The organism is Stenotrophomonas sp. yr243 (assembly GCF_900184195.1).
Classification (GTDB): domain Bacteria; phylum Pseudomonadota; class Gammaproteobacteria; order Xanthomonadales; family Xanthomonadaceae; genus Stenotrophomonas; species Stenotrophomonas lactitubi.
Window position 1 is genome coordinate 628637 of record NZ_FXWT01000002.1, and the last position, 57671, is coordinate 686307.

Here is a 57671-nt window from a genome sequence, read left to right on the forward strand (position 1 = left end):
ACCACCAGCAAGCCGGCCATGGCCAGGTATGGCGCGTGGATCTTGGCCGCGAACTGGTTGAGCAGCGTGGCCTTGGTGGCCGCATCGGCGGCCTGCACCTGAGCGTCGAGGTCACCGATGCCATGCAGCACCAGGGTGCCGATCAATATCGGCGCCAGGATGCCGGCGATCTTGTTGCAGATGCCCATCATCGCGATGCGCCGTGCGGCGGTTTCGATCGGGCCGAGGATGGAGATGTACGGGTTGATCGCGGTCTGCAGTAGTGCCAGTCCACTACCGATCACGAACAGGCCGCCGAGCGCGCCGGGATACCAGCGCTGCGTGGCGAATTCACCGAACAACGCAGCGCCGCCTGCCATCACCAGCAGGCTCAGGCTGAGGCCCTTCTTCATGCCCGTGCGGCGCAGGATCCACGACGCCGGCAGGGCCAGGAAGAAGTAGGACAGGTAGAACACCATCAGCACCAGGAAGGCGCCGACCTCGCTGAGCTCGAAGGCGAGTTTGACGAAGGTGATCAACGGGCCGTTGAGCCAGGTGAAGAAGCCGATCAGGAAAAACAGCACGCCGACGATGGCGATGGACGAGGCCACGTTCGGGCGTGCGCTTGCAGCGGGGACGGCTGACATCAGGAAGGCTCCTGCGGCGACGGCCGCAGAACACGGCGTCGGAGAGTGGCTGGGAACAACGTTGTCACATTCTTTCGGTGGACGACGACCGTTTGTCAACTTCCATGCACGGGCCACCACATCGGATGCTGCACTGCGCAAGCCCGCTGCACGGCCATCCGCTGAATGCGCTTCGCCCTTGAAGCCCCTTGCTGCAACGGTTCTGCCATGGATGCCGCACTCACGCCATGTAAACGTTTACGGCGATCTGCATTCGCTGCGGCGCAGCAACGAAAGTGTCACGAACTCGTTGACATCGTTGTCAACGCGGTTACAGACTCCGCCCCAATCGCCGGCTTCATCGTTGCCCTTCCCGGGGCCGGCCTCACCTGCTGCAGGAGCCCGCGTGACCGCCAGCCATCCCGCCCCGGCCCATGTCCTGTCCCGCGTCGCGCCCTCGTTCCTGGCTGCCGACGTTGGCGGCACCCATGTGCGTGTTGCCCGGGTCCAGGCCAGCGGCGACGATGCCCATCCGGTGCAGGTGCTCGATTACCGCAAGTACCGCAATGCCGACCATGCCGGGCTCAGCGCGATCCTCGCCGACTTCCTGGCCGAAGGCCCGCGCCCGTCGCACTGCGTGGTCGCCACCGCCGGCTATGCCCGCGAAGACGGCACGGTGATCACCGCCAACGTGCCCTGGCCGTTGTCGGCCCGGCAGATCGAGGCCGACGTCGGCCTACAGCGGGTGCACATCGTCAACGACTTCGAAGCCGTGGCCTATGCCGCCGCACAGGTCGATGCCAGTGGCGTGCTGCACCTGTGTGGCCCGGACAGTGCACCGCGCGGCCCGACCCTGGTGGTCGGCCCCGGCACCGGCTTGGGCGCAGCGCTGTGGATTCCCACGGCCAACGGCCCGGTGGTGCTGGCCACCGAAGCCGGGCAGCCGACCCTCGCCGCCAGCACTGACCTGGAAATGGCGATCGTCCGTCACATGCAGCGCGACCGCGCGCATGTGTCGATCGAACATGCGATCTCCGGCCCCGGCCTGATGAACCTGTACCGCGCGATCTGCGCACTGCAGGACCAGGCACCGGCGCTGGCCAGCCCCGATGCGGTCACCGCTGCGGCAATGGCCGGTAGCGATCCGCTGGCACGGCAGGCGCTGGATGTGTTCTGCGGCCTGCTCGGCAGCACCATCGGCGACATGGCCCTGTTCTATGGCGCCCACGGCGGGGTCTACCTGGCCGGTGGAATCCTGCCGCAGATCCGCGAGTACCTGCGTACCAGCACCTTCGTCGAACGCTACCTGCAGAAGGGGCCGATGGGCGAGGCGCTGGCACGCATCCCGGTGAAGGTGGTCGAACACGGACAGCTGGGCGTGATCGGCGCTGCCAGCTGGTACCTGCTCCACGCCGACGCCTGAACCTGCAAACGGCTTCAACGCAATCGCAGCACGCAGTACGTGGCACGCCAATGCCCGGGACATCGCCGCCGCCCCGCGCACGTCATCGCAACCGCAATCCCATATCGCCGCCGGCATCCAATCGAGTGATGAGGAGAGACATCATGAATACCCGCAAGACCTTGCTTTCGGCCGCCATCATCAGCTGCATCGCCTTCAGTGCGCACGCGCAGCAGGCCGCCCCGACCGCCACCGATCTAGACACCGTCACCGTTACCGGTATCCGCGGTTCGATGGAGAAGTCGCTGGACACCAAGCGCGAAGCCAATGCGCGCGTGGAAGTGGTCACCGCCGAAGACGTGGGCAAGCTGCCGGCGCACAACGTTGCCGACACCCTGCAGCGCCTGCCGGGCGTCAACATCAGCTCGTCCAGCGCCGACGAAGGCGGCTTCGACGAAGCCGACCGTGTCAGCCTGCGCGGCACCAGCCCCAGCCTCACCCAGACCCTGATCAATGGCCACACCGTCGGTTCGGCCGACTGGTTCGTGCTCAGCCAGGGCAACAACGTCGGCCGCAGCGTCAGCTACTCGCTGCTGCCGTCGGAACTGGTCAGCTCGGTGGAAGTGAACAAGTCCTCGCAGGCCAAGCTGCAGGACGGTGGCACCACCGGTACCGTCAACATCATTACCCGCAAGCCGCTGGAGTTCTCCAAGCAGTTCACTGCGGAAGGCTCGATCGGCATGGTCCGTTCGGACCAGGCCAAATCGAACGACCCGCAGCTGTCGGCCCTGTTCAACTACAAGAACGATGAGGGCAACTTCGGCGTGATGGTGCAGGCCTTCAGCCAGAAGCGCGAACTGCGCCGCGAAGCGCAGGAAGTGCCGGGTGGCTTCTTCCAGATCGACCCCAACGGCGCCGTTGCCAAGTCCAACCCGGACCTGGCGGGCGTGTACGCCCCGGGCCTGCTTGGCTCGACCCTGTTCGAACAGACCCGCGAACGCAAGGGCGGTCTGGTCTCGTTGCAGTTCAAGCCGCTGGACAACCTGACCCTGGGCCTGGAAGGTTTCAGTTCGGAACTGAAGGCCAACAACTACAACCGCAACTTCATGCTGTGGGGTGGCCGCATCCTCAATGACCGCACCGTTGAAGACGCCAATGGCAACAAGGTCCTGATCCCCGGCCAGGCACCGAACCCCGGCTACGTGGTCAAGGATGGCGTGTTGACCAATGCCACCTTTGCCGGACAGGCCGATCGCGATTACGCGGTCTACGACATGATCTACCGTGAGTCGAAGGCCAAGACCAACTACATCACCTTCGACGCCGATTGGCAGATCAACGACAGCCTGGGCATGAAGTTCCAGGCCGGCAACACCAAGGGCACCGGCGATACGCCGCGCCAGTACATCGCCGAGGTCAACCTGGCCCGCGGTGGCGGCGCCAACTGGTCGACCCACGGTAATGGCTCGCCGATCGACTGGAACGTCGGTGGCAACATCGGCCCGAGCGGCGTGACCGACTTCGGTACCTGGGGCAACCAGCAGGTCACCGCGGTCGACAAGGAAAAGTGGGCAACGGTCGATTTCAACCAGTACTTCAGCAACGCAGGCGTCCTTAATTCGCTCGACTTCGGTGCCCGTTTCGGCGACCACAAGCGTGAGTCGAAGTCACCGGAAGGTGCAACCCCGGGCGCGATCTGGAATGCTCTGAAGAACGGTGCCACTGCCGGTTTCCCGGGCGGCTTCGCCAGCAACATCGGTGGCAGCTTCCCGCGTGATCTGTGGTACTTCACGCCGGGCGCGTTGAAGGACGCCGTGACCAACAACTCCACCTGGTTGTCCGGCAATGACGGTCCGACCGGCCGCCACAACTACGGTGCAGAGTGGAAGGTGTCTGAGAAGAACTTCGCCGCCTACGTGCAGGCCAACCTCAGCGGCGACCGCTGGAGTGGCAACGTCGGCCTGCGCTACGTCAACATCAAGCAGGACATCGACACCTACGCAGCAGCCACCGGTTCGACCGTACCGGATGTGAGCAGCCTGTTCGGCGCCTGGACCCGCCAGGCGTTCGACAACAAGCACAACCGCGTGCTGCCCAGTGCCAACCTGAAGTTCGACCTGCGCGACGACCTGGTACTGCGTTTCGCAGCGTCGCAGACCCAGACCCTGCCCGACTTCTCGGCGTTGGGCGCTTCGTCCTACGGTTCGGACCTGAACCGTACCGGCGGCGGCGGCAACCCGAAACTGAAGCCTGTAGTGTCGACCAACTTCGACGCCAACCTGGAGTGGTACTTCATGCCGCGCGGCATGCTGTCGGTCGGTGCCTACTCGATGCGCCTGAAGGACTACGTCGCCTTCAGCACCGAGAAGGAAATGCTGTTCAGCGAGCTGACCAATCGCCTCGAGGAATACAACATCTCCCGGCCGAGGAATGCCGACGGCAAGGTACGCGGCATCGAAGTGGCCTATGAGCAGCCGATCGGCGAGTACTTCGGCGTCAACGCCAACTACACCTACGCCGATGGCAGCACCGAACACACCTGGGCCGACGGCAGCGACAACCTGCTGGGCACCTCGAAGAACACCTACAACGTGGGTGCCTACTTCGAGAACGACACCTTCGGTGCACGCCTCAGCTACACCCGCCGTTCGTCGTTCCTGATCGGCCTGTCCGGTGCCAACCCGTACTACCAGGATGACTTCGGCACCCTGTCGGCATCGCTGAGCTACAAGGCCACCGACTGGCTGAGCATCAGCCTGGATGGCCTGAACCTCAACAACCCGACCTACAAGTACTACCAGACCGCGGCCATTCCGACCTCGTTCTACAGCAACGGTCGCCAGTACTACCTGAACTTCCGCTTCAAGTACTGATCCAGCGGCAGCTTCACCGCCGAGTCGTGCACGCACGCCGGGCCTGGGTCATTCCGGGCCCGGCGTTTTTCATGTATAGCGAACATCGCACCCGATCCAAGGAGTCCTTCCGATGACGAAGCCCACCCGCGCCAGGATGCGCAGCCTTCTGCTGCTGGGCAGCCTGCTGGCCGCCCTGCCCGTGCTGCCGGCACTGGCCGCCGATGCTCCGGCACTCGATACCGGCCCCGGCCCGCAGCTGCGCGCCGGCAGCCTGATGTTGATTCCCGCACCGGCCAACGTGCAGCGCGGCAACGGTGCGGGCATCACCGTCGGCGCGGCCACCGTGTTGCAGGCCGATGGCGAAGCCGCACAGCGTGTCGCTGCACAGTTCGCCGATCTGCTGGCGCGCAGTGGTGGACCGCGCCTGGCAGTGGCCAACGGCAAGACGGCGGCCAAGGGCGGCAGCATCCGCTTCCAGATCGTGCCGACCTTCCGCGACAGTGGCGAGGGCTACACGCTGGAAAGCACCGCGCAGGGCGTGCTGGTGCAGGCCGGCAACGAGACCGGCCTGTTCTACGGCGCCACCACCCTGGCCCAGCTCGCCACCGGCGGCAGCAACGGCGTGCTGCCGGCCGTGCAGATCCAGGATGCGCCGCGTTTCAGCTGGCGTGGCTTCATGCTCGACTCGGCGCGACACTTCCAGAGCCTAGACGAGATCAAGCGCGTGCTCGATGCGATGGCCGCGCACAAGCTCAACACGTTCCATTGGCACCTGACCGACGACCAGGGCTGGCGCATGGAGATCAAGCGCTACCCGAAGCTGACCGCGATCGGCAGCTGCCGCCTGCCGGCCGGTGACGGCGGCATCGATCCGGTCAGCGGCAAGGAACATCCGTACTGCGGCTTCTATACGCAGGACCAGATCCGCGAAGTGATCGCGTACGCGGCCGCGCTGCATATCCAGGTGATTCCGGAGATCGATGTCCCCGGCCACGCCACGGCTGCCATCGCTGCCTATCCGGAACTGGGGACGATCAACACGCCACTGAAGCCGTTGAGCGAATGGGGCGTGTTCCCGAACCTGTTCAACGTCGAGGATGGCACCGTCACCTTCCTGGAAAACGTGCTGGAAGAAGTCATCGCCCTGTTCCCGGCCAAGTACGTGCACGTGGGTGGCGACGAGGCAGTGAAGGACCAATGGGAGGCCTCAAAGCAGGTGCAGCAGCGCATGCGCGCGCTCGGCATCAAGGATGAGATGGCCATGCAGAGCCACATCATCAAGCGCCTGGAAACCTTCCTGGAAGAACACGACCGCCGCCTGATCGGCTGGGACGAAATCCTTGAAGGCGGCCTGCCGCCGCAGGCCACGGTGATGTCCTGGCGCGGTACCGAGGGTGGGCTGGCTGCGGCAAGCGCGGGCCACGATGTGGTGATGTCGCCGGTCAGCCACCTGTACCTGGATTACCTGCAGACCGCCTCGCCGAACGAGCCGCCAGGCCGGCCGACGCAGGTGAACCTGGCCAAGCTCTACAACTACGAACCGGTGCCGGCCGAACTGGCCGCCGACAAGCGCGGTCACATCCTCGGCCTGCAGGCGAACATGTTCACCGAGCACACGCGCACCTATGCACGTCTGCAGCACAACCTGTTCCCGCGACTGGCCGCCGTGGCCGAGACCGGCTGGAGCACGCCGGAGCATCGTGATTTCCGCGACTTCCTGGCCCGTCTGCCCTCGCAGCTGCAGCGCTATCGGGCCTGGGGCCTGGCGTATGCACAGACGCCGTTCGAAGTAGGCGTGGCCTACACCGATGACCGCGCGGCGAACACGGTGACCGTGTCGCTGGCCAATCCGCTGGGCTATGAAGTGCGCTACAGCAGCGACGGTCAGCCGGTGACCGCGCAGTCGCCGCTGTACCAGCAGCCGTTGACGTCCACGCTTCCCGCGACGGTGCAGGCGGCTGCGTTCTACCAGGGCCAACCACTGGCTGCGAAGCCGACGGTGACGTCGTACACCGCGCAGTCGCTGCTGTCGCGGCACAGCGAAGAACTGCGCAGCTGCGTGGGCGAGAAGGGCCTGGTACTGCGCCTGGAAGACGATGGTCCGCGCGAAGGTGCGCGCACGGTGTTCACCGTCGACATCTTCCAGCCGTGCTGGCGTTGGCCGCAGGCACAGCTCGATGGCATCGGCAGCGTGGAAGTGCGTGCGGGCCGCATTCCGTACTACTTCCAGCTGGCCCACGACGAGCCGAAGCGCCGCTTCGAGAAGGCCCGGAGCGCGCACGGCGAAATGCTGATCCGCCGCGGTGACTGCACGGGCAAGGTACTGGCACAGGTGCCGCTGCCGGCGAAGACCGATGCCGATGGCTTCGTCACCCTGCGGGCAGCGCTGCCGAAGGGCACCTCGGGTACGGGTGATCTGTGCATCAACTTCACCGGCGACACGCGCCCGGCGATGTGGGTGCTGGATGAGGTGACGCTCCGGTAGCTGCCAACCTTGGTTGGCGCTTTACGGCGGGATCCACGCATGGCGTGGATCTACTGTAGAGCCGAGCCCATGCTCGGCTGCTCTTCAATCGGCAAGCCGAGCATGGGCTCGGCTCTACAGGAACGTTACCCCCGCCAGCGCAGCAGGATGTCGCGCAGCGGGGTCAATGCGGTGGCCATCCCCGCCAACACGCCGATGGTGTTGGCCACCGCATCCATCGGATCGGCCATGCGGTTGCTGGTCAACGCGCCCTGCGCGAACTCGATGCCGACGCCCATCAGCACCAGTCCAGCCGCCACCCACAGCAGTGGGCGGCCACGTCGGAACAACTGCACCGCGCTGCCGGCCAGGATGAAATAGGCCAGAAAATGCTCGCCCTTGTCGCTGTTTTCCGGCAGCGGGATCGGCGGCGGCGGAATCAGGCAGGCCACGATCACCGTCAGCACCGCCAACACCCACAACGCGCTCCACAGGCGTGGCCGCCGCAGCGGCTTGATCACCGGCAACGCTGCACTCACAGGCGCCAGCTCAGGTCGCCCAGTTCGAAGGCCGGTTCGAAATCGACGTCGCGCTGCAGGCCAATGGCCTGGAAACGCTCGCCCATCTCCGTTGGCAGGGTCAGCTTCTTCACCTGGTCGCGCAGCTGGATGCGGCCCACTTCATCGGTGCGCTCCTCGGCCAGGGTCAGTACCTGGTCCAGGCCGTTGCCGAGCAGGAAACTGGCCTGGCTGCAGTAACCGGCCAGTTCAAAACCGCCGTGCAGGCCGGCCTCGGCCATGGCGGTGAAATCGACCGATGCGGTGATGTCCTGCAGGCCGGGCCAGCGATGGATCTCGTTGTGCACGTGATGGCGGTAGAACGCGCGCACGGTGCCGTCATCGCGCTCTTCCTGGTAGAACTCGCCCCGGTTGTAGCCGTAATCCACGAACAGCATCGCGCCGCGGCGCAGGCCACCGGCCACCGCCTGCAGCCAGTACGGCAGCTGCGGCAGCACCTCGGAACGGTAGCCATCGGCAAAGGGCTTTTCCAGGTAGCGTTCGAGGTGGCGCACCGCGCCGTTGAGCAGGACGTCGGCCGGCTGCGCGCCACGGATGAAATTGCCCTGCCCGTCCAGTTCGACGGTTTCCTCATACACCTCGCCGTCCTTGATGAGGAAGCGCGGTGTCGGCAGCGCATCGATCACCTCGTTGGCGAACACCACGCCGTCCCAGTCGTCCTCGAACGGGCGATCAAGCCACTCCACCCGGCTGGCCAGCTCAGGCGGCAGGTTCTGCTGCAGGCGCTCGTGCTGGCGCTGGCGCAGGTCCGCGCTGGGCTCGAGGATCGCGTAGCGGGCCGGCAGCGCGTCCAGCTCGGCCAGTCGCAGCAGCACCGCCTCGGCGAAGGCACCGGTGCCGCCGCCCAGTTCCAGCATCCGTGCCTGCGCATCGAGCTGTCCTAACACCGGCGCCAGCGCATTGGCAACGCTGCCGGCGAACAGGCTGCCCAGCTCGGGGGCGGTGGTGAAATCGCCGCTACCGCCGAATTTGCTGGCACCGGCGCTGTAGTAACCCCAGCCCGGCGTGTACAGGCACAGCTCCATGAAGCGGGAGAACGGCATCGCCCCGCCCTGTGCGAGGATCTCGGCGCGCAGGGCGGCGGCCAGTTGATCGCTGTGGGCCAGGGCATCGGCTTCGGGCAGGGGGAAGGTAGGCTGCATGGCGTCTTCGAATGCGGTGACAATGGTGCACAGGATAGCCGAGCCTTGGAGGACCCTCGATGAGTGACACCGCCCCCGTGGCCCTGATCACCGGCAGCGCACGCCGGATCGGCGCGGCCATCGCCCGCCAGTTCCACGCCTGTGGCTGGTCGGTGGTGCTGCACGCCAATACCTCCAGCGCCGAACTGCAGCAGGCCGCCTTCAACCTGGACAACGAGCGCCCCGGCAGCGTGCTGGCGTTGCAGGCCGACCTGCGCGACGCCGACGCCCTGGCCGATCTGGTCGAGCAGGCGGTGACCCACTTCGGCCGCCTCGATGCGCTGGTCAACAACGCCTCCAACTTCTTCCCCACCCCGCTCGGCCAGGTCACCGCCGAGGCGATGGACGAGCTGTATGCGGTCAACGCGCGCGCACCGCTGCTGCTGGCCCAGGCCGCCGCGCCGTACCTGCGTCGCCAGCACGGCTGCATCGTCAACCTGACCGACCTGCACGGCACCGACCCGATGCGCGACCACATCGCCTACACGATGGCCAAGGCGGCGCTGGAAATGGCGACCCGCTCGCTGGCGCTGGAACTGGCGCCGAAGGTGCGGGTGAATGCGGTGGCGCCCGGTGCGATCCTGTGGCCGGAACAGGGCAAGGACGATTTCGCCCGCGAGGCGCTGCTGGCGCGCACGCCGCTGGCGCGGATCGGCACGGTCGAGGAAATCGCCGAAGCGGTGTACTGGCTCGCGGCCGAGGCCAGCTTCGTCACCGGTCACACCCTGCGTGTGGATGGTGGGCGTACGGTGAGTTGATCGTTCAGCCACCCATGGGGTGGCTCTACTGTAGAGCCACCCCATGCGTGGCTGCGTCGGGTCAATCCAGCGCGTCGGGGTCCAGCTCGACCGTCTCGAACGCTTCGCCATGCTGCTTGTGCGCGCGCCACAGCGTGGCCAGGTCCAGGCCGCTGACCGGATCGATGAAGCCCGGGGCGATATCAGCCAGCGGCTTCAGTACGAACGCATGCTTCAGTTCCGGGCGCGGAATGCGCAGATGGCCGGGGCCTTCCACCACCAGGTCGCCATAGAACACCACATCGACGTCCAGGGTCCGGTCGGAGAAACGCGGGCCGCTGCGGTCACGACCGTGCGCATCTTCCAGCGCATGCAGCCAGTCATCCAACTCCTGCAGCGGCAGGTCGGTCTCGATGGCAACGCCGTTGTTGAGGAAGGCCGGACCGTCGAACCCGACGGCAGCGGTGCGGTAGGCGGCGGACACCTGCAGCGCACCAAAGCGCTCGCGCAGGGCCGCCACCGCAGCGTGGAGGTAGCGGCGGGGGTGGACGTTGCTGCCCAGGCTCAGGAGCACGGTGGTCATGCGGTTCCGGTGACGGCAATCAGGTGGAGCGCGGGCATGCCATCGTCACAACGGCCTACCTACAATCCGGGACGCATATGATAGGGCACCGACATGACCTATTGCGTTGGAATCGAGGTGGACGAGGGCCTGGTCTTCGCCGCCGACACCCGCACCAATGCCGCGCTGGACGATGTCCGCGTGCACCGCAAACTGCACGTGTTCGAATACCCCGGCCAGGCCGCTTATGTGGTGATGGCCGCAGGCAACCTGGCCACGACCCAGTTGCTGGTGTCGCGGCTGAAGCGCGATGCCGACGAGCGGCGCACGCCGAACCTGCGCGACATGGCCCATCTGTTCGAGGCTGCGGCCTACGTCGGCTCCCTGCTGGTGGACAGCCAGGTGCAGAACCAGCACACCGAACACGGCCATGACGGGGTGAACACCCAGGCGACGCTGATCTTCGGCGGACAGATTGCCGGCGAACAGCCCGGCCTGTACATGGTCTACCCGCTGGGCAACGCCATCGCCGCCTCGCCGGAAACGCCCTATCTGCAGATCGGTGAATCCAAGTACGGCAAGCCGATCCTGGATCGCATCCTGACCCCATCCACGCATCTGGAAGATGCCGCACGCACGGCGATCGTTTCGCTCGATTCGACCATCCGGTCCAATCTGTCGGTGGGCCTGCCGGTCGACTTGGCGCTACTGCGCGCCGGCGAACTGCGGATCAGCCAGCAGCTGCGGCTGGGCGCCGATTCAGCGCTGTACGCCGACATCCATCAGAACTGGTCGCGGCGGCTGGAACAGGCGGTGGAAAGCCTGCCACGGTTTCCGTGGGAAACGACGGATCGCCCGGGCTGAAACGCCGCCGCTGCGCACCTGTAGAGCCGAGCCCATGCTCGGCTGACGCAGCCGATGCAGACAGCAGCCGAGCATGGGCTCGGCTCTACAGCGTTCCCTCGACGTCAGCCCAGTGCGTCGGCCACCGCGCGGAACACCTGCTGCATCTGCAGCGGCTTGCGCAGCAGATGCACCTCGATGCCGGCGGGGAACACATCTGCCGGCATTTCCCCGGCAGCCTCTTCCAACACCAGCGCCGGGCCACGATAGCCGAGCGTAGCCATCTCGCCCAGCAGCTGGCTGGCCGACAAAAGCTTGGAGCCGGCATCGGCAATCACCAGCGCCGGCATCGCCTCCTGCTGCATCCAGCGCAGCGCCGCCGGGCCATCGGAGGCCAGCTGCAACTGATAGCCCTGGCTGGACAGCGCATTGCCCAGCAGCGACAGGCGGGTGGCTTCACCATCGACCACCAGGATCGACTGGCCACTGCCCAGCGCCACCAGTTGTTCGATCGGCTCGCCGCCTTCTGCGCTGGCATGCATCGGCAGACGCAGCTCGAAGCAGGTGCCCTGCCCCAGCTGGCTGTTGACGTGGATGCTGCCACCGGCGCCTTCAACGATGCGCTTGCAGGAAATCAGGCCCAGCCCGGTGCCATCGGCCTTGGTGGTGAAGAACGGATTGAACAGATGCGACATCGTGTCCGCATCCATGCCGGTGCCTTCATCGACCACCGCGATGCGCAGCCAGTCCTCGCCATCGCGCTGGCCACCATGGCTGGCGGTCAGACTCAGGTTGCCGCCATTGGGCATCGCCTGGATCGCGTTGAGCGCCAGGTTCAACAGTACCTGCTGCAGCTCGGTGTAGTTGGCATCGACCACCAGCCCCTCATCCTCGACCACAAGGTCCAGGCGGACGCCATCGGGCACGTTGCTGCGCAACAGCAGCGCCACGGCCTGGAACAGGTCATCGATGTGGATGCGCTCGCTGGCCTTGCGCGACCCGCGCACGAACGACAGCATCGATTCGGCCATCTCATGGCCACGGCGACCGCACTCGGCGATCACGTCGGCCAGGTGGTGCAGTTGCGGATCTTCGGTACGCGCTTTCAGCAGGTCCGGCATGATCAGCAACGGCTGCAGGATGTTGCGCAGATCGTGGCTGAGGCCTGCGGCCAGCAACGACAGGCTTTCCAGCCGTTGCGCGCGCATCAGCTCGGTTTCCACCCGCGAGCGCTCGATGGCGCTGCGTGCCTCACGCACCGCGCGCGCCACGGCGGACGGCAGGCGCGCCGGCTGGTGCTTGATGATGTAATCGTTGGCGCCCTTCTGCAGGGCCGCCACCGCATTCTCTTCGCCCATGGTGCCGGAGACGAAGATGAAGGGCACCTCCGGCAACGCATCGCGCACGATGCGCAGCGCGTCGTCGCCGGAGAAGCCAGGCATGCTCAGGTCGGACAGCACGATGTCCGGCTGGAAGCGCGCCAGCGCATGGCGCAGGTCGTCCGCACTCTCGACACGCTCGAACGTGGCCTCAAGGCCTGCATCGAGCATCTGTTCAGACATCAGCTCGGCATCCTCGGGGGAATCTTCCACCAGCAGGATGCGCAATGCGCCGAGTGCGGGACCGGTCAGGGGCATGGGCTTACTCGATCTCCGGAGCCTGGTTGATCAGTGCCCAGAACTTGCCCAGGGTCTGCACTGCGCCGAAGAACTGGTCCACGTCCACCGGCTTGACCACGTATGCGTTCACGCCCATGTCCCAGCTGCGGGCCAGGTCGCTTTCCTCGCGTGAGGAAGACAGGATCACCACCGGCAACCGCTTCAGCTCGTCGTGTTCGCGGATCTGCCGCAGCACTTCCAGGCCATCCATGCGCGGCATCTTGATGTCCAGCAGCAGCACCGCCGGCAGGCCTTCTTCGCGGCTGGCGAAGGCGCCACGGCGCAGCAGGTAGTCCATCACTTCCACGCCGTCTTCGACGTGCACGATGGGATTGGCCAGGCGTGCTTCCTGCAGCGCATCGATCGCCATTTCAGCGTCGGCCGGGCTGTCTTCGGCAAGGAGGATGGTGCGCAGCGTCGTCATGCGATGGGGCCCTGTTTGTCCGCGTCGAGCACGGGGGGAAGATAGAAGTGGAAGGTGGCGCCGGCATCCGGTGCGGCTTCGGCCCAGATGCGGCCGCCATGGCGGGTCAGCACCCTGCGTACGCTGGCCAGGCCGATACCGGTGCCGGGATAGTCGCTGGCCTTGTGCAGGCGCTGGAAAACGCCGAACAACTTGCCGGCGTAGGCCATGTCAAAGCCTGCACCATTGTCGCTGACCGTGAACTGATGACCGCCATCGGGCTGCTGCTGGTAGTCCACGCGGACCTTCGCCGGCTCGCGGTTGGCCGAATACTTGACCGCGTTGCCCAGCAGGTTCAGCCAGACCTGGCGCAGCATGTTTTCATCGCCCACCACGATCGGCAGCGGCGCGATGCTCCACTCCACCTGATGGGCATGGCCACTGCTCTCGGCCTCGCTCTGCACGTTCGCGTCGAGCATCGCGCGCGTATCGGCCACCAGCGACTGCATGTCCACGGTCTGTTGGCGCATCGCTGCGCGGCCCAGGCGCGAATAGACCAGCAGGTCATCAATCAACGTGGCCATGCGCCGCGCTGAACCGGAGATCACCCCCAGATAGTGCTGGCTCTTCTCGTCGGCGGCGTCGCCCAGATGGCGCGACAATTTGTCCGAGAAACCGGCGACATGGCGCAGCGGCGCACGCAGGTCGTGCGACACCGAGTAGCTGAACGCTTCCAGCTCGCGGTTGACCTCCGAGACCTGGGCAACCTTGCCTTCCAGCTGCCGGTTCAATTCTTCAACGCGTGTCTGCACCGCGCGCTGCACGGTCACGTCGCTGACGGTCAGCAGCACCACTTCATCGTCGGTGTCAGGCAGCGGCATGCGCCGCGCGTTGAGCAGCATGTAACGGGACATGCCGTCGGCGCCGCGTTGTTCGTGTTCGAAATCCCACAGTTCGCGGCCGCGCAGCAACACATCGGCCAGACGCTGGCGAACCACGGGGTCACGCCATGCGCCTTCGCCTACGTTTTCCAGCAGCAGGCCATCGGCACGCTCATCCTGCAGCCCGTACAACTCGGAGAACGCGGGATTGTGCAGCTGCACGCGCAGCTCGCGATCCAACAGCACGATCGGTTCGCGCACGGTCTGCAGCACCGACGCCGCGCGCGCAGCCGCACGCTGCGACTGCCGTTCAGCCTGCAGGCGGCGGCCGATCTGTCGTTGCAGCAGCCACAGCACCAGGCCGAGCAGCGCCAGCTGCACCACCAGCGAGCTCCACGAGACGAAGTTGGTCTGCCGCTTCTGGCGCTCCGCCTGCGCGGCGCGCTGGGCCAGCAGCGCTTCTTCGCTGGCCTGCAGCTCTTCCACCAGGCCGCGGATCGGGTAGCGCGTGCTCAGGTCCTGCACCAGCTCGCGCTGGTCGCTGTTCGGCTCGGACCTGGCCAGCTCACGCGCAACCCCCATACGTCCTTCCAGCATCGACTGGATGCGGCCGATGCGGATCAGCTGGTCGGGATTGTCGCGGGTCATCCGGCCCAGTTCGGCCAGCCGCTCGGGGATATCGTTGGCTTTGGCCATGCGCTCGCGCAGGCCGGGTGCATCCACGCCCTTGGACAGCGTCAACGCAGCCGATTCGATGTCACGCACGTCGGTCTGCAGCTGCTGCAGGGCCACGGTCACCTGCTGGGTATGGGTCACCCAGGCCATGGCCTGCTCGTTGTCCTGCTGCAGTTTGCGCAGGGTCAACCACGGGACCACGATGATGGCTGCCGCTGCCAATGCCAGAGCAGGCAGTCGCCAGCGATCCCAGATGTCATCACTGAAAACCAGCGCCATAGTTCCTCGTCAGCTCAACTGCGGGAGTGCGATCCGGACAGGATCGGCCGCAGCGGAACCGGCAATATAGCGCAGCCGGTCACATCTCTGGGGTAATCGGTCCATCAGGCGGGCCGCCCACCCGCACGCGTCGAGCAGGCCCGACGCTACAAAACAGGGGCGCCCCCGTGGGAGCGCCCCTGCTGGCAACCTGCGGTGTCGATCAACGCTTGGCGGCACTGACCTTCAGCGCGGCGGCATCAACGCGGGTCACGCCCTTGATGCCCTTGGCGGTGGCGATGGCCTTGTCATGCTCGGCCTTGGTGGCGACGGTGCCGCTCAGGCTGACCACGCCATTGACCGTTTCCACCTTCACTTCGGTACCCGGCACATTGCTGCTGGCGAGCAGATCGGCCTTGACCTTGGTGGTGATCCAGCTGTCGGTGACCGGCTCGTTGGAATCATGGCGGTCGGCATGGGTCATCGCCGAATGATCGGTTTTCGGCGGGCTCTTCGCTGTGGCGTCCTGGGCGAATGCGGCCGAGGAGGACAGCGCCAGGCCCAGGGTGAGGGCGGAAGCCAACAGCGTACGGGTCGTGGTGCTCATCGTGTGGTTCTCCTACTGGTTGGTGCGCCCAGTGTCGCCAACTGCTTGTAGTGCAGGCGTGGCGCTGCGGTCATGCTCACGTGAATGGGCACATCTGCAGCGGGAATGGTTCAGCTTCCGGGCGCGTAGTCATCTCGTTTACCCTGAGGTTCCTGTCCTGCACTTTCCGATCCGCGCGGAGTCTCCCCATGCGCCCCGAGCTGCAACTGGCCTTGATCGGCTACGGCCTGGCCGGCCGCGTCTTCCACGCCCCGCTGATCCAGCACACGCCGGGGTTGGCCCTGCACAGCGTCGTCAGTTCGCAGCGCGATACGTTGCTGCGCACCTTCAGTGACGTACACATACGCGCTACCGCGCAGGAGGTCTTCGATGACCCCGCGGTGGACGCGGTGGTCATCGCCACCCCGAACGAACAGCACGCGCCGTTGGCCATCGCCGCGCTGGCCGCCGGCAAGCATGTGCTGGTGGACAAACCGTTCGCGGTGAACGTGGACGAAGCCGAGCAGGTGCTGGCTGCAGCGCGCAGTGCCGGACGCATTGCCACCGTGTTCCAGAACCGGCGCTTCGATGCGGATTTCCTGACCCTGCAGGCACTGCTTGCCGAGGGCACGCTGGGTGACATCGCCGAATGCCACGCCCATTTCGACCGCTACCGCCCGCAGGTGCGCGAACGCTGGCGCGAGCAGGATGGGCCGGGCAGCGGCCTGTGGTACGACCTGGGGCCGCACCTGCTGGACCAGATGCTGGTGCTGTTCGGCTGTCCGCAGGCGATCGATGCGGACCTTGCCGTGCAGCGCGAAGGCGGCAGCGGCGTCGACTATTTCCACGCGGTACTGCATTACCCGCGCCATCGCGCGATCATGCATGCCGGTTCACTGGTCGCGGCGCCTGCCCCTCGTTTCGCCGTGCATGGCACGCGGGCCAGCTGGATCAAGCATGGCCTGGACGTGCAGGAGGCGCAGCTGCGTCGCGGCGTTGCGCCAGGCGCGCCAGGATGGGGCATCGATCCGCACCACGGCGAACTGCTGCACTGCGATGCGGAGGACAACGTGCAGCGCAGCACCGTGGACAACCTGCCGGGTGACTACCGGCGCCTGTATGCCGACTTCGCAGCGGCGATGCAGGGCGAGGGTGAGCCGACGGTCAGCGCGCAGCAGGCGCTGCGGGTGATGCGGTTGCTGCAGGCGGGGATGGACAGCGCGCGCGAAGGGCGACGGGTGCGGTTGGGGTGATCGGCAGGGCTGCGCCCTGCACTTGCCGAATCAACGTCAACGTCAACGTCAAAAGCGGGCATTCCGTGGGATGGCGGGGTAGGTCCGGTTGCGGGGGACGCCGTGAACCCATCCCTGGGGGCTTGGCCGCGGCATCCATGCCGCGGACACCCCCGCAACCGGACCCACCCCGCCTTCGACAGGTTCACGCGGCTGTTGGTGGGTGTCGACCTTGGTCGACACGGCATTGCCTGCTCTTGGTGGGTGTCGACCTTGGTCGACACGTACATCCACGCCATGCGTGGATGTACGTCAAACCGGTGCTTACGACTTCTTGATGGCGTGGCCGCCGAATTCGTTGCGCATCGCCGACAGCAGGCGGTCGGTGAACGAGTTCGACTCACGCGAACGCAGGCGTTCGAGCAGCGACAGAGTGATCACCGGTGCCGACACGTCCAGCGCAATCGCTTCGGCGACGGTCCAGCGGCCTTCGCCGGAATCCTCCACGTACGGTGCGATGCCATCCAGCGAGGGGTTGCGCTTGAGGGCTTCGGTGCTCAGGTCCAGCAGCCACGAACGCACCACACTACCGTGGCGCCAGACTTCGGCCACCTGGGCCAGGTCCAGTTCCATCTCCTGCTTGCGCTCCATCAACGCGAAGCCTTCGGCGTAGGCCTGCATCATTCCGTACTCGATGCCGTTGTGAACCATCTTGGTGAAGTGGCCTGCGCCGGACGGGCCGACGCGCGCCCAGCCGCGGTCTTCCGCCGGTGCCAGCGTGCGCAGCAGCGGTGCGATCTGTTCGACCACCGCGGCATCGCCACCCACCATCAGGCTGTAGCCTTCCTGCAGGCCCCACACGCCGCCACTGGTGCCACAGTCCACGTAGCCCAGGTCATCTTCGGCGAGCGCCTTGGCGCGACGGATCGAGTCCTGGTAGTTGGAGTTGCCACCGTCGATGACGACGTCTCCTTCGGCCAGGTGCGGGGTCAACTGGCCCAGCGTCTGGTCCACGGTCTCGCCAGCCGGCACCATCAGCCACACCACGCGCGGCACCGGCAGCGCCGCCACTGCGGCGGCCAGCGAATCCACCACCTCCAGGCCGGCCTCGGCGGCGCGCTGGCGGGCGCCCTCGCCCGGGTCGTAGCCGACCACGCGGTGGCCACCGCGGTGCAGGCGCTGGGCCATGTTGGCGCCCATGCGGCCGAGGCCGATCATTGCAATATCCATTGTTTCACCTTCAGTTGGGGTCTAGGGTCAGGCTGCCTGGCCTGCCGGTGGCTGCGCAGTGGCGCAACTGCGCCTCGCGCCAACGCCGGTAGAGCGTGGTATGCAGATTGTGCAACGCCAAGTCGATGGAAAACGGCGTACGCGGATTCCGGTCGAGCAGGCGGATGACGTGATAACCGACAGGACGTATACCGCGTGGGTGCGCGTAGATCACGAACTGCTGGTAGAACGCATCGTCCAGCAACTGGTCCATCTGCTGCACGACGTCACGATAGCGCGGGGCCAGCTGCTCGCGCAGCGCCGGATCGCGCTCGTACAGCAGCCGCTCGAAATAGCGTTGACCCACACGCGGAATGCCCTGTGCCAACTGCCACAGGGCACGATTGCGCTGGTCGTACCAGGCCAGGCCGCCGTGCATGGCCAGCGCCTGCGCGGCACCCTCGCCCACCTCCACCACGACGAAGTTCTCCGCCTGGTTGCTGAGATCGTCCAGCGTGCCTTTGCCGAATACGTGTTCGATGAAGCCCGGCAGTCCGACGAATGCCTGCCGCCCCATCGCCGAGGTGCGCACGGCCTTGCCGTCGGCCAGGAACTGGCCGGCCTGCGCGCCCAGCAGGATGCTGTCGGTGTCGTGCAGGCCAAGGAAGGTGCCGATGGACAGTTCGTCCGCAGTGAATTCCGCATCGAAGGCCGCATCGCCGTACAGCTCGCGCTGCGTGGCCAACTGCGCGACCTGACGGCCGACACCGCACTCGGCGCGAACACGGCCGGTGTAGAACGCATCCAGTGCGCGGCTGTTGCTGGCGGCCGGTACATAGCCGCGGCCGAAGCTGCGCACCCGCTGCCAACCCTGTGCCGGGGCGCCGCGTGCGCCAAAGCCGATCCAGCCCAGCTGCACACCGGTGAAGCGGAAGGATTCATTGTCCTGCAGTGCCTGCGTAGCGCGTTGCACGGCACCGCCCAGTTCAAAGGCGTAGGCACAGACCGTGGCCGGGTCATCCAACAACTGCTGCAACAGGGCCTGCCGGTCGGCCTCGGCCAGCGATCCCGGCCAACGCACGCGCAGATCACCGGCTGCCTGCGCCTCGGCCAGCGAGGCTCGCGTACAGACCGGCCCACCGTGTACCTGCGGTGCGGTGACCGCGGTGGTGTCGAAGCGCCACCCCAGCCGCTGCAGCAGGCCCTGGGTGCATTCGGCCGTAGCGGCCAGCGCGCTGAGGGGCCAGCCCAGCAGCAGGGCCCATGCCATCACCCTGCCGTGCACGTTCAACCCTGGTCCGTTGCTGCCGGCGCTGGTTTGGGCTCAGGCCCGGCAGGGGGCGGTGGCGGCGCGGCCGGTTGCGGTTGCGGCTCTGCTTTCGCTGCCGCCGGCAGGTACTGCTGCAGGCGCTGGAAGAAGCGCCGATAGAACTCGGCATCGGTGATCGTGCTGCTGGCCACTTTCACCAGCGAGTCGTCATTGCTGCCGAACGGCAGCGACACCGAGCCCAACGCGCCCACGCCGACACTGGCCGAGGTCGGGCTCTTCTTCAGCGCATAGCGGTCCTGCACGGCGCTGACGAACACCAGCGCCTGGCTGCCACGCGGCGCACACGAGATACGCAGCACCAGTTGTTCGTGGTCATCCTCGCGCGGCTGGAAATTCTTGCTGCCCTCCACCTGCGCGTCGTCCGACCGTGCGATGGCATAGCCCTGGCTGAGCAGCGTGCGCCGTGCCGCCTCACAGGCTTCGGCCGGACGGCCATCGACGGTGCGCGAGAACGTGTCACCCGAATCGAAAGACTCGCGCAGCACCGTGCTGTCGGCGGCGCGACCACCACACGCAGTCAATGCCAGGGCACTGGTGGCGGCCAGCAGGGAAGCAGAAAGAAGGGAGGCCCGCATGGGTACTCCTGCGAAGACGGTAACCCCGAGGGTAGCCCCCTGCCCGTGTGCACCGGGTCGAAAACACCGGGCCCGGCCCCCACCGTTGTTCCCGGTTCATGCAGAAAGGGGACGGAGGGATCAAGTCGTTGGTGGCACAAACGACTTAATCCGCTCCGCCCCCTTTCAGTCAATCAGTCGGCCCAGCGGCCTGCGGCGGTGGACTGCGGCAACACCTGCGCCGACAGCGGACGGTCGGCCTCCAGCAGGTTCACCGCGTCGGCCAGGATCGAGGCCGATTCACGCAGCAGCGGGTCCGGGCGCTTCTCGGCGGCCTTTTCGCGGGCGGCATCCTTGACGATGTCGCGCTCGTTGCCGGTCAGGCCGTCATCGCTGCTGTCATCGGCCAGCGGATCCAGGGCCAGGCCCAGTTCCTTGCGCACGATCTGGCGCTGCTTGCGCTGGGTGTCCTGGCGCTCGCGTTCGGCACGACGGGTTGCTTCATTCAGCGAGACGTACTTCTTCGCCGCTTCGGTACGGAACTGCTCCACGTCCTCGTTCCACCACTGGAATTCCTTGTCGGTGGCGATACGCGCGTCGTGGCGCGTTTCCAGCTTCGGCAGCAGCGGCGCGAAGTTGCCGTACTGGGTGTGCGGCACTGCGGCGATGCGGGTCCACGGCAGCGCGTTGTCGTAGGTGCTCTCGCCGAACTCGGTGGCATCGACGCTGGCCGGGAACGCCAGGTCCGGCACCACGCCCTTGTGCTGGGTGCTGCTGCCGCTGATGCGGAAGAACTGGGCGATGGTCAGCTTCACCTGGCCAAAGCGCTGGGCTTCGCCACTCGGCCAACGGTCCAGGTCGACGATGTTCTGCACAGTGCCCTTGCCGAAGCTGGTTTCACCGATGACCAGGCCGCGGCCGTAGTCCTGGATGGCACCGGCGAAGATCTCCGACGCCGACGCCGAACCACGGTTGATCAGCACGGCCAGCGGGCCGTCCCATGCCACGCCTTGGTTGCGGTCGCTGTTGACGGTGACACGGCCACCGGATTCGCGCACCTGCACCACCGGACCCTGTTCGATGAACAGACCGGTCAGCTCGATCGCTTCATCCAGCGAACCACCACCGTTGTTGCGCAGGTCCAGCACCACGCCGTCCAGCTTGTCGGTCTTGAAACCAGCCAGCAGCTTGGCCACGTCGCGGGTGGCCGACGCGTAGTCGGCGGCGTTGCGACGACGGCCTTCGAAGTCCTGGTAGAAGGTCGGCAGCTTGATCACACCGACCTTGCGTGCCGGCTCGCCATTGGCGGCCGGGATGGTCATGGTCTCGCCCTTGGCGGCCTGTTCGGCCAGGCGCACCTTCTGCCGGGTCAGCACCAGGGTGTGATGCTTGCCGTCGACGCCGGCTTCGGCAGGAATGAATTCCAGCTTGACGTCGGTGTCCTTGGCGCCACGGATCTTGGCCACCACATCATCAATGCGCCAGCCGATCACATCTTCCACCAGCCCGGACTTGCCCTGGCCGACACCGACGATGCGGTCACCCGGCTTCAGCGTGCCGTCCACCGCAGCCGGACCACCGGCGATGATCTCGCGGATCACCACCACATCGTCCTGGCGCTGCAACTGCGCACCGATGCCTTCCAGCGACAGCGACATCGCCTGGTTGAAGTTCTCGGCGGTACGCGGGGTGAAGTAATCGGTGTGCGGATCAACCGCGCTGGTGTAGGCGTTCATGAAGAACTGGAAGGTGTCTTCGCCCTTCAGCTCGTTGACCGACTTTTCCAGGGTGGCGTAACGCTTGTCCAGCGTCTTGCGGATGTCATCGGACTTCTTGCCGGCCAGCTTCAGGCGCAGCCAGTCGTTCTTCACCGACTTGCGCCACAGCTCGTCGAGTTCGGCATTGGAAGCGGCCCACGGCACCTCCTTGCGGTCGTACTCGAAGCGCTCATCGGTGGTGAAATCCGGTTCCTGCTTCAGCAGCTTGCGCGCATAGGCCACACGCTCGCCGACGCGCTGCTTGTAGATCGCGAACACCTGGAAGGCCGGCTCCAGTTCGCCGCCGCGGATGGCATTGGCAATGCCGGCCTGGAACGGTGCGAAGCGGGTGATGTCGGCCTGGGTGAAGTACTGCTTGCCGCCGTCCAGCGTCTCCAGGTAGCGCTTGAACACATCCTTGGAGGTGGCTTCATCAAGCGCACGCGGGCGGTAGGCGTAGCGGCTGTCGGACAACAGGCCGTACACCAGCTTGGAGGTGGTCACCTGATCGGCGGTGGCGGCAGCCGGCAACGCCGGCGAGTCGGCCTTGGCCGCCAGCGCCAGCGGCGCGACCAGCGCCAGGGCCATCAGGAATGCGGGGGCTTTGAATTTCATTGACGTGCTCGAAGGCGCCTTGCCAAGGGGGAGACTGCAGGGTGTTCAGACACCGCGACAGTGCCGAAAGTTGCCGGGTTTGTCACCCGCCCACGTTCGGTGGAAAACCAGCCTAGCGGGGCCGGTGTAGCAAATTGTGAATGCATGTAGAGCCGAGCCCATGCTCGGCTGGCCGCCAGCAAGCAGCCGAGCATGGGCTCGGCTCTACGGCAGGCAGAGGTGTGCGGACCAACGGTCCGCACCCACAGGAGAAGCAGCTCCCACCCACCAGCAGGGTGTCAGGAAACGCCGGCGCCCTTGGCCTGCACGTCGGCGTGGTACGACGAGCGCACCATCGGGCCGGAGGCCACGTGGCTGAAGCCCAGCTCGTAACCGTAGACTTCCAGCGCCTTGTAGTCTTCCGGCGTCCAGTACTTCAGCACCGGGTGGTGATGCGCGGTCGGCTGCAGGTACTGGCCGATGGTGATCATGTCCACGTTGTGCGCACGCAGGTCGCGCATGGTGGCCTTGATCTGTTCGAAGTCTTCGCCCAGGCCCAGCATGATGCCCGACTTGGTCGGCACGTCAGGATGCTGCGCCTTGAAGTTCTTCAGCAGGTTCAGCGACCACTGGTAATCGGCACCCGGGCGCACGTTGCGGTACAGGTCCGGCACGGTTTCGATGTTGTGGTTGAACACGTCCGGCGGATTCTGCGCAAGGATCTCCAGCGCGCGCTCCATGCGGCCCTTGCCGCGGAAGTCCGGGGTCAGCACTTCGATGCGGGTGCCCGGCGACTTCTCGCGGATGGCGGTGATGCAGTCGACGAAATGCTGGGCACCGCCGTCGCGCAGGTCATCGCGGTCGACGCTGGTCACCACCACGTACTTCAGGCCCATGTCGGCCACGGTCTGGCCGAGGCTGGCCGGCTCGTTGGCATCGGGCGGCTTCGGCCGGCCGTGTGCCACGTCGCAGAACGAGCAGCGACGGGTGCAGACCTCACCCAGGATCATGAAGGTGGCGGTGCCGTGGCCGAAGCATTCGTGGATGTTCGGGCAGCTGGCTTCCTCGCACACGGTCACCAGACGGTTCTCGCGCAGCTTGGCTTTCAGGTTCTGCACGGCATTGCCCGAAGGAATGCGCACGCGGATCCAGGAGGGCTTGCGCAGCACCGGCACGTCGGCGAACTGCACCGGCGAGCGGTTGATCTTGTCCCCACCCATCTGCTTGACCCCGGCCTGCAACGGCGCGGTGGACGGAAGCTCGGCCTGCACGATCTGCAGGGGAATGGTGCGGGCAGTGGTTTCAGTCATGGCGTTTCCGGGGGCGGTCAGGCGGCCGCAGAGAGATCAGGCAGTTCAGGCACGGGCTGCAGCAGCAGGCCGAACTGGCGGGCCAGGTGGTCCAGCAGCACCGGCTTGACGGCGTCCATCCCGGACGGACCGCCCAAGTCTAGCACCGTGGTCACCTGCAACCCCTCGTAACCACAGGGGTTGATGCGGTGGAAAGGGTCAAGGTCCATGGCCACGTTGAAGGCCAGGCCATGGAAGGTGCAGCCGCGGCGCACGCGGATGCCGAGCGCGGCGATCTTGGCGCCGCCGACATAGACGCCCGGGGCGCCGTCGAGCCGTTCGGCACCGATGTTCCACTCGGCCAGCGTGTCGATGATGGCCTGTTCGATGCGGCACACGTAGTCGCGCACGCCGATACCCAGCCGCGGCAGGCGCAGCAGCGGGTAGATCACGATCTGGCCGGGGCCGTGGTAGGTCACCTGGCCGCCGCGATCGACGTGGACAACCGGGATCTCGCCCGGCGCCAGCACGTGTTCGACCTTGCCGGCCTGGCCCAGGGTGAACACCGGATCGTGCTCGACCACCCACAGCTCGTCGAGCGTGTCGTCGTCGCGCTGGTCGGTGAAACGCTGCATGGCGTGCCAGACCGGCTCGTAGGGCTGGCGCCCCAGGTCACGGACCACCGCCGGGCGCGGCGGACGCGCCTCGGGGGCCGCCACTTCGGCAGGGCAGCTGACGGCTACACCGTCCACTTCACTTCCGGGTGGTCGCGCAGGGCCTGGTGGGCCACGTCGTACTGTTCACGGTTCTCGGCCCGGAAGACCAGGCGCACCGAGACGTACTTGCCGTTGGACGAATGCTTCCAGCTGATGCGCTCGTTCACCACGTCAACGCCAGCAGCCAGCAGCAGGCGGGGGAGTTCATGCTCCAGGCCGCGGTTGGCCGGGCCCATCGCGCTGAGCTCGAACTGACCGGGGAACTGGAAGCCGTGTTCGGGATTGTCGGACTTGATTTCCATGCGCCCATTATCGGGCCGCAGGGCAACAAACCCAAGAGTATTCATATAGGCCGGCGGCACCGCAGGCGGGCCGCTGCGTTGCAGCTGAACATCCATTCAGGCCCGGACCCGGGTCTCAGGGCCCCCGCGTCCATCCGCGCAGCTGCCCCTGCGGTAACCAATTGTGTCGATCAGACAATGTTGTTTTCGGAACAGACAAGTGATCCCAGCGCGCTCGTTCCATCACATCGCCGGGAGTAACGTGTCGTTGCATAAAACGACAAACAAAAGCCCCCTTCCCGATGATCATCCCATCCATGCGTCACCTCGCAGCCTTCGGGCTGTCCGGCCTGCTGGCCACCGCTCTCCCCCTTTCCGCCCAGGCGGCCGAACAATGCGGCCCGGACGCGATGCGCGAGCATCCGCCGCAGGTCAATTTCCGCGTCGACAACGACCTGTTCGGCGGCCGCCACCAGGACCAGGGCTATACCAATGGCGCCCAGCTGACCCTGGTCTCGCCCAACCTGGTCGACTACACCGATGACCCCTGCCTGCCGCGCCTGGCGCGCTGGGTGAACAGCCACCTGGAAGCGCTGCATCCGGGCAAGTTCGAACAGCAGAACATGATCTTCAGCGTGGCCCAGGGCATCTTCACCCCTACCGATCCGACGCGCAGCGACCTGATCGAGGATGACCGGCCGTATGCCGGCGTGCTGCTGGTCAGTTTCGGCTTCAACGCGCGCAGTGGCGATCGCCTGCAGACCACCCAGCTGTCGCTGGGCGTGGTCGGGCCGTGGGCACAGGGCAAGCAGGTGCAGGACGCCGTGCACAGCGTGCTGGGCGATGAGAAGTTCAAGGGCTGGGACAACCAGCTGCACAACGAACCGGTGTTCATGCTGACCCACGAGCGCATGCGCCGCTGGCCGGGCGATGCCAGCATCAATGCCGACGGCTGGGGTTGGGATGCGATCAGCCACTACGGCGGTTCGATCGGCAACCTGGAAACCAAGGCGAACATCGGCGGCGAAGTGCGCTTCGGCTGGAAGCTGCCGGACGATTTCGGCAGCACCCCGCTGCGCCCGGCGGGCGAGAACACGGCGCCGACCCGGGGTGGCAAGCCGTCCGGCTGGTCGTGGCACCTGTTTGCCACCACTGATGCGGCGTGGGTGATCCGCGACATCACCCTGGACGGCAACACCTTCCGCAACAGCCACAGCGTGGACAAGCGTCATGTGGTTGCCCAGGGCGGTTATGGCATCGCCGTGATGCGCGGCCGCTGGAAGTTCGCGATGGCGCGCTACCACAGCACCCGCGAATTCGATGGCCAGCGCCAGTCGCCGGTGTTCGGCAGTTTCACCGTCAGCCGTTCGCTGTAAGCGATCGGGCTGAGGGTGGTGCCGGCCTCCCGAAACAGAAAAGGCCGGCATTTGCCGGCCTTTTCCGTTCACCGCAGCAGGCTGCGGATCATTCCGATTCCCACCACATCCAGAAGCTGTCCCACAGGCGCTTGAAGAAGCCGGCCTGCTCGACCGCAGCCACGGCCACCAGCGGCGCTTCGGCCACCAGCTTGCCATCCAGGGTGACCTTCACGGTGCCGATCTTCTGGCCAGCGGTGAACGGTGCTTCCAGGGTCTTGGGCACGTCGATGCTCGGCTTCAGGTCGTTGTAGCGGCCGCGCGGCACGCTGACCAGCATCGGCTGGGCCACGCCCAACTGCACCTTGTCGGTGGTGCCCTTCCAGACCTTGTGCTCGGCCACGGCCTTGCCCGGCTCGTACAGGCGGTGGGTTTCGAAGAAGCGGAAGCCCCAGTTCAACAGGGCCAGGCTGTCATCGGCGCGCTGCTTTTCCGACTCGCCGCCCAGCACCACCGCGACCAGACGCTGGTCACCGCGCTGGGCCGAACTCATCAGGCAGTAGCCGGCCTCGGATGTGTGGCCGGTCTTGATGCCGTCCACGCTGCCATCGCGCCACAACAGCAGGTTGCGGTTCGGCTGCTTGATGGTGCCGACCTGGAATTCCTTGATCTTGTTGTACGCGTAGGTTTCCGGGTAATCGCGCACCATCGCGCGGCCCAGCAGGGCCAGGTCGTAGGCGCTGCTGTGATGGCCCGGGGCGGTCAGGCCGTGGGCGTTCACGAAGTGCGAGTTCTTCATGCCGATCTTGGCGGCGTAGCTGTTCATCAGCGAAGCGAAGGCTTCTTCGCTGCCTGCCACGTGCTCGGCCAGGGCGATCGCGGCGTCATTGCCGGACTGGATCGCCATGCCCTTTTCCATGTCTTCCAGGCGTGCAGTCTGGTTGACCGGGAAGCCGCTGTAGCTGCCGTCGGTGCCGGCGCCACCTTCGCGCCAGGCGCGCTCGCTCATCATCACCTGGTCATCGGGACGGACCTTGCCGTTCTTGACCTCGGCGGCGATCACGTAGGACGTCATCACCTTGGTGATGCTGGCCGGGGCCAGCTGTTCATTGACGTTCTCACCTGCCAGTACCTGGCCGGTGGCGTAGTCCATCAGCACCCAGGCCTTGGACACCCTGGGTGCGGGCGCCGGCGGCGTGGCCACGGTGGCGGGGGCAGCGGCGGCGGCAGGCGTCGGGGTGGCCGGGGTCGGCAGCGGCGTCTGGGCGGAGGCCAGGCCCACCACCAGGGTGGCGGCCAGGGCAGTGGCGGCGGAACGGAAATTCATGGGACAGCAGGCTCCAGGGGACGGCCGGAAAATGAAGGATGGGGCGAGGTGGCCATTGTAAGGCCGGGGCGGCAAGGGCCGGCAGCACCGGCCCGGGCGGAATCAGTCCTTGACGATCTGTGGCGAGCCAAAGCCCAGACCCGAGATGCGCCCGGCAAGTTCCGCCGCGCTGGCATGGTCGCTGGCGGGAACCCGCAGGCGCCACAGGGTACGCCCGCCGGCAGCGATGTCGCTGATGGTGGCACCGACGATGCCGGCGGCGTTGAGCTGGCCCATCGCCCGGTTGGCGTTGTCGCGGTTGGAGAAACTGGCGACCTGCAGCATCACCGCGCCCACCACCTTCTGCGACAGGCTGGGGCTGCTGGTCGGGGCCGGGCTGCGTGGCGTGGCGGTGGCCACGACCGGCACTGCGGGACGCGGCGCGGGTGCGCTGGCGACAGCAGCAGTGGCCGCCGCCGCTTCAGCAGCACGGCGTTCGCGGCGCGACGGCTTCTGCGCCATCAGGTTGGTTTCACCCGGCTGCACCGCGCGCACTTCCACGTTGCCGGTACCGCGCTGGGTGATGCCCAGGCGCACAGCGGCGGCATAGCTGAGATCGACCACGCGGCCATCGTGGAACGGACCACGATCATTGACGCGCACGATCACCGATTCGCCATTGTCCAGGTTGGTCACGCGGGCGAAGCTGGGCAGCGGCAGCGTCTTGTGCGCAGCGGTGAACTGGTACATGTCGTAGACCTCGCGGTTGGAGGTCAGGCGGCCGTGGAACTTGGCGCCGTAGTACGAAGCGGTGCCGCGTTCAACGTAGTTGCGGGTGTCGTCGAGCACCTTGTACTGCTTGCCCAGCACCACGTAGGGCGATTTGTTGCCGATCGCCGAGCGGTCTTCATTGGTGACCAGCGGCTCGGGAATGCAGGCCACGTTGGGCACATAACTGGGTGTGGTGTCTTTCACGCCCGGCTTGTACAGGCCACCGGCGGTGTAGTTGCCACGGGTGGACAGGTCCTCGGTGGCGGCCGCGTACGGCGAGCCCTCCGGACAATGCGCCGGACGCCCGCCCTTGCCCTGCACCACCGTGCCGGACGGCTTGCCACCATGGCCGGCGGTCGCCGGCTTTTTCGGCGCGCTGCTGCAGGCGGCCAGCGCGAGGACGATCAATCCAGGGACCAGCCATCTGATGTTCATGCCGGGGGCAGCTCCTGTCCGGCAATGGCCTGCGACAACTGGAACACGGCCATCGCGTACATCTTCGAGAGGTTGTAACGGGTGATCGCGTAATAGTTCTGGAAGCCCAGCCAGTACTGCTTGCCGGCGCTGCCTTCAAGCGTGATGGGGGTGGCGGTGGCGCCCGGCTGCACCGGTGCGCTCGGCTGGTAGCCACGCTGGGCCAGATCGGCCAGCGACCAGGTGGGCATCCACTCGGTCGGGTTGAACTCTTCGCGGCCGGCAGCGAGCGTGGCAGGCACGGCGACCTGGCCGCCGCGCACCCAACCGCCCTTCTTCACGAAGTAGTTGGCGATGGACGAGAACACGTCGTCGTAGCTGGTGAACAGGTCGCGGCGACCATCGCCGTTGCCGTCCACCGCGTAATCCAGATAGCTGGAGGGCATGAACTGGCCCATGCCCATCGCGCCGGCATAGCTGCCCTTGAGCGTGGTGATGTCCAGCTTTTCCTCGCGGCCGAGCTCGAACAGCTTGGCCAGCTCATCGCGGAAGAACAGCTCGCGGCGCACTTCGCGTTCCAACTTGGCCGGGTCGCCACTGCGCGGGTAATAGAAGGCCAGCGTATACAGCGCGTCGAGCACGCGATGGCTGCCGGCATTCTTGCCGTAGCTGGTTTCCACGCCGATGATCGCCACGATCACTTCAGCCGGTACGCCAGTGCGCTGCTGTACGCGGTCCAGTTCGGCACGATGCTGGGCAAGAAACGCCTTGCCGCCGTCGATGCGCGCCTTGCTGATGAACATCGGCCGGTATTCGTTCCACGGCTTGACCCGTTCTGCCGGCCGCGACATGGCCGCGATGATCGGCTGGCGCACCTGCGCCTGGTCGAGCACGTTGCGGATCTCATCGGGCTTCAGGCCATAACGCTTCGCGGTGTCGGCAATGAATTTCGCGCGCGCGGTTTCGAACGGCACCGGGGTGAGATCGACCGGCGCAGCCGTAGCGGCTGCCGCTTCCGGCGCGGCTTCGGCCGGGCCCTGAGGCTTGGCCGCCGGGTGGCGCGGCGTACTGCTGGCCTGGGGCGAAGTCGGAGGGGACGTCGGCTGGGTCGCACAGGCGACCAGGCCGAGGGTGAGCATGCAGGCCAGAGAACGTCGAATCATCACCGCAGGTTAGCAGGTCATGGATGAATTAAAACCCCTAAGACCATGAATCACAACGATTTGCTCGCGTTCAGCACGAAATGTGAAGGCGTCGTGATTGACCTGCCCCATTCAGGCAGAGGTTGCCGGTTGCGTCCCCATCCCCGCAGACGCAACCGGCCGCCGGACCCGGTCGGTACCTGCGCGGCTGCCGCTCCCCAGTGGCAGTGCTCCGCGCTCCTTGTACCAGTTGGATCAGTACTGCTTTCCCATCCGACGCCCCTCGCGCTGCATCAAAGACGGCGCGCCATGCCGAACGGGCCGCCATTGTGCAGGCCGATTGCGACAAGTCCATTGATCAGGATCAACGCGGCGTCAAAATGTGAATTGGTGCCCACTTTTAATGGAACTTCGTCAGCGGCCATGCTGCTGTGCGGCGTTGTGGGAACGATTACAGAAATGCTCTTGCGCAGATTCATGCGTGCATCGGCGGCGAAGGTCGGCGAACGGCGCAGCTCCTCGTGGGTGGCCGCAAAGCGATTCATGGGGAGGGCCGGGTAGATGGGCTGCGCAGGGGCCGCTGCAAGTACGTCCCTGTAAGCTCGGTCGCCGCATCCATGCGGCTCACGCCCCTGCGCAGCCCATCTACCCGGCCACGGACACGTTCCTGTGGCGTCCCCCCACGCAAAGAGAAAAGAAGAGCGAAGAGCAACAGCCGGTCGCTTCACTCTGAGCCAGGCAGGGCCATGCTGCTTTTGCTTTTGATCTTTTTTCTTCTTGCGTGGGTGGACGCCGCAGGAAACCGTCAGAGGCCGGGCGGGTGGGCTGCGCAGGGGTGTCTGCGGCATGGATGCCGCGGACAAGCCCCGATGGATGGGTTTACGGCGTCCCCTGCGCAGCCCACCCGCCCGGCCCAATCGATGAATCGCATTGAGCGGCCCACCCACGAGGGGCTGCGCCGTTGGCTGGAAACCTACGCGTGTACCGGCCGGTGCCCGCGCACCGCCATCACCAGGCCGATGCCCGCCAGCAACGACACCGCCGAGGTGCCGCCGTAGCTGATCAGCGGCATCGGAATGCCCACCACCGGCAGCAAGCCGGAAATCATCCCGCCGTTGACCAGCACGTACACGAAGAACGCCAGGCCCAGGCTGCCGGCCAACAGCCGCGCGTGCGTGTCTCGTGCCTGCACCGCGATCGACAGGCAACGCCCGACCACGAACAGATACAAGGCGAACACCGTCACCACGCCGATCCAGCCGAATTCCTCGGCCAACACCGAGAACGCGAAATCGGTGGTGTACTCGGGCAGGAAATCCAACGTGGCCTGTGTGCCGTGGCCCCAGCCACGCCCCTGCATGCCACCCGAGCCGATGGCGATGCGCGACTGCAGGATGTTCCAACCGGTGCCCAAGGGATCGGCGGCCGGATCCAGGAAGGTCAGGACACGGTTCTTCTGGTACTGCCGCAGCAGCCCGAACCACGCCAGTGGCGCAGCCACCGACACCGCACTCAAGCCGGCCACCACCCAACGCCACTGCAGGCCAGCCAGCAGCAACGCAAACACGCCGCTGGCGGTCACCAGCGTGGCGGTACCGAGATTGGGCTGCATCAGGATCAGCACCGCTGGCACCCCGATCAGTACCGCTGCCGTCAGCACCGTGCGCGGCGATGGCGGCAGCGGTTGACGGTGCAGATACCAGGCCATCATCAACGGCAGGCTGAGTTTGAGCAGCTCCGAGGGCTGCAGATAGAACACGCCAAGGTTGAGCCAGCGTTGCCCGTATTTACCGGTACCGATCACATACACCGCCATCAACGGAAGCATCGACAGCGCATAGATGGCAGGTGTCCACGCGCGCAGGCGCAGCAGCGAGACCCGCGACAGCAGCCACATCGCTAGCAGACCCATCGCAAAGCGCATCGCCTGCCCCGCCACCGGTCCGTTCACGCTGTGCAGCACCGCAAGGCCTGCAGCCATCAGGATCAACAACGCGACCAGCAACGGCAGATCGATCGTGCGCACTATCTCACGGCAGCCGCCAAGCATTCGTTTCCATTTCACCCGTGGCAGGGTAGCGATCGGCGCTTTCGCCAAGCTGTCGCTGCAATGGTCATGCCCCAGCTGCCGTTCACCGGTCGCCTCAGCCCGGGAGGGCGGAGAAGTTAGATGTATTCGTCTAAATTTGAGCGTAATACCCTGAATTTAGATGTATTTGTCTAAAATTGACCTGGGCCTGTGGAACTGGCTCGGCTGCAGGCAGACGGGGCGCATGGCTGAAACGCGAGAGGGTTCACTTGAATTTTAGACAAATACATCTAATATCTGCCTTGTTTGACAATATTTAGACTTATAAATCTAATGCAGACCCTCTCCGAACTTGGATTGGCGGTCGCCCAGCGCCGCCGGGCGCTGGGCATGACCCAGATCGACGTCGCCGAACGTGCCGGGGTGGCCTCCGATACCCTGTCCCGCTTCGAATTGGGCAAGGCCACCGACTTTGGTGCCCGCAAGCTGCTGGCGGTGCTGGCCGTGCTGGGCATGGAGATGCAGTACAGCCTGGAGGGCCATGCCGGCTCGTTGGAGTCGCTTGCCCGTGAGCATGGGGTGCGGCGATGACACTCTCTGTGCATGTGGCCGGGCGCGAGGTGGCAACGCTGGAAAGCCTCGACAGTTTCAACTGCCGTCTGCTGTACAACGCCGATGTGGTGCCTGACGACCTGGTGTCGCTGACCATGCCGGTACGGCGCGAGCCGTGGGACTGGAACGATCAGCTGCAGCCGTTCTTTCAGATGAACCTGCCCGAAGGCTATCTGCTGAAAGTGCTGCAGGAGGAGTTCGGTCCGGTGATCGGCGGTGGCCCGATGAACCTGCTGTCGGTGATCGGTCGCAACATGATCGGCCGGGTGCAAGTGGTGCCGCGCGGCGCGCCGCTGGATGAGCCGACCCGGGCGGTGGATGTGGCGCAGCTGCTGCAGGGCGACAACTCAGTGGAGGCATTCGAGCAGCTGGTACGACAGCATGCAACCAGTGGTGTTTCCGGCGTCGTACCCAAGTTTCTCGACCAGCGCGAGGTCACCGATCAGGACCCGCGCAAGAAGGTCACCCTGTTCACCCGCCAGCACATCATCAAGGGCTCGGCGGCCAACCTGCCATTCATTGCGCTCAACGAGCACCTCACCATGCAGGTGGCGGCAAGGGTGCTGCCCACCGCGCGCACCGAGGTCTCTCGTGACGGACAGGCGCTGGTCGTGCATCGCTTCGATGTAGATGAAGCCGGCCAACTCAAGTACGGCATGGAAGATTTCTGTGCGCTGCTGGGCATGCGCCCGGCAGAGAAGTACGACACGACCTGGGAGCGCATCGCCAAGGCAGTACGCGACCACGTACGTGGCCCGGGGAGACAGCAGGCGCTGCGGCATCTGGCCACCCAGATCCTGCTGACCCACGCGCTGCGCAATGCCGATTGCCACGCGAAGAACGTCGCACTGCGCTACACCGGGCGCGACGATGCGGAGATCACGCCGGTGTACGACATGCTGACCACGGCGGCCTATCCCGACTTTGCACGCAATCCTCCGGCCATCAGCCTGGGCGGGCGCAAGACGTGGGAGCCCGGCAAGCTCCTGGAGCGGGCGCTACTTTCGGTGTTCAACGTTCCCGCTCGCGAACAGCGGGCCATTGTCGAGCAGATCGGCCAGGCCATCGACGAGGTGGCGCCCACAGTACGCGACGCAATGGCGCAGCACGCGGGCTTCCATGAGATCGGCAAGCGCATGCTGTTGGCCTGGCAGCAGGGTATGCAGACATTGCTTGGAAAGCAGGTGTATGGAATAGGTAGCCCGCTGCTGGGCGAATCCTTCCGCGGCCTGTCGGATCCGGAGCCGGTGAAGCCTCGGCGCGATCTCATTGGCCGTTCGGATCTGGCCCGGGACGATCCCATGGGTTGAACAATGAGGTTGCGCACGACTACTGCGCTGTTTGTCGCTATCGACACCTCCTGCACCGCATGCCCTTGGCGTCCGCATTTTCCGGGTTTCAAACAATTCTGATTGGAGCGGCAGCGCCTCCGCGCACATCATGTAGTGCCACCGACAACGGGTGGCACGGGACTCCAATCCCAAAGGACAGACAGTTGTTTACGCTTGCCGGCCGACGTCGCTTTCTCCTTGTTGAGCGACGTCGGCTGGCAATCCGTCCGTGCGTCTTTGGCGGGCGGTGCGTGGAGGGCCTCGTGCCCGCCGGAACTGTCTGTCCCCGGTATTGGAGCCACGCATCGTCCGCCACCCTCGCATGCGCGCGGGGTGGCCCTTGCCCATCGCACAAGGATGCCGCCATGTCCGCCTCCACCTACCCGTACCTGTTCGCCACGCTGGGCGAGGCTGCCCACCAGCTGCCGGATGACATCGCCCGCGCGCTGGAAACCACGCTCACCGCAACGCAGGCCGCCAACAGCCCCGGCGGCCCTACCCTGCTGGACTGCCTGCAGCGCATCCGCCAGGTGGAAGCCGCCGACGGCCAACCGTGGCCACGCAAGGGGCGAACACAGGCGCAGTGCATGGCGATGGCACGCATCGACCGCGCCAATGCCGGGCTGACCTTCCTGCTGGAACTGCTGCACGCCAGCGAACGCGTGCGCGTGGACGGTGACGACATGCAGCACTTGGGCGATGACGCCCGCGAAGGTCTGCTGCTGGCCTGCAGAGGCCTGTCGGAATATGTGGATGTGCAGTTGCAGGCGGCGTGATGCGTGCATTCCTGAGCCGAGCATGGCTCGGCACTACAAAGAGCGAAGCGACCCGCTTCTGCTCTGTTTTTCTCTTTGCGTGGGTGGCAACCGCAGGAAACTGTCGAAGCCGGGCGGGGTGGGCTGCGCAGGGGCGTGAGCCGCATGGATGCGGCGACCGAGCTTACATGGACGTACTTGCAGCGCCCCCTGCGCAGTCCACCCCGCCCGGCCAACCACGGCTGTTGCTTTCAGCAACCACCCACGAGGGGCTGCGCCGATGGCTGGAAACTACCCATACCCGCCATGCACCGGATTGTGACGACGCACCGCCATCACCAACCCGAACCCCGCCAGCAGCGACACCGCCGACGTACCGCCGTAACTGATCAACGGCATCGGCACGCCCACCACCGGCAGCAGGCCCGAGATCATCCCGCCGTTCACCAGCACATAGACGAAGAACGCCAGGCCCGTGGCACCGGCCAGCAGGCGCGAATACGAATCGCGTGACTGGCTGGCGATCCACAGGCAGCGCCCGATCACCACCAGATACAGCGTCAGCACCAGCGCCACGCCGATCCAGCCGAACTCCTCGCTCAGCACCGAGAACGCGAAGTCCGTGGTCTGCTCGGGAATGAAATTCAGGTGCGACTGCGAGCCTTCACCCCAGCCCTTGCCATCGAAACCGCCTGAACCAATGGCGATCTTCGACTGGATGATGTTCCAGCCCGCGCCCAGCGCATCCATCTCCGGGTCCAGGAACATCATGATGCGGTCCTTCTGGTACGGCCGCAGCAGCCAGAACCAGGCAACGGGCGCCACTGCCGCCACGCCGCCCACGCCCAGCCCCACCCACCACCACGGCAGGCCGGCCAGCAGCAGCACGAACACACCACTGGCGGCGATCAGCACGCCGGTACCGAAGTCCGGCTGCAGCATCACCAGCCCGGTCGGCACGCCGATGATCACCATCGCCACCAGCACCGTGTTGAAGCGCGGCGGCAGCGGCATCTTGTGCAGGTACCAGGCCACCATCATCGGCAGGCTGACCTTGAGCAGCTCGGCCGGCTGCAGGTAGAAGAACTTCAGGTCCAGCCACTGCCGGCCGTACTTGCCCGTGCCCAGCACGAACACCGCCAGCAACGGAATCATCGAGATGGCATAGATCAGCGGCGTCGCCGAGCGGATGCGCAGGATCGGCACCCGCGAGATGCCCCACATCGCCGCCAGGCCCACGGCAAAACGCACGCCCTGCGCCATCACCAGGCCATCGCCGCCAGCACTCTTCAACGTTGCCAGGCCGATCACCATCAGCGCGCCCAGGGCCAGGCACAGCACCCAGTCGAGGCTGCTGAAGAACCGCTGCAGCATTTCGCCGGCCCACCGCAGGAACGCGCTCATCGGCTGGCCTCCGCCGCGACAGTCGGGCGAGGACCGACAGGCATGGCCGCAGCAGACGGTGAACCCGGAACCGGGGCTGGCGCCGGTGGCGGTGCAGGCATGCCGATCAGCACCGGGTGCTCGCCCAGCTCGGCGGCAGCGGCGTCACCGGCCGGGCGCGCGTTCACGTCCTCGTTGTCGAAGGCGGTGATGCCGATGGCGGTGGTGCCGCGTTCGCTGTCCAGCGACTGCATGCCCTCAGGCATCTTGCCCAGCAGCCAGGCATCGAAGATCTTGCGCGCGATCGGTGCGGCCGCCGCGCCGCCATAACCGCCGCCTTCCACGGCGATGGCCAGCGCGATCACCGGCTGCTCGGCCGGCGCGAAGCCGACGAACAGCGCACGGTGGCGCAGGTGCATCGGCAGGCTTCTGGGATTGACCGCAGCCGTGCCCTTGCGGCTGACGACCTGCGCGGTACCGGTCTTGCCGGCCATCGTGTACGGCGCGCCGGCCGCCATGCGTGCGGCGCTGCCGCCGGGAAGCATGGTGGCCATCATGCCTTCGCGCACGGCCTGAAGATTGTTCGGATTGGGGCTGACCGGCTTGCTCGGGCCGGGCTCTGTCGTCACCCAGTCACTGTCGAAACCAGCACGCTGCTGCATCACCAGGTGCGGCGTGCGCAGCTGGCCATTGGCCAGGCCGCTGACACCACGGGCCAGCTGCAGCGGGGTGACCTTCCAGTCGCCCTGGCCGATGCTGATGTTCACCGTGTCGCCGGGATACCAGGCTTCCTTGCGGCTCTTCCGCTTGTAGGCCGGCGACGGCAGGATGCCGGAGATCTCGCCGGTCAGATCGATGCCGGTCGGCTGGCCGAAGCCGTAGTACTCCATGTAATGGTCGAACCGCTCGATGCCCAGGTCCAACGCCAGCCGGTAGTAATACGTATTGACCGACTGCGCGATGGACTTGCGCAGATCGGTCCAGCCGTGACCGCCACGGTGCGAATCGCCCCAGCCACGCGAGGTGCCGGGCAGGTAGAACATGCCGGTCGACAGCACCTTGTCCTCCGGACGGCGAACGCCCGAATCGAGGCCGGCCAGGCCGATCAACGGCTTCAGGGTCGAACCGGGAGCGACGCCGCCGAGTACCAGGCGATTGAACTGCGGGCGCGACGGGTTGTCGTTCAGCGCCTTGAAGTCGGCATGCGAGATGCCGTTGACGAACAGGTTCGGGTCGTAGGACGGCAGGCTGACCATTGCCAGCACTTCACCGGTACGCGGGTCCATCGCCACGGCCGAGCCTTCCTGTTCACCGAAGGCGGCCACCATCGCCCGCTGCAGGTCGGCGTCGATCGACAGCCTCAGGTCGGCGCCGGATTGCGCGGCAACACGGCCGATGGTGCGGATCGCGCGGCCCTGCACGTTGGTCTCGACCTGCTCGTAGCCGACCTTGCCGCGCAGTTCCTGCTCGTAATAGCGCTCCAGGCCGGACTTGCCGATATGGGTCAGCGCGGCATTGCCTTCGCCGAGGATCTCCAGATCCTTGTCGTCCACCCGGCCGACGTAGCCGATGATGTGCGCGAACAGGTCGCCATAGGGGTAGCGACGGGTCAGGTACGGTTCCAGCTCGACGCCGGGAAAGCGCCAGCGGTCCACCGCGAAGCGCGCCATTTCCTCATCGCTCATGCGCAGCTTCAGCGTGACCGGCAGGAACTTGCGGCGCGCCTTGCGCGACTTGTTGAACGCCTCCAGTTCTTCCGGGCTGATCTGGATGATCTTCGCCAGCCCTTCCAGGGTGGCATCCATGTCCTTGACCTTGTCCGGGGTCACATCCAGGCGGAACGCCGGCACGTTCTCGGCCAGCAACCGACCGTTGCGGTCATAGATCATGCCGCGCCCGGGCACTACCGGCCGCGGCTTGATGCGGTTGGCTTCGGACCGGGTGGCGTAGATGTCGTGGTCCAACACCTGCAGCTTGAAGTACCAGCCGCCCAGGCCCAGCAGGCAGACCAGCACGCCGAAGAAGCCCAACGCCGCGCGGCGCCGGAACTGTTCGGCTTCGGCGTGCGGATTCTTGACCTGGCGACGCGGCAACATGGCTCAGCGCCCGCGCTTGCCGAAGCGCACCGCGTCCAGCAGCACGAACACCAGCGGCCACAGGCCCATGCCGAGCAGCGGTGCCCACCAGTACGACCACGGCAGCGTCGGCTCGCCCACCAGGATGTGGACCAGCGCGCTGACGATGCGGTCGTTGAACAACAGGCCGCCAATGGCCAGCATCTGCTGCGACATCGGGAAGAAGCGGATGCGCGCGCGGAAGCGCTGCAGGATGAAGGCCAGCATCACCAGCCGCAGCGCCTGTTCGCCCAGCACCCCGCCATACAGCAGGTCGGCGACGACGCCGCTGGCGAAGGCGATGCCGAGGCCGACGCGCTCGGGCGCTTCGATCACCCAGTACGCCAGCACCAGTGCCAGCCAATACGGACGCAGCGGCTGCAGCAGCGCCGGCAACGGCAGCAGGCCCAGCAGCAGGGCCACCACCACGCTGGCCGGCAGCACCCAGCGGTTGTCGCGAAGGCGGCTCATCGTTGCGCCTCCGGTGTGGTCGGCTGAGGTTGAGTTTGCTGCGGTTGCCGGCCAGCGGCCGGCACTACCGGAGAGGTTTGCGTCGCCGAAGGTGTGGGGGCAGCCGGCCTCGTCGCAGACGAGGACGGCTGCTGGCCAGCGGCCGGCACTACCGGGGTGGGCTGCGTCCCTGCAGGCGCGGCGCCGGTCGGCAGCGCTGTGGCATCGACCGGGCCACCGGGAGCACCCTGCTCCATCTGCAGGCGCAGGTTCGGCGGAATGCGGATCGCTGCGCCGGGGCGCAGCAGAAGCACGTCTCGGCCGCGATCAAGCTGCGCGGCCGGTTTCAGTTCACCCACCAGGAAGGCATGGGTATCGTCCGGGCGCAGCCCGGTGATGGTGCCGACCGGGAATCCCGCCGGGAAGCGACCACCAAGGCCGGAGGTGACGATCTCATCGCCCACTTCCACGCCGGCGCTGAGCGGAATGTCGCGCAGTTCCAGCTTGTCGCCGCGGCCGTAGACGATCAGGCGCACGCCGTTGCGGGCCACGGTCACCGGCACCGCGTGGTCGGGGTCGGTCAGCAACAGCACGGTGGAGCTGCCCGCAGTCACGTTGATCACCTGGCCCATCAGGCCGCCGGAATCGATCACCGCCTGGCCGACGTGCACGCCTTCGCGGCTGCCGGCATCCAGCACCAGGCGCTGTTTGACCGGATCCAGGTCGATGTCCAGGATCGGCGCCAGCTGCACGTCCAGGCCACTGCGCTCGGCCACGTTCAGCAGTTCGCGCAGCTGGGCGTTGTCCAGCGCGGCGGTCTGCAGACGGGTCAGGCGGGCGTTGGCCAGCAGCAGCTGGTTGCGCAGCTCGCGGTTCTCGGTCACCAGCTGGCCGTGGCTGGCGGCGGAGTCACGCACCTGCCCGCCGAGCTTGCCGGGCAGGCCGGCCAGCGCCCACACCGGCTGCACCAGGCTGTTGGCCTGCTCGCGCAGACGCGCCAGCCAGCCGGCCTGGTCGTCGAGGACGATCAAGGTGATTGCCAGTGCGAGATAGGCCAGCAGCCGCAGCGGGCTGGCGGCATCACCGGATCGGGAAGCGACGGGAGGTCCGGCGTAGGGCGGCACGGCAGCGATTCAACTGGCAGAAGGCGGAAGGGAAACACGCGGGCGCCCCGCCGGTGCCGACCCGCCGATGTGGCGGGCCGCACCCCGGAGGGGCGCTGCTGGCGCAGGCAGCCGGGACGGCTTATTCCGGCGCAAAGAACTCGTTGCCGTGCATGTCGACCAGTTCCAGCGCACGACCGCCACCGCGGGCCACGCAGGTCAGCGGGTCGTCAGCCACCTGCACGTGCAGACCGGTTTCCTCGGAAATCAGGCGGTCCATGTCGCGCAGCAGGGCGCCACCACCGGTCAGCACGATGCCGCGCTCGGCGACGTCGGCGCACAGTTCCGGCGGGGTCTGTTCCAGTGCCAGCTTGACCGCACTGACAATGCCCGACAGCGGCTCGTGCAGCGCTTCAAGCACTTCGTTGGAGCTGATCTTGATCATCTTCGGCACGCCCTCGGCGAGGTTGCGGCCGGAGATTTCCATCTCGATCGCTTCCGCCTGCGGGTAGGCACAGCCCAGTTCGACCTTGATGCGCTCGGCGGTGGCTTCACCGATCAGCATGCCGTGGTTGCGGCGCACGTAGTTGGTGATCGATTCGTCGAAGCGGTCGCCACCGATGCGCACCGAAGCGGAATAGACGATGCCGTTGAGCGAGATCACCGCCACTTCGGTGGTGCCGCCACCGATGTCGATGACCATCGAGCCACGGGCCTCGGTGACCGGCATGCCGGCGCCGATCGCGGCCGCCATCGGCTCTTCGATCAGGAACACGTCACGGGCACCGGCCTCCTCGGCCGATTCCTTGATGGCGCGGCGCTCGACCTGGGTCGAGCCGGCCGGCACGCAGACCAGCACGCGCGGGCTCGGGCGCAGGAAGCGCGACTTGTGCACCTTCTTGATGAAGTGCTTGAGCATCGCCTCGGTGTAGGTGAAGTCGGCGATGACGCCATCCTTCATCGGGCGGATGGTGGTGATGTGGCCCGGGGTACGGCCGAGCATCTGCTTGGCCTCGGCGCCAACGGCTGCCACCGACCGGGTACCACCAATGGCGCGATCCTGGCGCACCGCGACCACGGACGGCTCGTTCAGCACGATTCCCTGCCCACGCACATAGATGAGGGTGTTGGCCGTGCCCAGGTCGATGGACAGGTCATTGGAGAACATGCCGCGCAGTTTCTTGAACATCTGGGAGTTGATCCTGAGGGGTGTCGCGCCCAACGCGGGATGGCGAAAAAATGGGCAGAAATCGAGGTCGACAAGCCTAGCAACCTGCCTGCCGCCGAGCAAGGAGAAATCCAGCTGAACCCGCGCCTTCACAGGCTTTCGGCCTGATCGGGCATCACCCGGTTCTGGCCCTGAGCGGCACCAGCGGGTAACCTTTGCGCCGTCGGGCGCCCAAGGGCGCCGTTTGCTTGCCTGCCGAAGTGGGCCGGCCCATCCCAAAATTCACCGCATAGGCTTACATCGATGTCCGCTCTGATCTGTGGTTCTCTTGCCTTCGACACCATCATGGTGTTCCCGGACCAGTTCAAGAATCACATCCTGCCGGACAAGGTGCACATCCTGAACGTGTCGTTCCTGGTGCCGCGCATGCGCCGCGAGTTCGGCGGCTGCGCCGGCAACATCGCCTACAACCTGCACCTGTTGGGTGGCGACCCGATCCCGATGGGCACGGTGGGTTCGGACTTCGGCCCGTACCGCGAGCACTTCGATGCACTGGGCATCGACCTCACCCGCGTGCGTGTGATCGATGAGCTGTTCACCCCGCAGGCGTTCATCACCACCGACCACGACAACAACCAGATCACCGCCTTCCACCCGGGCGCGATGATGCGTTCCTACGAAAACCACGTGCGCGACGTGCCGGGTGTCAGCCTGGGCCTGGTCGGCCCGGACGGCCGCGAAGGCATGATCCAGAACGCGCTGGAATTCCACGAAGACGGCGTGCCGTTCATCTTCGACCCGGGCCAGGCGATGCCGCTGTTCAACGGCCCGGAACTGCGCGAGTTCATCGAGCAGGCCGATTACGTGGTGGTCAACGACTATGAGTCGAACCTGCTGCAGGAACGCACCGGCTGGAACGAAAAAGAGATCGTCAGCCGGGTCAAGGCCTACATCACCACCCGCGGCCCGAAGGGCGCGGTGATCCACACTCCGGAAAAGAGCTACGACATCCCGCCGGCGCACGAGCGCCGCGTGGTCGATCCGACCGGCTGTGGCGACGCCTTCCGCGCCGGCCTGATCTACGGCATCCAGAAGGGCTTCGACTGGCTGACCATCGGCCGCATGGGCAACCTGATGGGCGCGCTGAAGGTCGAGCACCCGGGCACCCAGAACCAGCGCTTCACCTTCGATGAGTTCAACGAGCAGTTCAAGCAGCAATTTGGTTACGCGCTGAGCGTGTAACCAAACTGCCCGCGCACCCGCTCGGTGGGTGTCGACCTTGGTCGACACGCTGCGCCTTGGTAGGTGTCGACCTTGGTCGACACGCTGCGCCCTGGTAGGTGTCGACCTTGGTCGACACGCTGCGCCCTGGTAGGTGTCGACCTTGGTCGACACGCTGCGCCCTGGTAGGTGTCGACCTTGGTCGACACGCTGCGCCCTGGTAGGTGTCGACCTTGGTCGACACCGCCGGCCAGCGGCCGACACCGCTCTGGTAGCGCCGGGCCATGCCCGGCGGCTTTCCGACCAGACACCTTCGGCTCCGGATGCAGCCCGCGCTGCGCGCTCGCCGGGCATGGCACCGCACCGCCCTTCCAGCTCAGGGCTTGGCCTTCTCCGGCAGGCGGTACAGCTCTTTTTCGTAGGCCAGCGTGCCCCACATCGCGTAGGCATGTGCGCGCCGTGCCAGTTCCGGCCGCAGCGGCTGCGGCTGCAGCTGATCGCTGGCCGGGTCATAGCGGAAGCCCTGCGCTGGCTTGTCCGGCTGCAGGATGGCCACATCGTTGCCCTCCATCCATGCCAGATTGCGGTCGTACTGCATCAGCGCGCGCCCCGGCTGCAGCCGTTGCAGGTCGGTCAGGTCCTGCCCCACCGTCGGGGTCGGATCGGCAATGCCCAGCAGTGACAGCAGGGTCGGCGGCAGATCGATCTGGCTGACGATGCGGGTATCGCGGCGCGCCTCGATGCCACCGCCGAGGATCAACCCGGGAATATGGAAGTTGCCGATCGGCACCATGTTCTTGCCGAACACCCGCGAATCATGGTCAGCCACCACCAGGAACACGGTGTCCTCCCAGTACGGTGAGGCCATCGCCTTGCGGAAGAAATCGCCCAGCGCGTAGTCGGCGTACTTGGCAGCGTTGTCGCGGGTCTGTTTCGGCTGCTCGTACAGGTCGATGCGGCCGTCCGGGAACTCGAACGGATCGTGGTTGCTGGAGGTGAACACCAGGCCGAAGAACGGCTTGCCCTGTGCTTTCAGCTGCCGGAACTGCTGGTCGGCCTGGCCGAACAGGTCTTCATCCGACGCGCCCCAGGAACCGACGAATGCCGGCTTGCGGTAATCCTTGCGATCCACGATGCGGTTGAAGCCATTGGCGAGGAAGAACTCGCGCATGTTGTCGAAATGGCTTTCGCCGCCGTAATAGAAGCCGGTGTCGTAGCCATGCCGCCCCAGCACATCGGCCAGGGTGAAGAATCGCTGGCGGCTGGCGGGCAGCTTGACCACCGATTCGGCCGGGGTCGGCGGGAACCCGGTCAGTACCGCCTCGATGCCGCGTACCGAACGCGTGCCGGTCGCGTACAGCCGCTCGAACGCCCAGCCCTGTCTGCTCAGGCGGTCGTAATTGGGCGACAACGGCCGCCCGCCAAGACTGCCGATGAACTGCGCGCCCAGGCTTTCTTCCAGCACGATCACCAGATTGCGCGGCTTGCCCTGGTACTGCGGCGGACGCAGCGCCAGGCTCGGCAATGCGTCGGATACATATGCCGATGCCGGCAGGCCGCTGCTGGCGCGCAGTTCGCTGACCACCTCGGCCAGCGGCAGGTCACCGTAGACGCGCGAGGTTTCGCTGCGGGTCGCCAGTTGCCGCGCGGCATAGCCGACGGTGTACAGAGAATTCAGCGGCAAGGCGTTGATGGTCGGGTCGGTCGAGAACGCCACCAGTGCCGGATTCAAGGGCCGATGACCCAGGCTGGAACGCACGCCCAGCGCCGCCAGCAGCAGCACCAGGAACGCCAATGGCAGCCGCCACAGCCATCCGGCTTCGACTGCGACCATCGGGCTGTTGCCGACCCAGCGCCGCGACCCGCGAAGCAATGCCCAGAACAGCACGATCACCGCGGCAACTTCGATCAGCACGGCCAGCAGATGGCCGCGCAGCAGCGTCATCCCGACTTCTTCGGGATAGATTAGGTATTCCAGGAACAGGCGATTGGGGCGCAGGCCGTACTCGGCCATGAAGCTCGGCGTGGCCAGCTCCATGAACACCAGTAGCACGCTAACCAGGATCAGCCACCACCGCAGCAGATGGCGCCACGCGCAGCCCACGCGTCCTTCCAGCGGCAACAGCAGCGCCAGCACCGCCGGGATGCCGTACAGCAGACACAGGGTCGACACATCCACCCGCAGCCCCTGCAGGAACACCGTGGCCCACCCGTCGGCGGCGCTGACGCGCGCGGCATGCCACAGCGCCAACCCCAGTCGCGACAACGACAGAGCTACCAGGCCAAACAGGAAGAAGGTGGCAATCGGACACAGACGCCGGTACAGCGACACCCACACAGCTCGGAGCATGAAAGGAATCCAGAAATGGAGCAAAGGACACCCATGCCCCATCCTTGGCAGCGGGCCACACCAGACAACGTGTTACCCGACACAACCACCAGCGCAGCGAAACCACCCGCCGGCACCTTCAACGCCCACCGCTGCTTCGATCAGGCCGCGGCTGTGAGCGGTGATGGTCCCCAACCGCCTCCGCTTCACCCCCGGCAGGACAGTCGAAGAACGTCCAGCCGGCCTCGCACAATACACTGTGATGACAGTCGAGAGTTGACTGCTGTGGCGGGGCCCAGATTCCCGCCACAGCGCGTACAGGGCGCCGCGCTAGCCTCGCCAGCGCTCCAGCACCGCCGCGCAATCGGCCAGATGCCAACAGGCCATGTCCGGCCACGGGTTGTCCGGCGCATTGACCAGCAGCGTGCGGCTGCCTGCCGCGCGGCCGCATTCCAGATCGAAGCGGTAGTCGCCCACCATCACCACCTGCGAAGGCTCCACCTGCCAGCGCCGCAGGAAGTACTGCAGCCCGGCAGGTGAGGGCTTCGGCTCGGCCTCGTCGCGACCGATGATGTCGTCTTCGGCAAATACGTCGCCCAGCCCGATCGCCTGCAGGGTGACCTGCGCGAGGCTGCGCACGTTGCGGGTCAGGATGCCCAGACGGCAACCGGTGCCCTGCAGCGCGCGCACCAGCGCCACCGCCCCCGTCGCCGGCTGCGACGCAGCGGCCAGCGCACGCTCGTGCGCCAGCAGCCAGGTATGCTTGGCGCTGGCCTCCGCGGCCGGCAGCCCGGCCAGGTGGGTGAGGATGTCATCCTCCTGCGGAATCGCCAGTTCGCGCTTGATCCGCGCGAAATCATGCACCGCCACGGTCAGCGTGCCGTCCATGTCGAACACCCAGTGGCGGATCGTCGACAGCGCCGGCGCCGCCACCCGTGCATCCACGGTCAATGCCACCACGCCGGCATGCGGCTGGCATCCACGCCACCGGTCTCGAACACGGCCGTGCGCGTGCCACCGGCCTTGACCGGGAATTCGATGCTGATCGACTTGCCCTTGGCTGCCAGCTTCCACAGCGCCTTCTGGTCGGTGATGAACATGGCAATCGCCTCATCGGTCTTCGGCCGCCATGCCGCCATGGAGATCGGCTTGCCGCCGTCCACCGCGACCTTCACGGTGCACTGCGGGCAGCGGAAATCGCCGGCCTGCAGCACCAGGTAGGCATGACGCTTCCATTCGGGGTGGTCGCGGAACACCAGCTGCACCGGCTTGGCGCCGCTGCCATCCACATCCACCCGTTCCTTGCTGAAGATCTGTGCCGACACCTGGTTGCCCTTGCCGCCGACCGGAATCTGGTTGTACTGCCACAGCCCCTGCATGCGGCGCAGGTCGCGCGCGGCGTCGCCCTTGGCCTTGACCTCGTCGAAGCCGGCGGCGATGCGCTCGGCAGCGGCGGTGTCCTTGTACTGGTCCAGCAGCGAGGCGCCATGCAGGCGCGCGCGCTCCCAGTCCTGCGCGGCCACGGCCATGTCGTACTGCTTGGCAACGTCTTCGGCCTTGGCTTCCTTCTGCGCCTGCACGGCGGCAGCGGCAGCCTCCTGCGCCTTGCGTTCTTCCTCGGGGTTGCTGCAGGCGGCCAGGGCCAGGGTGCAGGCGGTGAGCAGGATCAGTCGTTTCATGGCGGAGTCCTTTACGGGTGCATGCCGATTCTATCGGCAGCGAAAAGCGGATACAGCAACGGCGGGTTTCCCCGCCGTTGCTGGTGAAGCAGTCTCGGGTTGCTGGCCAGCGGCCAGCACTACCGTTTACTTCGCTTCAGCCTTGGCCAGCATGTCCTGCACCGAGGCGGTGGTGATCGGGTGGTAGCCCGGCTTGGCTTTCTCGAACGCCTGCTTGGCCAGCTCCAGCCCCTTCGGCGTCTTCACCAGTTCGGCGTAGATCGGCAGGATCAGCTTGCGACGACCGACACGCTCGATGAAGGCAGCGGCTGCTTCATTGGCCTGCTCGTAACCGCTGCGGATGGTCAGCGGGTACCAGCGCATGGCGATCTCGCCATTCGGGGTGCCGGTGAAGTGGAAGGCCTTGTCCAGCGTGGCCAGCTTGTCCAGCGGCTGGGTGGCGCCCAGGCCGTCGATGAAGCGGACCCACTCCTGGGTGCTCCACTCGGCGATCACCTGGCTGCTCGGCACGGTGCCGGCGCTGGCGAAAGCGATACGCGCGGTATCCACGCTGCTGAAGTTGCGCGACTGCGCCTTGGCCGCGAACGACGGAATGCCCGGCTCGTCCAGCCACGCCTTCAGTTCGGCCTCGGTGACCGCCGACGGATTCTTCGGCAGCAGGTTCTTCTTCAGGTACTCGACGAACTGGTCGGTATTCGCGCTCTGGAAGGCGTGGTCATCGAACCAGCCGCGCAGGAACGGATCGAAGGTTTCGCGGCCGAAGCGCTGTTCCAGGAATTCCAGGAACCACGAACCCTTGACGTAGGCCACCTGGCTCAGGGCTTCGTCCGGGTCACGCTCGTTCAGCGGCGGCAGCGCCAGCGCCTGGTCGGCCGGGCTCATGTCCTTCACTTCGGCCAGCAGATCGGTCTGGTCGATCTGCTTTTCCATCTCGGCCATCTCCTTGCCGTACAGGGCTTCGGTGATGCGGCCCTGGACGTAGGTGGTGAAGCCTTCGTTGAGCCAGATGTCCTTCCAGCTGGCGTTGGTCACCAGGTTGCCTGACCAGCTGTGCGCCAGTTCGTGGGCGACCAGCGAGACCAGCGACTTGTCGCCGACGATCACGGTCGGAGTGGCGAAGGTCAGGCGCGGGTTTTCCATGCCGCCGAACGGGAACGACGGCGGCAGCACCAGCATGTCGTAGCGGCCCCAGCGGTATTCGCCGTACAGCTTTTCGGCGGCACCGATCATCTTCTCGGTGTCTTCGAATTCCTTGGCGGCCTTGTTGACCATGGTCGGCTCGGCCCAGACGCCGGAACGGCCGGAGATCGGCTCGAACACCAGGTCGCCGGCCGCGATGGCCAGCAGGTAGGACGGAATCGGCTGCGGCATCTTGAAGGTGTAGTCACCGTCACGCGCGGCCTTGGGATCGTTGTCGGCGCTCATCAGCACCATCACGTCCGGGCGCGAGACCACGTGCGCGCTGTAGGTGAAGCGCACGCTCGGGGTGTCCTGCAGCGGCACCCAGGAACGGGCGTGGATCGCCTGCGACTGGCTGAACATGAAGGGCAGCTTCTTGCCCTCGGTCATCGACGGCGCCAGCCACTGCAGGCCCGACGCGGTCGGTGCGGTGTGGTAGGTCACCTCGACCTTGGCCGGCTGATCCGGGGTTTCGATGGTCAGCTTGCTGCCGAACACCTTGTCCACCGGGGCCAGCACGAACTGCAGCGGGCTGCGCGCACCGTCGGCGGCGATCGCTTCAACCTTGGCGATGCTCAGCTCGCGGGTGTCCAGCACCAGCTGCTTGGCATCCTTCTGCTTCCATTCCAGGGTGTAGGTGGCGGTGCCGCCGATCTGCTTCTGGTCGAAGTCCAGCTTCAGATCCAGCGCGATGTCCTTGACGACGACCTTGTCCGGCTCGGCGTACGAGCTTTCATCGTGGCTGCGGTTTTCGGCGTTCACGGGGGCGGCGGGAGCCTTCTGGGCAGTCGGGGCGGCGGCGGGTGCGGCCGCCTCCTGGGAGCAGCCGGCGGCCAGGGCCACGGCCAGCGGAAGGAGCATCAGCGGATTGCGCATGAATCGGGACCGTTACGGGGATCAAACCCCAATGGTACCTCTCCCCCGGCCGGGAAGCGTTGCGCGGTGCGGGGTAATGGCCGGCCCCGCGATGGCCCGGTAGGTGCCAACCTTGGTTGGCACGGATCTGTCAGCGCTCACGGTAGGACCTGTGCCAACCAAGGTCGGCCTCTACCACGGCGGATTGCTGCGTCATCGCTCGCGGGCGGGCCCTGGGCCCACCTTGGCCTGCCTCTGGCAGGTGCCAACCTTGGTTGGCACGGATCCATCACCGCTCGCGGACGGGCGTGTGCCAACCAAGGTTGGCACCTACCAAAGCGAGGCTTACAGCTTGTAGCCGGAGTGGATCGAGACGATGCCGCCGGTCAGGTTCTTGTAGTGGCAGCGCTCGAAGCCCGCCTGCCCCATCATCGCCTTCAGCTCTTCCTGCGGCGGATGCTTGCGGATGCTCTCGGCCAGGTACTGGTAGCTGTCCGAATCGTTGGCGAACAGCTTGCCCAGCTTCGGCAGGATCTTGAACGAGTGGAAGTCGTAGATCGGCTTGAACCAGTCCGCGGTGACCTCGGAGAACTCCAGCACGCGGGCCTGGCCGCCCACCTTCAGCACGCGGAACATCTCGCGCAGGCCGGCATCCTTGTCGGTCACGTTGCGCAGACCAAAGGCGATGGTCACCAGGTCGAAGCTGTTGTCCGGGAACGGCAGGGCTTCGGCGTTGCACTGCACGTAGTCCAGGCCGAGCACCAGGCCGCGGTTGGTCAGGCGGTCACGGCCGACCGACAGCATGCCGGCGTTGATGTCGCCCAGCACCACCGAACCCTCGGCGCCAACCCGTTCCTTCAGCAGCGCGGCGATATCGCCGGTGCCACCGGCCAGGTCGAGCACGCGGTCACCCGGCTTCACCTGCGCGGTGGCTACGTAGTAGCGCTTCCATGCCCGGTGCACGCCCATGCTCATCAGGTCGTTCATCAGGTCGTAGTTGCGCGCGACCGACGTGAACACCTGGCCGACCAGCTTCTGCTTGTCCTTGGCGTCAACGTCGCGGAACCCGAAATGGGTGGTACCGGATTTGTAGGGGGATTCGCTCATGCCCCGATTATCGCACCGCCGGGCCCCTGCGGGGAACGCTGGCCGTATCATGGCGCCCCACGACCTACCGGAGCCCCGCATGATCACCACGCCCGACTACCAGGCCCTGCTGCAGACCGCCATTGCCGAAGCCCGCCAGGGGCTGGCCGAAGGCGGCGTGCCGATCGGCGCGGCGCTGTACCACAACGACGGCCGCCTGCTCGGCTGCGGCCACAACCGCCGCGTGCAGGAAGGCGACCCGTCCGTGCATGGCGAGACCGACGCCTTCCGCAAGGCCGGCCGCCAGCGCCGCTACCAGGACACCATCATGGTCACGACCCTGGCTCCCTGCTGGTACTGCTCGGGCCTGGTGCGGCAGTTCAACATCGGCACGGTGGTGGTCGGCGAATCGCGCACCTTCCAGGGCGGCATCGACTGGCTGCGCGAAAACGGCGTCAACGTGATCGACCTGGACAGCCAGGAATGCGTGGACCTGCTTGGCGGTTTCATTGCGCAACATCCGGAAATCTGGAACGAAGACATCGGCGAATGAGCATCCGCCACAGCTGATGAGTCCGCCTTGATGAACGCTTCAGTGCCGGCACAGCCTTGTGCCGGCAGCGTCTGCCGGCTTCAACGTGAACTGCTGCGCAGTCAGCTGCGTGTAGTCAACACGCGTCACTAACATCCTGCTGCGCAGCCGCGTCTAGGGTGGAATGCAACCGGGGCCCCTGCCCCGGGTTGGAGCCGACCATGCAAGCGCATGCGGTACGTCCTCCCAGCGACCCGGCCCTGGCCGCGATCTGGGACCGACTGCAGCAGCAATACGCACTGCACCAGCGCAGTGCCCCGTTCTGGAGCGCCTACCAGGACATGCAGCAGGATCTGCTGCTCGATCATCCCCGCGACCTGGTGCGCCTGTGCAATGCGATGGCCGGCATGGCCGAACGCCTGGGTGCGGTTGAACACGCACAGCTGCTGCGCCATCGCCACGCTGGCTGCACATCGCGCTGACGCGGCATGCACCACCGTCCGGGCCACACTGTAACGAGCCCCCACTCCCTTTCACCTTCAACCGATTGGATCGTCATGCACGCTGAAGTTCCCGCCATTCCCCCTGTCATCAATGTCGATGCGGAGCTGGATTACTGGCGCCGCCAGCACGCCGATGGCGCACTCGCGCACACCTCGTTCGGCACCTATGTGCCGTGGATCAAGTTCGCCTGTGATTCGCTGATCACCCAACCTCGCGCCAGCAATGCCCAGCGCGATGAGCTGTTCCAGACCCAGTACGCCCTGCAGATCATGCCGCGCCTGACCGAAGCGCAGGCCCGCGAATTCGTCGAACGCTGCTGGCAGCACGTCTACCTGGCCAGCCCGGTGCGCAGCCAGGAAGCACCGCGCCTGCGCGCCTGAACCCACGTTCGACTGCACGGCACCTGCACGGCCACGTGCCGATGATCGTCGTCATTCCAGTGGAACGATGACGATGAGCGCAAGGAACCTGTTCAATACGATCGCCAAGAAGGCCGCGGCCGCCACCGGCTCGCCGTGGACCTTCCTGGCTGCGGTGGCGATCGTCGTACTGTGGGGCATCAGCGGCCCGATATTCAAATTCAACGATACCTGGCAGCTGGTGATCAACACCGGCACCACGATCATCACCTTCCTGATGGTGTTCCTGATCCAGCACACGCAGAACTCGGACACGGCGGCGATGCAGATCAAGCTGGATGAACTGATCCGCGCCACCGCCGATGCCAACAACGAGCTGCTGGACCTGGAAGAACTGGACGAAGAGCGTCTGGAAGAGATCCGCGCCGAGTACGAGAAGATGGCGCGCGAAGCCGGCGACGCACTGACGCGGGTACGCGCCTGCCGCACCGAGCGGCGGGATGACGAAGCGGTGTGACGGTGACGCTTGGCCTGACTGGCCCACGCCAATCTTGACCTGCTCCGGTAGGTGCCAACCTTGGTTGGCACGGATGCGTCAGCGCAGTCGGCTGGCCCTGTGCCAACCAAGGTTGGCACCTACCAGAGGCGCGGCAGGTTGGCACCTACCGGAGGCGCGGCTTACCCGCGCTCGTGCCAGCCGCCGCCCAGCACCTTGTACAACGTGATGCGGTTGGACTGCTGCGCCAGCTGCGTCTGCAGCTGTGTCTGCTGCGCGTTGTAGGCGGTACGGCGTGCATCCAGCAGGGTAACGAAGCTGTCCAGGCCGGCGTCATAGCGTGCCTGCGACAGGCGGTTGGCCTGCTCGGCCGCGTCCACCAGGCGCTGCTGCGAGGCGGCCTGCTCATCCAGGCTGACATTCAATGCGAGCGCATCGGCGGTTTCGCGGAAACCGCTCTGGATCGACTTTTCGTACTGCGCCAGCGCGATATCGCGATCGGCGTTGGCCACCGCCAGGTTCGCGCGCAGCTTGCCGCCCTGGAAGATCGGCAAAGTGATCTTCGGCAGGAAGCTCCACACCCGCGTGCCGCTGTCGAACAGGCCCGACAGTTCACCCGAACCACTGCCGATGCTGCCGGTCAGCGAGATGCTGGGGAAGAAGGCGGCGCGTGCGGCACCGATGTTGGCATTGGCGGCCAGCAGCTGATGTTCCGCCGCCATGATGTCCGGGCGCTGCAGCAGCACGTCGCTGGGCAGGCCGGCCGGCGGCGGTGCCAGTGCAAGCACCTGCGGCGCGATGCTGTCCGGCAGCAGCGCCGGATCCAACTGGCCACCGGCCAGCAGCGCCAGCGCGTTGCGGTCCTGGGCCAGCTGCCCACGCAGACGCGCGGCATCGGTGCGCGCGGTCTCGACCAGAGTGCGGGTCTGGGTCAGTTCCAGCGCCGAACTGCCGCCACGCTCATGGCGTGCCTCGGCCAGACGCAGCGAATCCTCATAGGTCTTCACCGTTGCTTCGGCGATCGCCAGGCGCTGCTGGTCGGCACCGTAGGTCAACCACGCGGTGGCGGTCTCGGCCACCAGGCTCAGCTGTGCATTGCGACGGTTGGCGGCTACAGCGAAGTACTGCTGCAGCGCGGCTTCACTCAGGTTGCGAACGCGGCCGAACAGGTCCAGTTCGAACTCGGCCACGCCGACACCCGCGCTGAACTGCTCGGTCACCGGCACGTCGCCACCGCGGCGATCCATCTGCCCGGTCACGGCCACGCCCGGTACGCGGTCGGCGCGCTGCACGCGGTACTGGCCACGCGCCTTCTCGACGTTGAGCACGGCCACACGCAGGTCGCGGTTGTTGTCCAGCGCCTGCCCGATCACCTGCTGCAGGCGCTCATCGGTGAAGAAGTCGCGCCAGCCGACAGCGGCCGCATCGGCCACTTCGCCCTGCGCGGCTTCCGCCGGCCACTGCGACGGAATGGCCGGGGCCACTGCGGTGTTCTTCGGCGCCAGGGTGCCGCACGCGCTGAGCGCCAGCGCGGTGGCGAGGGATACTGCAAGAGAAGAGAATTTCATAGCGACACCTTGGGGGTCACGGTGGTAGCGCCGGGCCGGGCCCGGCGACTATGCGGTGAGGCATTCGCCGGGCATGGCCCGGCGCTACCGGTTGTCATCACTCGGTGGCGTTGCGCTTCTTGAACACGCGCTGCACCACGACGAAGAACAGCGGTACGAAGAACACGCCGAGCACGGTGCCGACCACCATGCCGCCGAGCACGCCGGTGCCGATCGCCTGCTTGGCGCCGGAGCCGGCACCGCTGGAGATCGCCAGCGGCAGCACGCCCATGCCGAAGGCCAGCGAGGTCATGATGATCGGGCGCAGACGGTCGCGGACCGCGTGCATCGTCGCTTCGATCAGCCCCGCGCCCTTCTCCAGATGCTCCTTGGCGAACTCGACGATCAGGATCGCGTTCTTGCTGGTCAGGCCCACCGTGGTCAGCATCGCCACCTGGAAATAGATGTCGCGCTCCATGCCACGGAAGGTATTGGCCAGCACCGCACCGAGGATGCCCAGCGGCGCCACCAGCAGCACCGAGGTCGGCACGCTCCAGCTTTCGTACAACGCGGCAAGGCACAGGAACACGATCATCAGCGACAGCGTGTACAGCAGCGGCGTCTGCGAGCCCGCCTGGCGTTCCTGGTAGGACATCGCCGTCCACTCGACGCCGAAGCCCGCCGGCAACTGCTTGGCCAGCTGTTCGATCTCGGCCATGGCATCACCGGACGCCACGCCCGGGGCCGGTTCGCCCTGGATTTCGGTGGCCGACACGCCGTTGTAGCGTTCCAGGCGCGGCGAACCGTAGTCCCACTGCTTGCTGGCGAAGGCGCTGAACGGAACCATCTCACCCTTGTCGTTCTTCACCGACCAGAGATCGAAGTCCTCCGGCACCATGCGGAACGGCTGGTCAGCCTGCACGAACACGCGCTTGACGCGGCCGCGATCGATGAAGTCATCGATGTACGAGCTGCCCCACGCAGTGGCCAGGGTGGTGTTGATCTGGTCGATCGACAGGCCCAGCGAGCTGGCCTTGGCCACATCGATATCGATGCGGAACTGCGGAGTGTCTTCCTGGCCGTTCGGACGCACGTTGGCCAGCTTCTTGCTGCCGGCCGCCAGGCCGAGCAGCTGGTCGCGGGCCGCCAGCAATGCCTCATGGCCCTGGCCGCTGTTGTCCTTCAGGAAGAAGGTGTAACCCGAGGCCGTCCCCAGCTCCGGAATGGCCGGCGGCGGGAAGGCAAAGATGAAAGCATCCTTGATCTGCCCCAGTGCGGCCATCGCACGTCCGGTGATCGGCATCACGCCGTTGTCGGCGTCACGCTCGCTCCAGTCCTTCAGCTTGACGAAGGCCATGCCCGCGTTCTGGCCCATGCCGGCGAAGCTGAAGCCCTGCACCGAGAACACCGACTCGACGGCGCCCTTCTCGTTTTCCATGAAGTGCTTTTCGAGCGCGGCGATCGATTCCAGCGTGCGCTCCTGGGTTGCACCGACCGGTGCCTGCACCAGTGCCATCAGCACGCCCTGGTCTTCATTGGGCAGGAACGAGCTGGGCAGGCGCACGAACAGCACGCCCATCAGCAGGAACAGCGCGGCCACGATGCCCATGAACCGCCACGGGCGATGCAGGATGCCGCGCACGCCGCGCTGGTAGCTTTCGCTGGTACGGTCGAAGCCACGGTTGAAGCCGTTGAAGAAGCGACCCGACCAGCCCTTGTGGGCGACGTGATGCTCGCCCTTCTTCAGCGGCTTGAGCATGGTCGCGCACAGCGCCGGGGTCAGCACGATGGCCACCAGCACCGACAATGCCATCGCCGACACGATCGTCGCCGAGAACTGCCGGTAGATCACACCGGTGGAGCCACTCATGAAGGCCATCGGCACGAACACCGCCGACAGCACCAGGCCGATACCCACCAGCGCGCCGGTGATCTGGCTCATCGACTTGCGGGTGGCTTCCAGCGGCGACAGGCCCTCTTCGGACATGATGCGCTCGACGTTCTCCACCACCACGATGGCATCGTCCACCAGCAGGCCGATGGCCAGCACCATCGCGAACATGGTCAGCATGTTCACCGAGAAGCCCAGCACCGACAGCACGCCGAAGGTACCCAGCAGCACCACCGGTACGGCGATGGTCGGGATCAGGGTGGCGCGGAAGTTCTGCAGGAACAGGTACATCACCACGAACACCAGCACGATCGCTTCGAGCAGGGTCTGCACCACGCCCTTGATCGACACGCGCACGAACGGGGTGGTGTCGTACGGGATCTCGGCCTTCAAACCGGCCGGGAAGAAGCCTTCCAGTTCCTTCAGGGTTTCATCGACACCGGCCGCGGTATCCAGCGCGTTGGCGCCGGTGGCCAGGGTGACCGCCAGGCCGCTGGCCGGCTGACCGTTGTAGCGGGTGACGAAGTCGTACGACTCGGCACCAAGTTCGACGCGGGCAACGTCGCCCAGGCGCAGTTCTGCACCGTCCTGCGCGCCGCGCACGATGATGTTGCGGAACTGTTCCGGGGTCTGCAGGCGCGACTGCGCGTTGATGGTGGCGTTGAGCTGCTGGCCCTTCACCGACGGCGCACCACCCAGCTGGCCGATGGCCACCTGCGCGTTCTGTGCCTTCACCGCAGCAACCACTTCCGGCACCGACATGCCGTAGGTGTGCAGCTTGTTCGGGTCCAGCCAGATGCGCATGGCGTACTTGCCACCGAACACCTGGATGTTGCCCACGCCCGGCACGCGGCTGAGACGGTCCACGACATTGGAACCGACGTAGTCGGCGATGTCGTTGGCATCCATGCTGCCGTCTTCGGACACGAACGCGATGACGTTCAGGAAGCCCGAGCTGGACTTGGCCACGTTGATGCCCTGCCGCTGCACTTCCTGCGGCAGCAGTGGCATCGCCAGCTGCAGCTTGTTCTGCACCTGCACCTGGGCGATGTCGGGGTTGGTCCCGCTCTCGAAGGTCAGGGTAATGGTGGCCTGGCCGTTGGAGGAGCTGTTGGAGGAGAAGTAGATCAGGCCATCAAGGCCCTTCATGTTCTGCTCGATGATCTGCGTCACCGAGTCTTCGACCACCTTGGCCGAAGCACCCGGGTAGCTGGCGCTGATTTCCACCGCTGGCGGTGCGACGTTGGGGTACATCGAGATCGGCAGCTTGAACAGGGCCAGGCCGCCGGCGAGCATGATGATGATCGCGATGACCCACGCGAAGATGGGTCGATCGATGAAGAAACGTGCCATGGGGTTCTCCGCTTACTTCGCGCCTGCGGCCGCAGCTGCAGGTTGGGCGGCGGCCGGCTTGGCCGGGGCGACGCCCTGTTCGGTGGCGTTCACGGGCATGCCCGGGCCGATTTTCTGCAGGCCTTCGACGATGACCTTGTCACCGGCCTTCAGGCCGTCCTCGACCAGCCACTTGTCGCCGACGGTGCGGCTGACCTTGACCGGGCGCACTTCCACCTTGTTGTCCTTGCCGACCACCATCGCGCTGGTATCACCCTTCGGATCGCGGGCGATGCCCTGCATCGGCACCAGCACCGCATCGCTGCGCACGCCGCCGCCGATCACCGCGCGCACGTACATGCCCGGCATCAACAGACCGTCGGGATTGTCGACCTTGACCCGCAGCGCGAAGCTGCCGGTGGCCGGATCGACGCTGACTTCGGAGAACTCCAGCGTGCCCTTGTGTTCGAAGGTGCTGCCGTCTTCCATCAGGATGCTGACCGGTGTCTGCTGGTTGTCCTGCAGACGGCCAGCGGCCAGTTCGCGGCGCAGCTGCAGCAGCTCGGCCGAGGACTGGGTGAGGTCGACGTAGATCGGGTCCAGCTGCTGCACGGTCGCCAGCGCAGTTGCCTGGCCGGCGCTGACCAGCGCGCCCTGGGTGACGCTGGACTTGCCGATGCGGCCGCTGATCGGCGCGGTGATGCGCGCATAACCGAGGGTCACGTTGGCGGCATCCAGCGATGCCTTGGCGGCGCCGACATCGGCCTCGGCCTGCTTCTGCGCAGCCACGGCGTTTTCCAGATCCTGCTGGCTGACCGCGTCGACCTTGGCCAGCTCGGTGATGCGCTTGGCGCTCAGCCGCGCCGCATTGGCGGTGGCTTCAGCGCGGGCCAGCTGTGCACGCGCACTGTTGGCCTGGGCGCGATAGCTGGCGTCCTCGATCTGGTACAGCGGCTCGCCGGCCTTGACCATCCCACCCTCGGTGAACAGCCGCTTGGCGACGATGCCGTTGACCTGCGGGCGCACTTCGGCCACCAGGAAGGCATTGGTGCGGCCCGGCAGCTCACGGGTCAGGCCGACGGTTTCGGATTTCAGCGTGACCACGCTGACCTGGCCCGGCCCCTGTTCGGGCGCCTGGGGTTGGCCGCCACAGGCAGCGACGGTGGCAGCGATCGCCAGCGACAACGCGAAGGGTCGGATTCGGCTCAGCAACATGATGGGAATGGCTCTTGAAGGGAGGGATCTCAGCAGGTGCTGATACGACGGACCCTCCCCTTGCAGGAGTGAAGACCGCGCGAACAGCGCCCACCCGGGTGGAGTGGGAGCCAGGACAGGCCTGCCACGCACACGACGGGAATGATGGGAAGGAAATATACATACATGCGTGTTTGTTTGTAAAGCGGTACAATTCAGCCACGTTTCACCTGCACTCGTACTCGCTCATGGCCCGCAAGACCAAAGAGGACACCCAGGCAACCCGCGAAGGCATCCTGGATGCCGCCGAAGCCTGTTTTCACGAACACGGCGTGGCCCGCACCACGCTGGAGATGATCGGTGCCCGCGCCGGCTACACCCGCGGCGCCGTGTACTGGCACTTCAAGAACAAGGGCGAGGTGCTGACCGCGATCGTCGAGCGGGTGCACCTGCCCTTCATGCAGGAACTGGAGCGCACCTCCACCGACCAGCGCGACACGCCGGTGCATGACCTGCGCGCGGTGATGATCCACTCGTTCATCGAGCTGTCCGAGGACGAGCGCCTGCGCAAGACCATGGAGATCATGCTGCGCAGCGATGCCTCCGCCGACACCAGGGTGCTGACCGAACTGCAGCAGAGCGGTTTCCGCGACGCCCTGGAGCGGATGGAACGTGCCCTGCGCCGTGCACAGGACCTGGGCCAGCTGCGCGACGGCGCCGACCCGAAGATCGCCGCGCGCATGCTGCACGCTACCGTGCTCGGCGTGCTGCACGGGGCGATGGTCGAGCCGGACCTGATGGACCTGAAGCGCGATGGGATGCTGGCGCTGGACATGACCCTGGCCGCCTACGTGAAGGAAGGCGTGTTCGTACCGGGTTCGGTG

Annotated in this window: 49 protein-coding genes (2 of these 49 running past the window's edge); 16 read left to right on the forward strand and 33 right to left on the reverse strand. The window is 66.1% G+C overall.

Annotated features, from left to right (window positions below; genetic code table 11):
- Positions 1-626: the start of a sugar MFS transporter gene (locus tag QOL57_RS09540; RefSeq protein WP_089236892.1), read on the reverse strand. The gene continues 667 nt to the left of window position 1, outside the view; the window shows 626 of its 1293 coding nt (coding positions 1-626); it begins with the start codon at positions 624-626; the stop codon falls past the left edge of the window.
- A 385-nt stretch (positions 627-1011) separates the two neighbouring features.
- Between QOL57_RS09540 and QOL57_RS09545 the strand changes: the two genes are divergently transcribed.
- From QOL57_RS09545 to QOL57_RS09555, 3 genes are all read left to right on the forward strand, one after another.
- Complete coding sequence (locus QOL57_RS09545; protein ID WP_089236894.1) at positions 1012-2028, forward strand: glucokinase family protein; 1017 nt, start codon at positions 1012-1014, stop codon at positions 2026-2028.
- A 143-nt stretch (positions 2029-2171) separates the two neighbouring features.
- Complete coding sequence (locus tag QOL57_RS09550) at positions 2172-4880, forward strand: TonB-dependent receptor (protein ID WP_089236896.1); 2709 nt, start codon at positions 2172-2174, stop codon at positions 4878-4880.
- 112 nt (positions 4881-4992) lie between these two features.
- Positions 4993-7347, forward strand: coding sequence for a family 20 glycosylhydrolase (locus QOL57_RS09555; protein ID WP_089236898.1), 2355 nt, complete (start codon positions 4993-4995; stop codon positions 7345-7347).
- Positions 7348-7472: 125 nt separating this feature from the next.
- On the opposite strand, the gene QOL57_RS09560 is transcribed toward QOL57_RS09555, so the two are convergent.
- Positions 7473-7865, reverse strand: coding sequence for a hypothetical protein (locus QOL57_RS09560; RefSeq protein WP_089236900.1), 393 nt, complete (start codon positions 7863-7865; stop codon positions 7473-7475).
- Entirely contained in the window at positions 7862-9046 is a 1185-nt protein-coding gene (locus QOL57_RS09565) for an SAM-dependent methyltransferase (protein ID WP_089236902.1), read from the reverse strand. Before QOL57_RS09565 ends, QOL57_RS09560 begins: the two co-directional genes overlap by 4 nt.
- A gap of 59 nt (positions 9047-9105) precedes the next feature.
- Here QOL57_RS09565 and QOL57_RS09570 point away from each other — a divergent pair, with 59 nt between their 5' ends.
- Complete coding sequence (locus tag QOL57_RS09570; protein ID WP_089236904.1) at positions 9106-9843, forward strand: pteridine reductase; 738 nt, start codon at positions 9106-9108, stop codon at positions 9841-9843.
- 61 nt (positions 9844-9904) lie between these two features.
- Here QOL57_RS09570 and folK read toward each other — a convergent pair whose 3' ends face one another.
- Positions 9905-10405 carry a 2-amino-4-hydroxy-6-hydroxymethyldihydropteridine diphosphokinase gene (gene folK / locus QOL57_RS09575; RefSeq protein WP_089236906.1) on the reverse strand — a complete coding sequence of 167 codons (501 nt, stop codon included), beginning with the start codon at positions 10403-10405 and terminating at the stop codon, positions 9905-9907.
- Positions 10406-10498: 93 nt separating this feature from the next.
- Between folK and QOL57_RS09580 the strand changes: the two genes are divergently transcribed.
- A complete protein-coding gene (locus QOL57_RS09580) occupies positions 10499-11248 on the forward strand; it encodes a 20S proteasome subunit A/B (protein WP_089236908.1) in 750 nt (249 codons plus the stop codon).
- Between the two features lie 104 nt (positions 11249-11352).
- Here QOL57_RS09580 and QOL57_RS09585 read toward each other — a convergent pair whose 3' ends face one another.
- The 4 genes from QOL57_RS09585 to QOL57_RS09600 form a co-directional block, all read right to left on the reverse strand.
- Positions 11353-12864, reverse strand: coding sequence for a hybrid sensor histidine kinase/response regulator (locus QOL57_RS09585; RefSeq protein WP_089236910.1), 1512 nt, complete (start codon positions 12862-12864; stop codon positions 11353-11355).
- 4 nt (positions 12865-12868) lie between these two features.
- Positions 12869-13309: a response regulator gene (locus tag QOL57_RS09590; RefSeq protein WP_025878695.1), complete on the reverse strand. Its 441-nt coding sequence runs from the start codon at positions 13307-13309 to the stop codon at positions 12869-12871.
- Positions 13306-15123 carry an ATP-binding protein gene (locus QOL57_RS09595; protein WP_089236912.1) on the reverse strand — a complete coding sequence of 606 codons (1818 nt, stop codon included), beginning with the start codon at positions 15121-15123 and terminating at the stop codon, positions 13306-13308. The genes QOL57_RS09590 and QOL57_RS09595 overlap by 4 nt, the downstream gene beginning before the upstream one ends.
- 202 nt (positions 15124-15325) lie before the next feature.
- A complete protein-coding gene (locus QOL57_RS09600; RefSeq protein WP_089236914.1) occupies positions 15326-15709 on the reverse strand; it encodes a BON domain-containing protein in 384 nt (127 codons plus the stop codon).
- 188 nt (positions 15710-15897) lie between these two features.
- Here QOL57_RS09600 and QOL57_RS09605 point away from each other — a divergent pair, with 188 nt between their 5' ends.
- Positions 15898-16941: an oxidoreductase gene (locus tag QOL57_RS09605; RefSeq protein WP_089236916.1), complete on the forward strand. Its 1044-nt coding sequence runs from the start codon at positions 15898-15900 to the stop codon at positions 16939-16941.
- A gap of 303 nt (positions 16942-17244) precedes the next feature.
- Here the strand turns inward: QOL57_RS09605 and gnd are convergent, their stop codons facing one another.
- The 7 genes from gnd to QOL57_RS09640 all read right to left on the reverse strand — a co-directional run bounded on the left by gnd (position 17245) and on the right by QOL57_RS09640 (position 24671).
- A complete protein-coding gene (gene gnd, locus QOL57_RS09610; protein ID WP_089236920.1) occupies positions 17245-18150 on the reverse strand; it encodes a phosphogluconate dehydrogenase (NAD(+)-dependent, decarboxylating) in 906 nt (301 codons plus the stop codon).
- 10 nt (positions 18151-18160) lie between these two features.
- The gene (locus QOL57_RS09615) at positions 18161-19399 is read right to left on the reverse strand and encodes a hypothetical protein (protein ID WP_089236922.1); all 1239 of its coding nucleotides are present in this window, start codon (positions 19397-19399) and stop codon (positions 18161-18163) included.
- Between the two features lie 17 nt (positions 19400-19416).
- Complete coding sequence (locus QOL57_RS09620) at positions 19417-20034, reverse strand: DUF2242 domain-containing protein (RefSeq protein ID WP_089236924.1); 618 nt, start codon at positions 20032-20034, stop codon at positions 19417-19419.
- A 173-nt stretch (positions 20035-20207) separates the two neighbouring features.
- Positions 20208-22385 (reverse strand): carboxy terminal-processing peptidase, encoded by a 2178-nt coding sequence (locus tag QOL57_RS09625; RefSeq protein WP_089236926.1) that lies wholly within the window; start codon positions 22383-22385, stop codon positions 20208-20210.
- Between the two features lie 278 nt (positions 22386-22663).
- Positions 22664-23674, reverse strand: a complete 1011-nt coding sequence (gene lipA, locus QOL57_RS09630) for a lipoyl synthase (protein ID WP_089236928.1) — start codon at positions 23672-23674, stop codon at positions 22664-22666.
- 17 nt (positions 23675-23691) lie between these two features.
- Complete coding sequence (lipB, locus tag QOL57_RS09635; protein ID WP_229979891.1) at positions 23692-24372, reverse strand: lipoyl(octanoyl) transferase LipB; 681 nt, start codon at positions 24370-24372, stop codon at positions 23692-23694.
- Between the two features lie 20 nt (positions 24373-24392).
- Entirely contained in the window at positions 24393-24671 is a 279-nt protein-coding gene (locus QOL57_RS09640) for a YbeD family protein (RefSeq protein WP_032975372.1), read from the reverse strand.
- Positions 24672-24952: 281 nt separating this feature from the next.
- Here QOL57_RS09640 and QOL57_RS09645 point away from each other — a divergent pair, with 281 nt between their 5' ends.
- The gene (locus tag QOL57_RS09645; protein WP_089236932.1) at positions 24953-26026 is read left to right on the forward strand and encodes a lipid A deacylase LpxR family protein; all 1074 of its coding nucleotides are present in this window, start codon (positions 24953-24955) and stop codon (positions 26024-26026) included.
- Between the two features lie 88 nt (positions 26027-26114).
- On the opposite strand, the gene QOL57_RS09650 is transcribed toward QOL57_RS09645, so the two are convergent.
- The 5 genes from QOL57_RS09650 to rodA (QOL57_RS09670) all read right to left on the reverse strand — a co-directional run bounded on the left by QOL57_RS09650 (position 26115) and on the right by rodA (QOL57_RS09670) (position 31688).
- A complete protein-coding gene (locus tag QOL57_RS09650; RefSeq protein ID WP_089236934.1) occupies positions 26115-27332 on the reverse strand; it encodes a D-alanyl-D-alanine carboxypeptidase family protein in 1218 nt (405 codons plus the stop codon).
- Between the two features lie 102 nt (positions 27333-27434).
- Positions 27435-28517: a septal ring lytic transglycosylase RlpA family protein gene (locus QOL57_RS09655; RefSeq protein WP_089236935.1), complete on the reverse strand. Its 1083-nt coding sequence runs from the start codon at positions 28515-28517 to the stop codon at positions 27435-27437.
- Positions 28514-29659 (reverse strand): lytic murein transglycosylase B, encoded by a 1146-nt coding sequence (gene mltB, locus QOL57_RS09660; RefSeq protein ID WP_089236937.1) that lies wholly within the window; start codon positions 29657-29659, stop codon positions 28514-28516. Before mltB ends, QOL57_RS09655 begins: the two co-directional genes overlap by 4 nt.
- A gap of 272 nt (positions 29660-29931) precedes the next feature.
- Entirely contained in the window at positions 29932-30183 is a 252-nt protein-coding gene (locus QOL57_RS09665) for a hypothetical protein (protein ID WP_089236939.1), read from the reverse strand.
- Positions 30184-30611: 428 nt separating this feature from the next.
- Entirely contained in the window at positions 30612-31688 is a 1077-nt protein-coding gene (gene rodA / locus QOL57_RS09670; protein ID WP_176429834.1) for a rod shape-determining protein RodA, read from the reverse strand.
- Positions 31689-32000: 312 nt separating this feature from the next.
- On the opposite strand from rodA (QOL57_RS09670), the gene QOL57_RS09675 reads away from it, so the two are divergent.
- The 3 genes from QOL57_RS09675 (at position 32001) to QOL57_RS09685 (ending at position 34386) form a co-directional block, all read left to right on the forward strand.
- On the forward strand, positions 32001-32258 hold the full coding sequence (locus QOL57_RS09675; protein WP_089236941.1) for a helix-turn-helix transcriptional regulator: 258 nt from the start codon (positions 32001-32003) through the stop codon (positions 32256-32258).
- Positions 32255-33589, forward strand: coding sequence for a type II toxin-antitoxin system HipA family toxin (locus QOL57_RS09680; RefSeq protein ID WP_089236943.1), 1335 nt, complete (start codon positions 32255-32257; stop codon positions 33587-33589). Before QOL57_RS09675 ends, QOL57_RS09680 begins: the two co-directional genes overlap by 4 nt.
- Before the next feature lie 386 nt (positions 33590-33975).
- Positions 33976-34386, forward strand: coding sequence for a hypothetical protein (locus QOL57_RS09685; protein ID WP_089236945.1), 411 nt, complete (start codon positions 33976-33978; stop codon positions 34384-34386).
- 270 nt (positions 34387-34656) lie between these two features.
- Here the strand turns inward: QOL57_RS09685 and rodA (QOL57_RS09690) are convergent, their stop codons facing one another.
- The 5 genes from rodA (QOL57_RS09690) to QOL57_RS09710 all read right to left on the reverse strand — a co-directional run bounded on the left by rodA (QOL57_RS09690) (position 34657) and on the right by QOL57_RS09710 (position 40604).
- On the reverse strand, positions 34657-35769 hold the full coding sequence (gene rodA / locus QOL57_RS09690) for a rod shape-determining protein RodA (RefSeq protein WP_089236947.1): 1113 nt from the start codon (positions 35767-35769) through the stop codon (positions 34657-34659).
- A complete protein-coding gene (mrdA, locus tag QOL57_RS09695; RefSeq protein ID WP_089236949.1) occupies positions 35766-37844 on the reverse strand; it encodes a penicillin-binding protein 2 in 2079 nt (692 codons plus the stop codon). The genes rodA (QOL57_RS09690) and mrdA overlap by 4 nt, the downstream gene beginning before the upstream one ends.
- 3 nt (positions 37845-37847) lie before the next feature.
- Positions 37848-38333, reverse strand: coding sequence for a rod shape-determining protein MreD (gene mreD / locus QOL57_RS09700; RefSeq protein WP_089236951.1), 486 nt, complete (start codon positions 38331-38333; stop codon positions 37848-37850).
- Entirely contained in the window at positions 38330-39436 is a 1107-nt protein-coding gene (mreC, locus tag QOL57_RS09705; protein ID WP_089236953.1) for a rod shape-determining protein MreC, read from the reverse strand. The genes mreD and mreC overlap by 4 nt, the downstream gene beginning before the upstream one ends.
- A gap of 121 nt (positions 39437-39557) precedes the next feature.
- A complete protein-coding gene (locus tag QOL57_RS09710; RefSeq protein WP_025877255.1) occupies positions 39558-40604 on the reverse strand; it encodes a rod shape-determining protein in 1047 nt (348 codons plus the stop codon).
- Between the two features lie 282 nt (positions 40605-40886).
- On the opposite strand from QOL57_RS09710, the gene QOL57_RS09715 reads away from it, so the two are divergent.
- Entirely contained in the window at positions 40887-41825 is a 939-nt protein-coding gene (locus QOL57_RS09715) for a carbohydrate kinase family protein (RefSeq protein WP_049463859.1), read from the forward strand.
- A 355-nt stretch (positions 41826-42180) separates the two neighbouring features.
- Here the strand turns inward: QOL57_RS09715 and QOL57_RS09720 are convergent, their stop codons facing one another.
- From QOL57_RS09720 to ubiE, 5 genes are all read right to left on the reverse strand, one after another.
- Entirely contained in the window at positions 42181-44154 is a 1974-nt protein-coding gene (locus QOL57_RS09720) for an LTA synthase family protein (RefSeq protein WP_089236955.1), read from the reverse strand.
- Between the two features lie 309 nt (positions 44155-44463).
- Entirely contained in the window at positions 44464-45093 is a 630-nt protein-coding gene (locus QOL57_RS09725; RefSeq protein ID WP_342351548.1) for an HAD family hydrolase, read from the reverse strand.
- Positions 45081-45812 (reverse strand): hypothetical protein, encoded by a 732-nt coding sequence (locus QOL57_RS09730; protein ID WP_089236957.1) that lies wholly within the window; start codon positions 45810-45812, stop codon positions 45081-45083. The genes QOL57_RS09725 and QOL57_RS09730 overlap by 13 nt, the downstream gene beginning before the upstream one ends.
- A gap of 126 nt (positions 45813-45938) precedes the next feature.
- Complete coding sequence (locus tag QOL57_RS09735; protein ID WP_089236959.1) at positions 45939-47867, reverse strand: M1 family metallopeptidase; 1929 nt, start codon at positions 47865-47867, stop codon at positions 45939-45941.
- A 324-nt stretch (positions 47868-48191) separates the two neighbouring features.
- A complete protein-coding gene (gene ubiE / locus QOL57_RS09740; protein WP_025877269.1) occupies positions 48192-48953 on the reverse strand; it encodes a bifunctional demethylmenaquinone methyltransferase/2-methoxy-6-polyprenyl-1,4-benzoquinol methylase UbiE in 762 nt (253 codons plus the stop codon).
- Positions 48954-49032: 79 nt separating this feature from the next.
- Between ubiE and QOL57_RS09745 the strand changes: the two genes are divergently transcribed.
- The 4 genes from QOL57_RS09745 (at position 49033) to QOL57_RS09760 (ending at position 50844) form a co-directional block, all read left to right on the forward strand.
- The gene (locus QOL57_RS09745; RefSeq protein ID WP_005411083.1) at positions 49033-49485 is read left to right on the forward strand and encodes a nucleoside deaminase; all 453 of its coding nucleotides are present in this window, start codon (positions 49033-49035) and stop codon (positions 49483-49485) included.
- Positions 49486-49685: 200 nt separating this feature from the next.
- Positions 49686-49946, forward strand: a complete 261-nt coding sequence (locus QOL57_RS09750) for a hypothetical protein (RefSeq protein ID WP_089238112.1) — start codon at positions 49686-49688, stop codon at positions 49944-49946.
- A 75-nt stretch (positions 49947-50021) separates the two neighbouring features.
- Positions 50022-50348, forward strand: coding sequence for a hypothetical protein (locus QOL57_RS09755; RefSeq protein WP_089236961.1), 327 nt, complete (start codon positions 50022-50024; stop codon positions 50346-50348).
- Between the two features lie 73 nt (positions 50349-50421).
- A complete protein-coding gene (locus QOL57_RS09760; RefSeq protein WP_089236963.1) occupies positions 50422-50844 on the forward strand; it encodes a low affinity iron permease family protein in 423 nt (140 codons plus the stop codon).
- A gap of 161 nt (positions 50845-51005) precedes the next feature.
- On the opposite strand, the gene smeF is transcribed toward QOL57_RS09760, so the two are convergent.
- From smeF to smeD, 3 genes are all read right to left on the reverse strand, one after another.
- The gene (gene smeF / locus QOL57_RS09765; RefSeq protein ID WP_089236965.1) at positions 51006-52391 is read right to left on the reverse strand and encodes a multidrug efflux RND transporter outer membrane subunit SmeF; all 1386 of its coding nucleotides are present in this window, start codon (positions 52389-52391) and stop codon (positions 51006-51008) included.
- A gap of 97 nt (positions 52392-52488) precedes the next feature.
- A complete protein-coding gene (gene smeE, locus QOL57_RS09770; protein ID WP_089236967.1) occupies positions 52489-55614 on the reverse strand; it encodes a multidrug efflux RND transporter permease subunit SmeE in 3126 nt (1041 codons plus the stop codon).
- 12 nt (positions 55615-55626) lie between these two features.
- The gene (smeD, locus tag QOL57_RS09775; RefSeq protein WP_089236968.1) at positions 55627-56808 is read right to left on the reverse strand and encodes a multidrug efflux RND transporter periplasmic adaptor subunit SmeD; all 1182 of its coding nucleotides are present in this window, start codon (positions 56806-56808) and stop codon (positions 55627-55629) included.
- 227 nt (positions 56809-57035) lie between these two features.
- Here smeD and smeT point away from each other — a divergent pair, with 227 nt between their 5' ends.
- Positions 57036-57671, forward strand: the 5' portion of a protein-coding gene (gene smeT, locus QOL57_RS09780) for an efflux transporter SmeDEF transcriptional repressor SmeT (RefSeq protein WP_089236970.1). 24 nt of this gene lie beyond the right edge of the window; only the first 636 of its 660 coding nucleotides appear in the window; its start codon is at positions 57036-57038; its stop codon lies off the right edge, out of view.

What these genes read in the sequence shown, in the direction of transcription:
- rodA (WP_089236947.1), bottom strand. Translation starts at nt 35,769, where the DNA reads ATGAGCGCGTTCCTGCGGTGGGCCGGCGAAATGCTGCAGCGGTTCTTC.
- QOL57_RS09605 (WP_089236916.1), top strand. Translation starts at nt 15,898, where the DNA reads ATGCGCCCCGAGCTGCAACTGGCCTTGATCGGCTACGGCCTGGCCGGC.
- mltB (WP_089236937.1), bottom strand. Translation starts at nt 29,659, where the DNA reads ATGATTCGACGTTCTCTGGCCTGCATGCTCACCCTCGGCCTGGTCGCC.
- folK (WP_089236906.1), bottom strand. Translation starts at nt 10,405, where the DNA reads ATGACCACCGTGCTCCTGAGCCTGGGCAGCAACGTCCACCCCCGCCGC.
- QOL57_RS09735 (WP_089236959.1), bottom strand. Translation starts at nt 47,867, where the DNA reads ATGCGCAATCCGCTGATGCTCCTTCCGCTGGCCGTGGCCCTGGCCGCC.
- QOL57_RS09625 (WP_089236926.1), bottom strand. Translation starts at nt 22,385, where the DNA reads ATGAAATTCAAAGCCCCCGCATTCCTGATGGCCCTGGCGCTGGTCGCG.
- QOL57_RS09620 (WP_089236924.1), bottom strand. Translation starts at nt 20,034, where the DNA reads ATGCGGGCCTCCCTTCTTTCTGCTTCCCTGCTGGCCGCCACCAGTGCC.
- QOL57_RS09755 (WP_089236961.1), top strand. Translation starts at nt 50,022, where the DNA reads ATGCACGCTGAAGTTCCCGCCATTCCCCCTGTCATCAATGTCGATGCG.
- QOL57_RS09650 (WP_089236934.1), bottom strand. Translation starts at nt 27,332, where the DNA reads ATGAATTTCCGTTCCGCCGCCACTGCCCTGGCCGCCACCCTGGTGGTG.
- QOL57_RS09750 (WP_089238112.1), top strand. Translation starts at nt 49,686, where the DNA reads ATGCAAGCGCATGCGGTACGTCCTCCCAGCGACCCGGCCCTGGCCGCG.
- QOL57_RS09730 (WP_089236957.1), bottom strand. Translation starts at nt 45,812, where the DNA reads ATGAAACGACTGATCCTGCTCACCGCCTGCACCCTGGCCCTGGCCGCC.
- QOL57_RS09550 (WP_089236896.1), top strand. Translation starts at nt 2,172, where the DNA reads ATGAATACCCGCAAGACCTTGCTTTCGGCCGCCATCATCAGCTGCATC.
- QOL57_RS09665 (WP_089236939.1), bottom strand. Translation starts at nt 30,183, where the DNA reads ATGAATCGCTTTGCGGCCACCCACGAGGAGCTGCGCCGTTCGCCGACC.
- QOL57_RS09580 (WP_089236908.1), top strand. Translation starts at nt 10,499, where the DNA reads ATGACCTATTGCGTTGGAATCGAGGTGGACGAGGGCCTGGTCTTCGCC.
- QOL57_RS09675 (WP_089236941.1), top strand. Translation starts at nt 32,001, where the DNA reads ATGCAGACCCTCTCCGAACTTGGATTGGCGGTCGCCCAGCGCCGCCGG.
- QOL57_RS09595 (WP_089236912.1), bottom strand. Translation starts at nt 15,123, where the DNA reads ATGGCGCTGGTTTTCAGTGATGACATCTGGGATCGCTGGCGACTGCCT.
- lipA (WP_089236928.1), bottom strand. Translation starts at nt 23,674, where the DNA reads ATGACTGAAACCACTGCCCGCACCATTCCCCTGCAGATCGTGCAGGCC.
- mreD (WP_089236951.1), bottom strand. Translation starts at nt 38,333, where the DNA reads ATGAGCCGCCTTCGCGACAACCGCTGGGTGCTGCCGGCCAGCGTGGTG.
- QOL57_RS09760 (WP_089236963.1), top strand. Translation starts at nt 50,422, where the DNA reads ATGAGCGCAAGGAACCTGTTCAATACGATCGCCAAGAAGGCCGCGGCC.
- QOL57_RS09655 (WP_089236935.1), bottom strand. Translation starts at nt 28,517, where the DNA reads ATGAACATCAGATGGCTGGTCCCTGGATTGATCGTCCTCGCGCTGGCC.
- ubiE (WP_025877269.1), bottom strand. Translation starts at nt 48,953, where the DNA reads ATGAGCGAATCCCCCTACAAATCCGGTACCACCCATTTCGGGTTCCGC.
- QOL57_RS09720 (WP_089236955.1), bottom strand. Translation starts at nt 44,154, where the DNA reads ATGCTCCGAGCTGTGTGGGTGTCGCTGTACCGGCGTCTGTGTCCGATT.
- QOL57_RS09565 (WP_089236902.1), bottom strand. Translation starts at nt 9,046, where the DNA reads ATGCAGCCTACCTTCCCCCTGCCCGAAGCCGATGCCCTGGCCCACAGC.
- QOL57_RS09685 (WP_089236945.1), top strand. Translation starts at nt 33,976, where the DNA reads ATGTCCGCCTCCACCTACCCGTACCTGTTCGCCACGCTGGGCGAGGCT.
- QOL57_RS09585 (WP_089236910.1), bottom strand. Translation starts at nt 12,864, where the DNA reads ATGCCCCTGACCGGTCCCGCACTCGGCGCATTGCGCATCCTGCTGGTG.
- smeE (WP_089236967.1), bottom strand. Translation starts at nt 55,614, where the DNA reads ATGGCACGTTTCTTCATCGATCGACCCATCTTCGCGTGGGTCATCGCG.
- smeD (WP_089236968.1), bottom strand. Translation starts at nt 56,808, where the DNA reads ATGTTGCTGAGCCGAATCCGACCCTTCGCGTTGTCGCTGGCGATCGCT.
- rodA (WP_176429834.1), bottom strand. Translation starts at nt 31,688, where the DNA reads ATGCTTGGCGGCTGCCGTGAGATAGTGCGCACGATCGATCTGCCGTTG.
- QOL57_RS09600 (WP_089236914.1), bottom strand. Translation starts at nt 15,709, where the DNA reads ATGAGCACCACGACCCGTACGCTGTTGGCTTCCGCCCTCACCCTGGGC.
- mrdA (WP_089236949.1), bottom strand. Translation starts at nt 37,844, where the DNA reads ATGTTGCCGCGTCGCCAGGTCAAGAATCCGCACGCCGAAGCCGAACAG.
- QOL57_RS09715 (WP_049463859.1), top strand. Translation starts at nt 40,887, where the DNA reads ATGTCCGCTCTGATCTGTGGTTCTCTTGCCTTCGACACCATCATGGTG.
- QOL57_RS09645 (WP_089236932.1), top strand. Translation starts at nt 24,953, where the DNA reads ATGATCATCCCATCCATGCGTCACCTCGCAGCCTTCGGGCTGTCCGGC.
- QOL57_RS09640 (WP_032975372.1), bottom strand. Translation starts at nt 24,671, where the DNA reads ATGGAAATCAAGTCCGACAATCCCGAACACGGCTTCCAGTTCCCCGGT.
- QOL57_RS09710 (WP_025877255.1), bottom strand. Translation starts at nt 40,604, where the DNA reads ATGTTCAAGAAACTGCGCGGCATGTTCTCCAATGACCTGTCCATCGAC.
- QOL57_RS09590 (WP_025878695.1), bottom strand. Translation starts at nt 13,309, where the DNA reads ATGACGACGCTGCGCACCATCCTCCTTGCCGAAGACAGCCCGGCCGAC.
- QOL57_RS09680 (WP_089236943.1), top strand. Translation starts at nt 32,255, where the DNA reads ATGACACTCTCTGTGCATGTGGCCGGGCGCGAGGTGGCAACGCTGGAA.
- QOL57_RS09555 (WP_089236898.1), top strand. Translation starts at nt 4,993, where the DNA reads ATGACGAAGCCCACCCGCGCCAGGATGCGCAGCCTTCTGCTGCTGGGC.
- smeF (WP_089236965.1), bottom strand. Translation starts at nt 52,391, where the DNA reads ATGAAATTCTCTTCTCTTGCAGTATCCCTCGCCACCGCGCTGGCGCTC.
- QOL57_RS09570 (WP_089236904.1), top strand. Translation starts at nt 9,106, where the DNA reads ATGAGTGACACCGCCCCCGTGGCCCTGATCACCGGCAGCGCACGCCGG.
- QOL57_RS09745 (WP_005411083.1), top strand. Translation starts at nt 49,033, where the DNA reads ATGATCACCACGCCCGACTACCAGGCCCTGCTGCAGACCGCCATTGCC.
- gnd (WP_089236920.1), bottom strand. Translation starts at nt 18,150, where the DNA reads ATGGATATTGCAATGATCGGCCTCGGCCGCATGGGCGCCAACATGGCC.
- QOL57_RS09615 (WP_089236922.1), bottom strand. Translation starts at nt 19,399, where the DNA reads ATGGCATGGGCCCTGCTGCTGGGCTGGCCCCTCAGCGCGCTGGCCGCT.